Source organism: Acinetobacter sp. 228, assembly GCF_048147885.1.
Genome location: NZ_JAYWYV010000003.1, coordinates 173,014 through 230,684 on the forward strand (window position 1 = coordinate 173,014; position 57,671 = coordinate 230,684).

58 protein-coding genes and 1 pseudogene (1 of these 59 running past the window's edge) are annotated in these 57,671 nt (G+C 44.7%); 30 read left to right on the forward strand and 29 right to left on the reverse strand.

The window, feature by feature from the left end:
* Window positions 1–270: 270 nt before the first annotated feature.
* The 6 genes from VXQ92_RS03545 (at window position 271) to msrA (ending at window position 4,759) form a co-directional block, all read left to right on the forward strand.
* The gene (locus VXQ92_RS03545) at window positions 271–762 is read left to right on the forward strand and encodes a lipocalin family protein (RefSeq protein WP_144724540.1); all 492 of its coding nucleotides are present in this window, start codon (window positions 271–273) and stop codon (window positions 760–762) included.
* Between the two features lie 180 nt (window positions 763–942).
* Window positions 943–1,785 carry a thymidylate synthase gene (gene thyA / locus VXQ92_RS03550; RefSeq protein ID WP_144724539.1) on the forward strand — a complete coding sequence of 281 codons (843 nt, stop codon included), beginning with the start codon at window positions 943–945 and terminating at the stop codon, window positions 1,783–1,785.
* Between the two features lie 195 nt (window positions 1,786–1,980).
* Window positions 1,981–2,493 carry a dihydrofolate reductase gene (locus VXQ92_RS03555; protein ID WP_064102242.1) on the forward strand — a complete coding sequence of 171 codons (513 nt, stop codon included), beginning with the start codon at window positions 1,981–1,983 and terminating at the stop codon, window positions 2,491–2,493.
* A gap of 26 nt (window positions 2,494–2,519) precedes the next feature.
* Window positions 2,520–3,563 (forward strand): DUF4105 domain-containing protein, encoded by a 1,044-nt coding sequence (locus VXQ92_RS03560; protein ID WP_416680438.1) that lies wholly within the window; start codon window positions 2,520–2,522, stop codon window positions 3,561–3,563.
* 106 nt (window positions 3,564–3,669) lie between these two features.
* Window positions 3,670–4,131, forward strand: coding sequence for an META domain-containing protein (locus VXQ92_RS03565; RefSeq protein WP_064102240.1), 462 nt, complete (start codon window positions 3,670–3,672; stop codon window positions 4,129–4,131).
* Between the two features lie 103 nt (window positions 4,132–4,234).
* The gene (gene msrA, locus VXQ92_RS03570; RefSeq protein ID WP_416680440.1) at window positions 4,235–4,759 is read left to right on the forward strand and encodes a peptide-methionine (S)-S-oxide reductase MsrA; all 525 of its coding nucleotides are present in this window, start codon (window positions 4,235–4,237) and stop codon (window positions 4,757–4,759) included.
* 64 nt (window positions 4,760–4,823) lie between these two features.
* Here the strand turns inward: msrA and VXQ92_RS03575 are convergent, their stop codons facing one another.
* The 5 genes from VXQ92_RS03575 to VXQ92_RS03595 all read right to left on the reverse strand — a co-directional run bounded on the left by VXQ92_RS03575 (window position 4,824) and on the right by VXQ92_RS03595 (window position 8,487).
* The gene (locus tag VXQ92_RS03575; RefSeq protein WP_416680442.1) at window positions 4,824–5,228 is read right to left on the reverse strand and encodes an ExbD/TolR family protein; all 405 of its coding nucleotides are present in this window, start codon (window positions 5,226–5,228) and stop codon (window positions 4,824–4,826) included.
* Window positions 5,228–5,851, reverse strand: a complete 624-nt coding sequence (locus VXQ92_RS03580; protein ID WP_064094843.1) for a MotA/TolQ/ExbB proton channel family protein — start codon at window positions 5,849–5,851, stop codon at window positions 5,228–5,230. Before VXQ92_RS03580 ends, VXQ92_RS03575 begins: the two co-directional genes overlap by 1 nt.
* Before the next feature lie 25 nt (window positions 5,852–5,876).
* Complete coding sequence (locus tag VXQ92_RS03585; RefSeq protein WP_416680444.1) at window positions 5,877–6,647, reverse strand: TonB-dependent receptor; 771 nt, start codon at window positions 6,645–6,647, stop codon at window positions 5,877–5,879.
* A 193-nt stretch (window positions 6,648–6,840) separates the two neighbouring features.
* Window positions 6,841–7,707 (reverse strand): formyltetrahydrofolate deformylase, encoded by an 867-nt coding sequence (purU, locus tag VXQ92_RS03590; RefSeq protein ID WP_064094845.1) that lies wholly within the window; start codon window positions 7,705–7,707, stop codon window positions 6,841–6,843.
* A gap of 48 nt (window positions 7,708–7,755) precedes the next feature.
* Window positions 7,756–8,487, reverse strand: a complete 732-nt coding sequence (locus VXQ92_RS03595) for a TetR/AcrR family transcriptional regulator (RefSeq protein WP_064094846.1) — start codon at window positions 8,485–8,487, stop codon at window positions 7,756–7,758.
* Between the two features lie 114 nt (window positions 8,488–8,601).
* Here VXQ92_RS03595 and VXQ92_RS03600 point away from each other — a divergent pair, with 114 nt between their 5' ends.
* From VXQ92_RS03600 to VXQ92_RS03615, 4 genes are all read left to right on the forward strand, one after another.
* A complete protein-coding gene (locus VXQ92_RS03600) occupies window positions 8,602–10,050 on the forward strand; it encodes a coniferyl aldehyde dehydrogenase (RefSeq protein ID WP_416680447.1) in 1,449 nt (482 codons plus the stop codon).
* A 165-nt stretch (window positions 10,051–10,215) separates the two neighbouring features.
* The gene (gene rpmB / locus VXQ92_RS03605; protein WP_000048256.1) at window positions 10,216–10,452 is read left to right on the forward strand and encodes a 50S ribosomal protein L28; all 237 of its coding nucleotides are present in this window, start codon (window positions 10,216–10,218) and stop codon (window positions 10,450–10,452) included.
* A 12-nt stretch (window positions 10,453–10,464) separates the two neighbouring features.
* The gene (gene rpmG / locus VXQ92_RS03610) at window positions 10,465–10,620 is read left to right on the forward strand and encodes a 50S ribosomal protein L33 (protein WP_001205031.1); all 156 of its coding nucleotides are present in this window, start codon (window positions 10,465–10,467) and stop codon (window positions 10,618–10,620) included.
* Between the two features lie 135 nt (window positions 10,621–10,755).
* Window positions 10,756–12,471 carry a cation:proton antiporter gene (locus VXQ92_RS03615; RefSeq protein WP_416680449.1) on the forward strand — a complete coding sequence of 572 codons (1,716 nt, stop codon included), beginning with the start codon at window positions 10,756–10,758 and terminating at the stop codon, window positions 12,469–12,471.
* Window positions 12,472–12,639: 168 nt separating this feature from the next.
* Here the strand turns inward: VXQ92_RS03615 and VXQ92_RS03620 are convergent, their stop codons facing one another.
* The 4 genes from VXQ92_RS03620 to VXQ92_RS03635 all read right to left on the reverse strand — a co-directional run bounded on the left by VXQ92_RS03620 (window position 12,640) and on the right by VXQ92_RS03635 (window position 16,040).
* Window positions 12,640–12,918, reverse strand: a complete 279-nt coding sequence (locus tag VXQ92_RS03620) for a hypothetical protein (protein ID WP_064094849.1) — start codon at window positions 12,916–12,918, stop codon at window positions 12,640–12,642.
* Between the two features lie 105 nt (window positions 12,919–13,023).
* A complete protein-coding gene (locus VXQ92_RS03625; RefSeq protein WP_064094850.1) occupies window positions 13,024–13,527 on the reverse strand; it encodes a DUF6586 family protein in 504 nt (167 codons plus the stop codon).
* 189 nt (window positions 13,528–13,716) lie between these two features.
* Window positions 13,717–13,968: an RNA recognition motif domain-containing protein gene (locus VXQ92_RS03630; protein ID WP_064094851.1), complete on the reverse strand. Its 252-nt coding sequence runs from the start codon at window positions 13,966–13,968 to the stop codon at window positions 13,717–13,719.
* Between the two features lie 83 nt (window positions 13,969–14,051).
* Window positions 14,052–16,040 (reverse strand): ATP-dependent helicase, encoded by a 1,989-nt coding sequence (locus tag VXQ92_RS03635; protein ID WP_416680451.1) that lies wholly within the window; start codon window positions 16,038–16,040, stop codon window positions 14,052–14,054.
* A 271-nt stretch (window positions 16,041–16,311) separates the two neighbouring features.
* Here VXQ92_RS03635 and VXQ92_RS03640 point away from each other — a divergent pair, with 271 nt between their 5' ends.
* Complete coding sequence (locus VXQ92_RS03640) at window positions 16,312–17,400, forward strand: S41 family peptidase (protein WP_416680453.1); 1,089 nt, start codon at window positions 16,312–16,314, stop codon at window positions 17,398–17,400.
* Between the two features lie 25 nt (window positions 17,401–17,425).
* Here the strand turns inward: VXQ92_RS03640 and VXQ92_RS03645 are convergent, their stop codons facing one another.
* The 8 genes from VXQ92_RS03645 to VXQ92_RS03680 form a co-directional block, all read right to left on the reverse strand.
* The gene (locus VXQ92_RS03645) at window positions 17,426–18,580 is read right to left on the reverse strand and encodes a glycerate kinase (RefSeq protein WP_416680455.1); all 1,155 of its coding nucleotides are present in this window, start codon (window positions 18,578–18,580) and stop codon (window positions 17,426–17,428) included.
* 73 nt (window positions 18,581–18,653) lie between these two features.
* Window positions 18,654–19,226 (reverse strand): HdeD family acid-resistance protein, encoded by a 573-nt coding sequence (locus VXQ92_RS03650; protein WP_179993119.1) that lies wholly within the window; start codon window positions 19,224–19,226, stop codon window positions 18,654–18,656.
* Window positions 19,227–19,357: 131 nt separating this feature from the next.
* Complete coding sequence (locus tag VXQ92_RS03655; RefSeq protein WP_180010920.1) at window positions 19,358–20,116, reverse strand: hypothetical protein; 759 nt, start codon at window positions 20,114–20,116, stop codon at window positions 19,358–19,360.
* A gap of 5 nt (window positions 20,117–20,121) precedes the next feature.
* Window positions 20,122–20,928 (reverse strand): NYN domain-containing protein, encoded by an 807-nt coding sequence (locus VXQ92_RS03660; RefSeq protein ID WP_064094856.1) that lies wholly within the window; start codon window positions 20,926–20,928, stop codon window positions 20,122–20,124.
* Between the two features lie 92 nt (window positions 20,929–21,020).
* On the reverse strand, window positions 21,021–23,663 hold the full coding sequence (gene topA / locus VXQ92_RS03665; RefSeq protein ID WP_416680458.1) for a type I DNA topoisomerase: 2,643 nt from the start codon (window positions 23,661–23,663) through the stop codon (window positions 21,021–21,023).
* Between the two features lie 30 nt (window positions 23,664–23,693).
* Window positions 23,694–24,143, reverse strand: coding sequence for an ammonium transporter (locus VXQ92_RS03670; RefSeq protein WP_144724526.1), 450 nt, complete (start codon window positions 24,141–24,143; stop codon window positions 23,694–23,696).
* 70 nt (window positions 24,144–24,213) lie between these two features.
* Window positions 24,214–25,218 (reverse strand): hypothetical protein, encoded by a 1,005-nt coding sequence (locus VXQ92_RS03675; protein WP_416680461.1) that lies wholly within the window; start codon window positions 25,216–25,218, stop codon window positions 24,214–24,216.
* Window positions 25,219–25,598: 380 nt separating this feature from the next.
* Window positions 25,599–25,844, reverse strand: a complete 246-nt coding sequence (locus tag VXQ92_RS03680) for a SlyX family protein (RefSeq protein WP_064094860.1) — start codon at window positions 25,842–25,844, stop codon at window positions 25,599–25,601.
* 34 nt (window positions 25,845–25,878) lie between these two features.
* Between VXQ92_RS03680 and VXQ92_RS03685 the strand changes: the two genes are divergently transcribed.
* Together VXQ92_RS03685 and VXQ92_RS03690 are read left to right on the forward strand one after the other, a co-directional pair.
* Window positions 25,879–27,783 carry an ATP-binding cassette domain-containing protein gene (locus VXQ92_RS03685; RefSeq protein ID WP_416680463.1) on the forward strand — a complete coding sequence of 635 codons (1,905 nt, stop codon included), beginning with the start codon at window positions 25,879–25,881 and terminating at the stop codon, window positions 27,781–27,783.
* Between the two features lie 107 nt (window positions 27,784–27,890).
* Window positions 27,891–28,826 carry a lauroyl acyltransferase gene (locus VXQ92_RS03690; RefSeq protein ID WP_416680465.1) on the forward strand — a complete coding sequence of 312 codons (936 nt, stop codon included), beginning with the start codon at window positions 27,891–27,893 and terminating at the stop codon, window positions 28,824–28,826.
* A 489-nt stretch (window positions 28,827–29,315) separates the two neighbouring features.
* On the opposite strand, the gene VXQ92_RS03695 is transcribed toward VXQ92_RS03690, so the two are convergent.
* Window positions 29,316–30,446 carry an endonuclease/exonuclease/phosphatase family protein gene (locus VXQ92_RS03695; protein ID WP_416680466.1) on the reverse strand — a complete coding sequence of 377 codons (1,131 nt, stop codon included), beginning with the start codon at window positions 30,444–30,446 and terminating at the stop codon, window positions 29,316–29,318.
* Window positions 30,447–30,634: 188 nt separating this feature from the next.
* Between VXQ92_RS03695 and asd the strand changes: the two genes are divergently transcribed.
* The 5 genes from asd (at window position 30,635) to truA (ending at window position 36,593) form a co-directional block, all read left to right on the forward strand.
* Entirely contained in the window at window positions 30,635–31,753 is a 1,119-nt protein-coding gene (gene asd / locus VXQ92_RS03700) for an aspartate-semialdehyde dehydrogenase (RefSeq protein WP_144724520.1), read from the forward strand.
* A gap of 138 nt (window positions 31,754–31,891) precedes the next feature.
* Entirely contained in the window at window positions 31,892–33,403 is a 1,512-nt protein-coding gene (locus tag VXQ92_RS03705) for a hypothetical protein (protein WP_416680468.1), read from the forward strand.
* A gap of 66 nt (window positions 33,404–33,469) precedes the next feature.
* Complete coding sequence (locus tag VXQ92_RS03710) at window positions 33,470–34,765, forward strand: fimbrial protein FimV (RefSeq protein ID WP_416680470.1); 1,296 nt, start codon at window positions 33,470–33,472, stop codon at window positions 34,763–34,765.
* A 47-nt stretch (window positions 34,766–34,812) separates the two neighbouring features.
* Entirely contained in the window at window positions 34,813–35,781 is a 969-nt protein-coding gene (locus VXQ92_RS03715; protein WP_416680472.1) for an asparaginase domain-containing protein, read from the forward strand.
* 14 nt (window positions 35,782–35,795) lie between these two features.
* A complete protein-coding gene (gene truA, locus VXQ92_RS03720; RefSeq protein ID WP_416680475.1) occupies window positions 35,796–36,593 on the forward strand; it encodes a tRNA pseudouridine(38-40) synthase TruA in 798 nt (265 codons plus the stop codon).
* Window positions 36,594–36,684: 91 nt separating this feature from the next.
* Here the strand turns inward: truA and VXQ92_RS03725 are convergent, their stop codons facing one another.
* On the reverse strand, window positions 36,685–37,692 hold the full coding sequence (locus tag VXQ92_RS03725) for an AraC family transcriptional regulator (protein WP_064094868.1): 1,008 nt from the start codon (window positions 37,690–37,692) through the stop codon (window positions 36,685–36,687).
* A 230-nt stretch (window positions 37,693–37,922) separates the two neighbouring features.
* Here VXQ92_RS03725 and infA point away from each other — a divergent pair, with 230 nt between their 5' ends.
* The 3 genes from infA (at window position 37,923) to VXQ92_RS03740 (ending at window position 39,206) form a co-directional block, all read left to right on the forward strand.
* Window positions 37,923–38,144: a translation initiation factor IF-1 gene (gene infA / locus VXQ92_RS03730; protein WP_001284370.1), complete on the forward strand. Its 222-nt coding sequence runs from the start codon at window positions 37,923–37,925 to the stop codon at window positions 38,142–38,144.
* A gap of 134 nt (window positions 38,145–38,278) precedes the next feature.
* Window positions 38,279–38,659 (forward strand): hypothetical protein, encoded by a 381-nt coding sequence (locus tag VXQ92_RS03735; RefSeq protein ID WP_416680479.1) that lies wholly within the window; start codon window positions 38,279–38,281, stop codon window positions 38,657–38,659.
* A 157-nt stretch (window positions 38,660–38,816) separates the two neighbouring features.
* Window positions 38,817–39,206 (forward strand): hypothetical protein, encoded by a 390-nt coding sequence (locus VXQ92_RS03740; protein WP_416680480.1) that lies wholly within the window; start codon window positions 38,817–38,819, stop codon window positions 39,204–39,206.
* 71 nt (window positions 39,207–39,277) lie between these two features.
* Here VXQ92_RS03740 and leuB read toward each other — a convergent pair whose 3' ends face one another.
* The 4 genes from leuB to leuC form a co-directional block, all read right to left on the reverse strand.
* Window positions 39,278–40,357: a 3-isopropylmalate dehydrogenase gene (leuB, locus tag VXQ92_RS03745; RefSeq protein ID WP_311204565.1), complete on the reverse strand. Its 1,080-nt coding sequence runs from the start codon at window positions 40,355–40,357 to the stop codon at window positions 39,278–39,280.
* Window positions 40,358–40,399: 42 nt separating this feature from the next.
* A complete protein-coding gene (locus tag VXQ92_RS03750; protein ID WP_416680481.1) occupies window positions 40,400–40,963 on the reverse strand; it encodes a hypothetical protein in 564 nt (187 codons plus the stop codon).
* 87 nt (window positions 40,964–41,050) lie between these two features.
* A complete protein-coding gene (gene leuD, locus VXQ92_RS03755; RefSeq protein ID WP_416680482.1) occupies window positions 41,051–41,701 on the reverse strand; it encodes a 3-isopropylmalate dehydratase small subunit in 651 nt (216 codons plus the stop codon).
* A gap of 21 nt (window positions 41,702–41,722) precedes the next feature.
* On the reverse strand, window positions 41,723–43,171 hold the full coding sequence (leuC, locus tag VXQ92_RS03760) for a 3-isopropylmalate dehydratase large subunit (RefSeq protein WP_064094874.1): 1,449 nt from the start codon (window positions 43,169–43,171) through the stop codon (window positions 41,723–41,725).
* 272 nt (window positions 43,172–43,443) lie between these two features.
* Between leuC and VXQ92_RS03765 the strand changes: the two genes are divergently transcribed.
* From VXQ92_RS03765 to ovoA, 3 genes are all read left to right on the forward strand, one after another.
* Window positions 43,444–43,680 (forward strand): DUF2061 domain-containing protein, encoded by a 237-nt coding sequence (locus VXQ92_RS03765; protein ID WP_005107971.1) that lies wholly within the window; start codon window positions 43,444–43,446, stop codon window positions 43,678–43,680.
* Between the two features lie 193 nt (window positions 43,681–43,873).
* Window positions 43,874–44,749: a LysR family transcriptional regulator gene (locus VXQ92_RS03770; RefSeq protein WP_064094875.1), complete on the forward strand. Its 876-nt coding sequence runs from the start codon at window positions 43,874–43,876 to the stop codon at window positions 44,747–44,749.
* 164 nt (window positions 44,750–44,913) lie between these two features.
* Complete coding sequence (ovoA, locus tag VXQ92_RS03775) at window positions 44,914–47,088, forward strand: 5-histidylcysteine sulfoxide synthase (RefSeq protein WP_064094876.1); 2,175 nt, start codon at window positions 44,914–44,916, stop codon at window positions 47,086–47,088.
* Between the two features lie 43 nt (window positions 47,089–47,131).
* On the opposite strand, the gene VXQ92_RS03780 is transcribed toward ovoA, so the two are convergent.
* The gene (locus VXQ92_RS03780) at window positions 47,132–47,380 is read right to left on the reverse strand and encodes a DUF2789 family protein (protein ID WP_064094877.1); all 249 of its coding nucleotides are present in this window, start codon (window positions 47,378–47,380) and stop codon (window positions 47,132–47,134) included.
* Window positions 47,381–47,541: 161 nt separating this feature from the next.
* The gene (locus VXQ92_RS03785) at window positions 47,542–48,192 is read right to left on the reverse strand and encodes an HAD family hydrolase (protein ID WP_064094878.1); all 651 of its coding nucleotides are present in this window, start codon (window positions 48,190–48,192) and stop codon (window positions 47,542–47,544) included.
* A gap of 182 nt (window positions 48,193–48,374) precedes the next feature.
* On the opposite strand from VXQ92_RS03785, the gene VXQ92_RS03790 reads away from it, so the two are divergent.
* The 3 genes and pseudogenes from VXQ92_RS03790 to VXQ92_RS03800 all read left to right on the forward strand — a co-directional run.
* Complete coding sequence (locus VXQ92_RS03790; RefSeq protein ID WP_064094879.1) at window positions 48,375–48,857, forward strand: RNA pyrophosphohydrolase; 483 nt, start codon at window positions 48,375–48,377, stop codon at window positions 48,855–48,857.
* An 89-nt stretch (window positions 48,858–48,946) separates the two neighbouring features.
* Window positions 48,947–51,244 (forward strand): phosphoenolpyruvate--protein phosphotransferase, encoded by a 2,298-nt coding sequence (gene ptsP / locus VXQ92_RS03795; protein ID WP_416680483.1) that lies wholly within the window; start codon window positions 48,947–48,949, stop codon window positions 51,242–51,244.
* Window positions 51,245–51,292: 48 nt separating this feature from the next.
* Window positions 51,293–51,790 (forward strand): annotated as a pseudogene (locus tag VXQ92_RS03800) (hypothetical protein); the annotation flags it as partial.
* 1 nt (window position 51,791) lies between these two features.
* On the opposite strand, the gene VXQ92_RS03805 reads toward VXQ92_RS03800, so the two are convergent.
* Entirely contained in the window at window positions 51,792–51,971 is a 180-nt protein-coding gene (locus VXQ92_RS03805) for a DUF7230 family protein (protein WP_071852341.1), read from the reverse strand.
* 619 nt (window positions 51,972–52,590) lie between these two features.
* On the opposite strand from VXQ92_RS03805, the gene VXQ92_RS03810 reads away from it, so the two are divergent.
* The 3 genes from VXQ92_RS03810 to VXQ92_RS03820 all read left to right on the forward strand — a co-directional run bounded on the left by VXQ92_RS03810 (window position 52,591) and on the right by VXQ92_RS03820 (window position 55,037).
* Window positions 52,591–54,111, forward strand: a complete 1,521-nt coding sequence (locus VXQ92_RS03810; RefSeq protein ID WP_416680484.1) for a catalase — start codon at window positions 52,591–52,593, stop codon at window positions 54,109–54,111.
* Window positions 54,112–54,208: 97 nt separating this feature from the next.
* On the forward strand, window positions 54,209–54,652 hold the full coding sequence (locus VXQ92_RS03815) for a DCC1-like thiol-disulfide oxidoreductase family protein (RefSeq protein WP_144724174.1): 444 nt from the start codon (window positions 54,209–54,211) through the stop codon (window positions 54,650–54,652).
* Window positions 54,642–55,037 (forward strand): DoxX-like family protein, encoded by a 396-nt coding sequence (locus VXQ92_RS03820; protein ID WP_416680485.1) that lies wholly within the window; start codon window positions 54,642–54,644, stop codon window positions 55,035–55,037. The genes VXQ92_RS03815 and VXQ92_RS03820 overlap by 11 nt, the downstream gene beginning before the upstream one ends.
* A 3-nt stretch (window positions 55,038–55,040) precedes the next feature.
* On the opposite strand, the gene VXQ92_RS03825 is transcribed toward VXQ92_RS03820, so the two are convergent.
* From VXQ92_RS03825 to VXQ92_RS03835, 3 genes are all read right to left on the reverse strand, one after another.
* Entirely contained in the window at window positions 55,041–56,096 is a 1,056-nt protein-coding gene (locus VXQ92_RS03825) for an MBL fold metallo-hydrolase (RefSeq protein ID WP_064094885.1), read from the reverse strand.
* A gap of 415 nt (window positions 56,097–56,511) precedes the next feature.
* Window positions 56,512–57,447 carry a cation diffusion facilitator family transporter gene (locus VXQ92_RS03830; protein ID WP_416680486.1) on the reverse strand — a complete coding sequence of 312 codons (936 nt, stop codon included), beginning with the start codon at window positions 57,445–57,447 and terminating at the stop codon, window positions 56,512–56,514.
* Window positions 57,448–57,632: 185 nt separating this feature from the next.
* A protein-coding gene (locus tag VXQ92_RS03835; protein ID WP_064094887.1) for a DMT family transporter crosses the window boundary here: on the reverse strand, window positions 57,633–57,671 show its 3' portion. The gene runs 870 nt beyond the window's last position; only the last 39 of its 909 coding nucleotides appear in the window; its start codon lies beyond the right edge, outside the window; it ends in the stop codon at window positions 57,633–57,635.

Genomic DNA, 57,671 nt, shown 5'->3' on the forward strand with positions numbered 1-57,671 from the left:
ATTTTTTTTCGTATTATTTTTAGGAAATTTTTTATAAAAAATAAGATTTAATTTAGTTTTTTTTAATATTAATCCCCTCAAATTAAATTATTACAATCTCAGATTTCCTTCTATATTTATTCTCTTAACTATTTATAGGCAGCATTATTGCCAATTTTACTTATCGAAAAAAAGGATAACAATTTTCTACAGGATTACATCGCTTTAAGCCTTAGCTGATGTATTAGACTGATTCAGTACAAATCATTGAAGTGAACGGAGAAGAAAAAAATGAATCAGGATTTAGCTACTGTTTCTAATTTTGATCTGGAACATTATTTAGGAACCTGGTATGAAATTGCGCGTTTGCCGATGAAGCACCAACCTGAAGACAGCACTGATATTTCTGCAGTTTATAGCCTGAATGAAGATGGTACTGTTCGGGTCCAGAACCGTTGTCTGGATGGCGGTGGAAAGCTGGATGAAGCAATTGGAGAGGCCAGCATTGTTGATGCAGAGCATGGCAAGCTGGAAGTCAGCTTCTTGCCTGAAGGTTTGCGCTGGGTGCCTTTTACCAAAGGAGATTACTGGGTGCTCAAACTGGATGAACAGTATGAAACTGCTCTGGTCGGGGAGCCACACATGAAGTATCTATGGCTACTGCATCGTAAACCAACGCTGGATGAAGCCACCAAACAGCAATATCTGGCCTATGCACAATCACTGGGTTATGACCTGTCTGATCTGATTCATACCGTTCATACGGGCCAACCCACCGCTTAAACAAAATAAATTGAACCATTCAAAGGCATCTCTCAAGGATGCCTTTTTTATTGCGATTGCTCTCTGGTTGAATCAGTTTTATCGCTATGCGGAACTACTAAAAAAAATGTTATGATGAACGCAATTTTGAGTTGCTCAGTTCAAAGAAAAGCAATTTTCAACAAATTTTAAGAGAGACCTATGCGCCAATATCTTGACCTTCTACAACATATCCTCGACCACGGCGGCGATAAAGGCGACCGTACCGGAACAGGTACACGCTCGGTATTTGGTCATCAGATGCGCTTTGATCTTTCTAAGGGATTTCCCCTACTCACCACCAAAAAAGTTCATTTCCGTTCTATCGTGATTGAACTGTTGTGGTTCCTGAAAGGTGATACCAATGTAAAGTATCTTCAGGACAACAAAGTCACGATCTGGGATGAATGGGCAACTGCGGAACAGACAGCGCGTTTTGGCCGCCCTGAAGGCGAACTTGGTCCGGTATATGGTCATCAGTGGCGTAACTTTGGCGCAACCAAAAATCCAGATGGCAGCTATAAACAGGACGGTTTTGACCAGATCCAATGGCTGATCAATGAAATCAAGACCAATCCAAATTCACGTCGTCTGATTGTCTCTGGCTGGAATCCGAATGAAGCGGGGCAAGTGGCTTTACCACCCTGTCATACCCTGTTCCAGTTTTTTGTGCATAATGGCAAACTCTCTTGCCAGCTGTACCAGCGTAGTGCCGATGTGTTTTTGGGCGTCCCGTTTAACATTGCCAGCTATGCCCTGCTGACGCATATGATTGCGCAGGTCTGTGATCTGGACGTCGGTGATTTTGTCTGGACCGGTGGCGATACCCATTTATATGCCAACCACTTTGAACAAGCACAATTACAATTAAGTCGTGAGCCACTTGGCCTGTGCCAGTTAAAATTGAACCCTGAAGTCAAAGACCTGTTCGATTTTAAATTTGAAGATATTGAAATTGTCGGTTATGAATCACATCCAGGTATCAAAGCACCTGTCGCTGTTTAATGTTCTTTATTATAAAGTTCCCTCTCCCAGGAGGGGGCTAGGGAAAGGCCTTTTACCATGCATGACGCCTCTCCCTTTCAAAATATATTCCCAGGCCTAAAGCATAAAGGCAATCAATATAGATTTTTAACCTTTCCTTCGTACAAGTAAAACATTACACGAAGAACTTTGGGTTTGATGAGAAGGATTCAATACATGTCATTTCAAGATTTAGAAGTTGTACACGTCGTGGCAATGGATCAGCAGCGCTGTATTGGCAAGGACAACGACCTGCCTTGGCATATCTCCGCAGATCTTAAACATTTCAAGGAAATCACTCAGGGCGGCGTAATTGTGATGGGTCGCAAAACGCTTGAATCCATGGGCCGTGCCCTGCCCAAACGTGTGAACTGGGTGATTACCCGGGATGCCGACTGGTCTTTTGAAGGCACTAAAGTTGCGCATACGATTGAGGATGCCTTGAACCAGGCTGTAGCAGATGTAAAAGCCTCGGAAAATCCGAAGTCCATTTATATTATTGGCGGCGGCGAAATATTTAAACAGACCCTGGATATCGCTGATCGTCTGGAACTCACCCATGTCGAACTGGATGTAAAAGGTCATGCCTATTACCCGGAGATTCCGGCCGAGTTTGAAAAAGTTGCATCAGAACAACATATTGATGACAAATCCGGTATTGCATTTGAGTTCGCAACATACAGAAAATAAAGCCTATTTTCTATAAAAGATTGAGCATGCAAGGACGCAAAAAACCGGAAAAGCATTGGAGCCTGTGGTTACTCGGCAGTCTGTTTAGTTTATTTGTCCTGTGTTCAAGCTTGTGGTTAAGCCTGATGCTCTGGGTACAACAGCCTTTGGGTAAAATTGGCAGCATAATTCTGATAGGTCTTTGGCTCGCATTTGCACTGGTTGTTCTCGGAATTTATTTTACTCGGCATCTGATTTCCCGCCAGGTGGATACCGTACTCTATCTGCTGGCCTTTCTGTTCAGCTTGTTGGCTTACTTCAGCATGGAGCCACGTCAAGATCGTGACTGGAACCCTGAAGTTTCCAGGCTGCTCTCCTATGAACAGCGAGGCAATCTGGTCACCCTGCACAATATCCGTAATTTCGACTGGCAACCGGATGGCCGCTATACTGAGCGCTGGGAAAGCCGCAGTTTTGATCTGAACCAGATTACCGGAGTGAATATCATCACGTCTTACTGGATGGGACCAAAAATTGCTCATACTCTGGTCAGCTTCGATTTTGCTAATCAAAAGCCACTCACCTTTTCGATTGAAATCCGCAAGGAGAAGAATGAGAATTTTTCAGCGATAGGTGGCTTTTTCCGAAAATATGAATTGAGTCTGGTGGCATCGGACGAAAAGGATATCATTTATACTCGCAGCAATGTCCGCGGCGAACAGGTCTATTTCTTTCCGGTAAAGATGCCACAAGCTCAAGCCAAAGCATTATTTGTGGAATATCTCCATCAGGTCGATGCACTGGCCAAACAGCCGAAATGGTACAACACCCTGACCAGTAACTGTACTACGCTGGTCTTTGATATGGTGCAGGCAGTTTCGCAACAACAATTGCCCTCAGATTATCGGTTACTTGCCTCCGGCTATTTACCGAACTATCTTTATGATCTGAAAGTACTGGATCAGTCCTGGGATATGCATACCTGGTATCAGCGAGCACACGTTAATCCACGGGTGAAACAGACCGCCGAGCTGTCCAGTCAGGATTATTCACATCTGATCCGGCAGGGCCTGCCAAAACCAGACATGTGATAACTCTACAGTAATATCCACTTCAATAAAGATACAAAATCAACTGGAACCTTAATCATTTTTTTGTTTAGATACAAATGGCTAATCTATGATCAGGGTATCTCTCATGCTAAAAAAATTAACTGCCATCGCCATTTTAGGTTCGGTCTTAACGGTCATGGGTTGTGAAACTGTCCCATCTACCGCCACCACACAAACCGCGAATCATTTACAACTTTTGCAGAATCGCACTTGGATCGCTACCCAGATTGGCAATACTGAAATCAAGACAGTACCAGCAGCAAGCAATATTCCAAGCCTGCAATTTGATGCCAGCACCCAGCGTGTTTCAGGTTCAGATGGCTGTAACCGGATCATGGGCAGCTATACAGCGGGTAAAGACACCTTGAATTTGAGTCAAATGGCCACTACACGCATGGCCTGTATGAATAATGGTCAACTAGATCAAAAATTTAATGAAGCTTTAAGCAAAGTGACGCATTATCAAGTATATGGAAAAACATTGAAACTGTTGGATCGACATGGCAACTTGTTAATCCAGCTGGAAAGTGCGGTTCAGCCACGCTAATAAGCCTCCTACAAAAAGCCTGCATTTACAGGCTTTTTTATCTTTCATACTGGTGGGCTAGAATTAAACCATCAGCCTATTTCAATTGAATGAGGAATCAACCATGCAACAAGCACTTTTCGGTGGTGGATGCTTTTGGTGTACTGAGGCGGTATTTTTACAAATCCAGGGAGTCCAGCAGGTTCTGAGTGGCTATGCAGGTGGCCATACGACTAATCCCAATTATGATGACGTGTGCGGGGGTGAAACCGGACATGCTGAAGTGATTCTGATCGATTTCGATGAAAACCAGATCAGTTATACACAGTTACTTGATGTATTTTTTGCAACCCATGATCCAACAACCTTGAACCGTCAGGGCAATGACGTTGGCACCCAATATCGTTCTGTGATTTTTTATCTGAATGATGAGCAACAACAACAGGCACAGCAGGCGATTGATGCCCTGAAAGCCGATGGTATCAATATCGTGACTGAACTCAGCCCTGCCCCGACTTTTTATCCTGCAGAAGAATATCATCAGAACTTCTTTGCCAAGAATCCCACTCAAGGCTATTGCAATTTTGCCATTCCACCAAAATTGAACAAATTACGCAGTAAGTTTACAACCTTGTTAAAAACTCATTAAGTTTCATGAAAAATAGGCATAAAAAAAGCGACTGCAATCAGTCGCTTTTTTTACTCACTGAATCTTAGTTATCAGTTGCAAAAGCGATATCGCTGAGTCCGGCTCCACTCGCGCGCGACATGACTTGCGCCACCGCATCATAACGTGATTCTTTATCTGCTTTCAGCACAATCGTCGGCTGACGTTCAGACTGTCCGGCTTCATTGAAGCGGGTTTCAAGCTGCTCTAACGTCAGTACATCGCCATTCCAGGCAATGTCACCTTCTGCATTGATACTGATGGTGACATTTTCAGGCGGCAGATCGATAATTTCCGCAGTAGTTTGTGGCAAGGTTAATGGAATTGACGGGTTCGCAACGGTTGCTGTCACCAGAAAGATGATCATCAATACCAACATAATGTCGATGAGTGGAATGAGGTTCATCTCATTCATGCCTACATCGTTGTCTTCACCCAGTTGAAAAGCCATTAAGCTTGACCTCCCACGAAACTTTGTTGCGTAATCTGCGCATCAGATTTTTTTGCAGCAGATTCCTGTTGCAGCATGGTATCAATCAACAGACCATGCGCCTGATCTTGCAGTTCATGTGCCAGGCCACGATTCATACGCACACAGATGTTATATGCCAGTACCGCAGGAATCGCGACGGCCAGACCCAATCCGGTCATAATCAAGGCCTCACCGACTGGGGTTGCTACTTGTGCAAGGCCAGCCTGACCACTTTTACCAACCGCAACCAGTGCATGGAAAATTCCCCATACCGTACCGAACAAACCGACAAAAGGTGAAATTGAAGCAATTGTACCAAGAACCGATACACCTTTTTCGGCATTGGCTTTCTCTGCTGAAATCTGGCGTAACAGCGCCTGTTCTGCCACTGCCTTACGCTGTTCAAAGCCCAAAGGAGCCAGTTTGGTTTTCAGTTTTTCCAATGCCTGAGATAACTGAGCATAGGCAATCTGTTTCAATTGGCGAGTGCCCATCAAACGCAGCACAAAAATGGTCCATGTCGCAATCGACATTGCCAATAACACGAAATACAGCGTTTTACTGACTGCATCAGCGTGTTGCCAATAAACTGAAAAGTTCATATTCGAACTCCTAATGGGTTAGCCGTTATTTAACCTGAAAATCGAAAGGCTGTTCCACACGGGTTGGATAAGCCACACCATTTTCAACATATTTGGTGAGTTGTGCACGACGTACCGCTGCTTCTACTTTGCGCGTTACTGCCGGGCTACAATCTGAGTTTCGTGCAGTCGCGGAGACCACTTTGCCCTGTTCATTTGCTGCCACGTCCACTACCAGCGAACAGGCTGATTTTAATTCACTCGAAGATAATGAAACTTTCGGTGAACGCTTCCAAGAAACACCTCCGCCAATCGATACACTTTTCGGTGATGGAGGTGCAGCAGGTGCAGGGGGCGCCACAGGTGCAGGTGGTGCAACTGGAGCGGGTGCCGGTTTTACTTTAGTTTCAGTGACCACGGTTGGCACTACCGGAGCCGGAGTCGGTTTTGCTTCAACTGGCGGTGCTGTGACTACTTTAGGCGCTTCCACCTTTTTCACCTGTTCAATTTTTTCTACTTTTTTGGGTGGCGGTAGCAGCGGTTTTTCTACAATTTTGACTTCTTTTTTAGGCTTAGGTGGCTCTTTTTGTGGCTCGGCCTTTGGCTTTGGCGGTAAAGGTTTCGGTGCCTCCTGAAGTTTGACAAAGCGCACTTTTAAGGGCTGCTTATCAATGGGTGTCAGTTCAGGCGCTTTCATCTGGCTGATCGCATATAACACCCCCACATGCCCAACAAGTACAGCCGCAACGATAGAGATGATTTTCTTTTTCATCTGATTCGGCGGTGTAGGCATTTGGGGCGCAGCAACTTGACTCATTAAATCTATTACCTTGAGGAGATGATGTGAAACAAACTATCAAGCTCATCGGTTAGCACAATTAAAGTATGCCAATAATAAATGAGAAGTGTTTTCATTTGCAACTGCTAATCTTAGCTTTGACTGATTTTTTTTGCATCAAAACAAAAAAAGGCACACTAAAAGTATGCCTTTTTAAAATCCAATGCAAGTCTTATTGGAACACGACAGTCTTGTTACCATCGACAATAATACGGTCTTCCAGATGCCATCTGACCGCACGGGCCAATACATTACGCTCTACATCCTGACCCAGTTCACGTAACTGTTCAACAGTAAAGTCATGGTTCACGCGCTCCACATCCTGCTCGATGATTGGCCCCTGATCCAGATCAGCTGTCACATAGTGGGCAGTTGCACCAATCAGTTTGACACCCTTGTCATAAGCCTGCTTGTACGGATTGGCACCCACGAAAGCTGGCAGGAATGAATGGTGGATATTGATCACTTTCATTTCCCACTTGCTGACAAACTCTTCATCCAGAATCTGCATATAACGCGCCAGTACCAACAGGTCATTGCCCTGCATCAACTGGTCAATTTCTTCATAAGCCTCACGCTTGTTGTCTTTGGTTACTGGCACCACTTCAAATGGAATACCAAAGTTTTCAACTGCTTCGCGTAAGGTCTCGTGATTCGATACCACTTTGGTAATTTCACAAGGTAAACCACCACGTGCATGACGCCATAATAGTTCCAGCAAGGCATGATCAACCTTGGACACCAGAATACCGACTTTCTTCACATCACTGACCAGAGCCAGACGCCATTGCATGCTATAGCGTTCCGCTACATTCGCTGCAAAAGTCTGGATAATGCTTTCTTTGCGACTTTGAAGATTATCTAATTCAAATTCAACGCGCATGAAATAACGTCCGCCCTGCGCTGCTGTCGCATATTGGTCAAGCGCAGTAATGTTAGCACCTTGATGATACAAGAAGCTTGAAACAGCCTGCACGATGCCCGGCTTGTCTTCACAAGTAATCAATAAACGTGCGGTGTTAGCAGTCGTCATATTCATGTTGGTTTAAGTCACTAATCAGTTAAATTAAAAAATAAGCCGAGTATTCTAGCGCGTTTCTTGGATATTCTGAATAGTTTGTTCAGATTCAGCGTCTTTAGCAGCCGACAGGCTGGCAAAAAGTTCGGAAGAGCCCAGACTATTCAATAACCCTTCATAGGTTTGACGACTTTCGCCACGCAAATAGGCCCCTTCCAAGAATACCATCTGGCGCAGTGCCTGCCAGACCCATTTTTCTTCCAGCGTATTGGAATCGGTCAGATGGCCTGACATATACAGGAAGTTGGTCCAGTTGGTCAGTACAATCCACAGGTTGATGATCAGGGCTTCAATTTCTGAATCGGTCATTTCCATCAGGCCTGCATTGACAAAGCCTTTATAGATTTTCTGGCCCTGCTGCATCACCTGTCCGGCAAAGCGGGGATACAACTTGCGAAAATCTTCGTTATTTTCTACCAGATGATAGACATCCCGATGCAGGAAACGATAAGCCCATAGCTGACTACTCAGTACCTGAAAGTAATGCACCTTGTCATTGGCGTCCAGCGCACGGTCATCCGGCAAGGCCAGCATCTCCAGCGTTTGCTGCTGGTACTGTTCCATCAATTCTTTAATAATTTCATTTTTATTGCGGAAATGATAATACAGGTTGCCTGGGCTCATGCCGAGTTCAGCCGCAATGTGATTGGTGGTGACGGACCGTTCGCCACGCTCATTAAACAGCTGCAAACTAAGCTGCAAGATACGCTCTTTAGTTTTTAAGGTTTTGGTTTGGGACATCCTAAAATAACCATTCAGTTCGTGCATTAGCAGGCTAACACACAAAGTCACTTGACTAATTAGAGTATTTGCTCTAAAAATTAATTAATCGATTTTTGAATATGGTAGTGCGGCATGAACAGTCACACAAAAACAACATCAATGACACCACATTTCTTTGATAGCCAGTACCTCAATGAAGTCTTGGCACAACAAAAACACGCTTACTTACACTACCCTCTGCCAACTGCAAAGGAACGTATCGATCGTTTAGCTCGGCTTAAGCGTATCTTAGTTAAGTATCAAGATCAATTTGCTGAAGCAATTAATCAGGACTATGGTAACCGTTCGATCGGGGAAACCAAAATTGGTGAACTGCTCACCTGTCTGGAACATGTCAAATATTACAGTAAAAACCTGACCCGCTGGATGAAACCCTCCAAACGTCATGTCGGCATTATTCACCAGCCAGCCAAGGCATGGGTACAATATCAGCCTTTGGGCGTAGTCGGAATTATTGCACCGTGGAATTATCCGCTGCTACTGTCTATCGGTCCGCTGATCTGCGCTCTGGCTGCAGGCAACCATGCCATGATCAAGATTTCCAGTGCATCGGCTGCCTTTGGTGCAGTGCTGGAAAAAGCCCTGGCCGAAGCCTTTCCGAAAGAATTGGTCGCGGTGGTGAATGGTGGCGGTGTCATCTCGGATGCATTCTGCCGTTTGCCGTTCGATAAGTTAATTTTCACCGGCTCGACGGCAGTCGGTAAAACCGTGATGGCGGCGGCTGCCGAAAATCTGGTGCCAGTGATTCTGGAACTCGGCGGTAAATCACCGGTACTGGTGCATCCATCCATTGATCTGCGTGATGTAGCTCAGCGTGTCGCCGTTGGCAAGCTCTGGAATGCAGGCCAGACCTGTGTGGCACCCGACTATATGTTCCTGCCACGTGGCAAGACGGCTGAATTTATTGATCATTTTAAGGCTTGCGTAGAAAGCATGTATCCGGATATCACCCATAACCAGGACTACACCTCGATTATCAATGACAAACAATATAACCGTCTGGAAGGTTATCTGGATGATGCACGCGAGCAGGGTGCGCAAGTCATTGAAATTAATCCGCGCAGTGAAAATTCGGCTGATCTGCGCAAGATTGCACCGACCATCGTGACCAATGTCACTCCAATGATGCAGATCATGCAGCATGAAATCTTTGGCCCACTGCTTCCAATCATGGAATATGATCAAATTGATGATGTCATCGACTTTATTAATAGCCGTCCGCGTCCACTTGCTTTATACTACTTCGACTTTGATCAGGCGCGTGCTGATTATGTCGCACAGCGTACCCATTCAGGGCATTTTGGGCAAAATACGGTACTGACCCATGTTGCACAGGACGACTTACCATTTGGGGGTGTCGGTGCATCAGGTATGGGTAAATACCACGGTCCAGAGGGCTTCTTCAGTTTGTCGCATGAACGCTCAGTAATGTCGAATCCAAAGCTGTATAGCTTGAAATACATTCTGCCGCCGTTCAATAAACCGATTCACAAGCTGATTTCGAAGACCCTTCTCCGCTAAATGATCAAGGCATGAGCTATCGATATAGTTCGTGCCGCGTTTTGACGGAAATCGCTTGTCTTTTAAGCGCATTTTTGATATAAAACGCCCCTTGAATGATTTCAATCCGTTTATTTTTGACTGGCCATACAGATTTGCTGTTGGCTAAATCAATGGAGTTACACCATGTCTAAGGTTTGCCAAGTTACCGGCAAGCGTCCAGTCGTTGGTAACAACGTCTCACACGCCAACAACAAAACTAAGCGCCGGTTCGAGCCGAACCTGCACCACCACCGTTTCTGGTTAGAAAGCGAAAAACGTTTTGTACGTCTTCGTTTAACCACTAAAGGTATGCGTATTATCGACAAATTGGGCATTGAAAAGGTTGTTGCTGACCTGCGTGCTCAAGGTCAAAAGATCTAAGGAGTCTGAACCATGCGTGATAAAATTCGCTTAGTTTCTTCAGCTGGTACAGGTTATTTCTATACCACGACTAAGAACAAACGTACTATGCCGGAAAAAATGGAAATCAAAAAATTTGATCCAAAAATCCGTCAACACGTAATCTTCAAAGAAGCTAAAATCAAATAATTTTAGTTTCTTTAAAAAAGCGGCCTTTTCAGGTCGTTTTTTTTTGCACTTTTTTTATCCGGCTTGATAAACTTTCTGAATGTTTTGGCATTTTTTGTGCTTATTTCCCAATAAACCTAACTAAAGGAGTATTTAGTGCCACATGATGTAGAGCTCATTATATTACTCGCTGTTGGTTTTGGCTTAGCTTTAGTCTTTGGCTATCTCGCAGCACGACTGCGTCTTCCCCCTTTGATCGGCTATTTGATTGCCGGTGTGCTGATTAGTCCTCATACGCCGGGTGTGGTCGGTGATATTCATCTGGCCAACCAGTTGGCAGAACTAGGCGTCATGTTCCTGATGTTTGGTGTCGGGATGCATTTCTCTCTGAACGATCTGATGCAGGTACGCCGGATTGCCCTGCCTGGTGCAATTTTACAGATTGCTGTCGCTACCCTACTCGGGGTAGGTGTCTCAATGCTGTGGGGCTGGAACTTTGGCTCAGCACTGGTCTTTGGCTTAAGCCTGTCCTGTGCCAGTACCGTGGTTCTACTCAAAGCGCTCGGAGATCGTGGCCTGCTGGATTCGATCAATGGCCGAATTGCAGTTGGCTGGTTACTGGTCGAAGATCTGGTGATGGTATTGGCGCTGGTCTTGTTACCTGCGACTGCAGTGCTACTCGGTGGTCAGGCCCTGGAAGGTGCAAGCGATGAAAATATCTGGCTCACCTTAGGCATTACCCTACTTAAAGTCGCAGGCTTTATTGCCTTCATGCTGATTATTGGTAAGCGCTTGATTCCAATGATCATACAGGTAGTGGCACGTCTTGGTTCACGTGAGCTGTTCACCTTAACCGTGGTGGCTGCTGCTGTTTCTATCGCCTTCGGCGCTTACAAGATTTTTGGCGTTTCTATGGCTCTGGGTGCGTTTTTTGCCGGTATGGTGGTAAAAGAGTCTGATTTCAGTCATCGCGCCGAAGAGGAAACTTTGCCACTGCGTGAAATTTTCTCGATTTTATTCTTTGTCTCCGTCGGCATGCTGTTTGATCCGCGCATCTTGCTGGAACAGCCCTTACATGTACTGGCAGTAGTGGGCATTATCATGATTGGTAAGACTATTGCAGCCATGGCACTGGTACTGTTCTTCCGTTATCCGATCAATACCGCTTTGACCGTCGGTGCTTCTCTGGCACAGATTGGTGAGTTCTCCTTTATTTTGGCTGCACTCGGTGTTTCGCTCAATCTGCTTTCGCTGGAAGGTCAAAACCTGATTCTGGCAGGTGCCTTAATTTCGATTACGCTTAACTCCTTTATCTTTTCCGCGATTGAGCCGGTACAGAAATGGATTCGGGAACGCTCGACTCTGGCCCGCTTACTGGAACGCAGTGGTGACCCTTTGGCAATGTTACCGGATGAAGTCTCACAGGATTACCTGCGCGATCAGGTGGTCATTATTGGCCATGGTGAGGTGGGACGTCGCATTACCCGCTCATTGATGGAAGAGAACATCAAGGTGGTGATTGCCGAAGAAAACCGTGACATCGTAGAAAATCTGCGTAAAAAAGGTATTGCTGCGGTTTCCGGTATTGCCACTGAAGCTGGCGTTCTCATTCAGGCGCATATTCAGCACGCGCGCTTACTGGTCATTTCCCCTATGGATATTATCGATATCCATAAAATTGTCGACATTGCCAAGACTTTGAATCCGCAAATTCAAGTACTGGTCTGTGCAGAAAGTAAGGAAGAAGCTGAAGCGATCCGTCGGGATAATATTGGTGAGGTATATTATGCCAAAGAGGAAATGGCAAAAAATATGAGTAATCATATTTTAAACCAGATTGAAATCGCGCATCAGCATACGCCTTCTCATTAAAATTTTTCTTTGAATTCCTCCCTATAAAAAAGTTGCCAGATCCGGCAACTTTTTTATAGGAAAGCAGGCACTGAAGCTCTTTCTTGTACTTATAAATCCGCATCACTGCATTTCTGATAAAACCAAAAAAGCACACTGATCGTGTGCTTTTTAAATGGGTTTTAACGATTAACTCATATACTTTGGCTCTTCATCCACAACCTCAGCCTGCCATTCATTGACCTGCTGTTCCAGCAAGCCATATAAGGCCGCCTGAATCATCTGCTGCGCAACAAAAGGAGTCTGCTCTCCAAGTAGAGCTTTTACCTCGTCATTAAACTGAATCATCACCAAAGGCTGTTTATGTGAACCTGCATTGCGTAAAGCCAATGCGCCACCTTCAAGTTGAACGAGTTCTAAAATCGCGTCTTGATTACCAAATAAGTCTTTCAACTGTTCTATAGACATATATCCTCCACGTTCAACATGGCGGCAAAGAGCTGAATGCACTTTGCATCATTAGAGTAATTGATATAGGGTTAAAAATTGTAATTTCAAGTACAGCCGATCTGATTAAAATTCAATCATCTCATTACGAAACCCATCAATTAATTGGGTCAGGTCACGATGCCACTCTCTTAATATAGCAGTATCAGGTAACCATGCTTGTGGAGACTGTGTGACTTTAATGATGAGATTTGAAGAAGTTTCGTCTTCAGGTTCTGGGGTACTTGGTTCTGGCGCATACTGGCATAAACGATAGGCGCGTTTCAGTTCAGCAATGAAACCGCTTTTAGATAAATGCTGTAGCACAGTGACTTCTGGCGAAATCTGGCCTTTGGCCGCCATCAGTTCTTCAATTGATTTGAGGGTTGGATTAGGATCATTCAGGCGATAGTAACGTACCAGTTCCTGTAAAAATGCTAACAAGGCACCATGCAAATGAAAAACAGTTGCCTCACGCTGTGCTTGAGCCTGTTGTACATGTTCGGTTTGCTCTGCCTGCTGGCAGGAAAGACGGGCAAAATACAGTTTTTGATTGGTACGGTCCGCATGATAGCGAGCAACACGGGTCATCGAGATTTCCTAAGGGTTAAAACAAATTTTGGCTTTTATAAAGTAAAAGGTTCGCCTGCATTTCGCAATCAAAAGATGTTTAAACTGAATTCATCCAGATCCGACTTCAAAGCATTAAGCCCACTGAGCAAATTGAAATATCCTAAATTACAGCCATAAAAAAGGAGCATCATCTGCTCCTTTTTCTATTTACGCCTGTGGCTTTTCTTCAGCCTGTTTGACACGAATACCTGTGCCATGTAAGCGTAAGGTATTCAAGCCTTTGATCGCTTTAACTGCTTCACGACCATGTGGCATTTCTACAAAGGCGAAGCCTTTAGATTTACCAGTTTCAGCATCCAGCACCAAAGTACAGTTTTCTACTGTGCCGTATTCCTGGAACAGTTTCAGCAATTCGGCTTCTGTGACTGTACGTTCTAAATTACGAACTAAAATTTTCATCTAATAACCTTAAGAAGATAGGCAAAAAATATCAAAAAGCACGCGCCTACTCTACTTTTTGCATGAAACAACTTTGCTATAGTTTAATCGAGATCAATGCCAAAATCTAAATTAATCGACTTGCGTTCAATCAAGGCACTTTTGACGGTTTGCTGCCGGGTTTTATAATGGGTTTCCGTGGTGCATAACTGCCGGGTAAGATCATTCAGGAAATAGCTCTCGACTTTACGCCCCTGCTCATCGACCGTTTCCCGCGCCCAATGATTTAGGTTCTGTTTGGTCAGAATCAATTCATTTTTAGCCCGGGTCAATGCTACATACAGCACACGACGCTCTTCTTCGACATCATCAAAATCACCTTGGGCACGTGCATGCGGATAATTCCCCGGCGTGACATTGGCTACATAACATACATTTTGCTCGGTGCCTTTGGCTGAGTGAATGGTAATCAGCGTCACCACATCATGATCGGACTGACGTTCAATTTCCGAGATTGACACCGGATCCAGTACATATTCCTCTAAAAATTCACTCAGCTGCGAATGCTTGGACGCCAGCTGTTTGACCAGTTCAAAATCACTCTGGCGACGTGACCAGTCCTTTTTATAGTTTTCCGCCAACTGAGATTCAATCGCCTGAATCGCAAGGCTGACACAGGCTTGCACTTCGCCTTGGAGCACATTCATCTGCTGCATAATCAGAATGGTTTCTAGCGGTATCTTGCCAAACTGTTCTAATTTCTTTGCAATCTGATCCATTTCAGGTTCAGCCAATAGCTGCTGTGACAGCTTGCTGGCACCTACATCACCTACACCATTCCACAGGGTTAAGAAACGCATCCAGGCAATATCATCCAATGGATTGGCGACCACCCGCAGCATGCTGAGCAAATCTTTGACATGCGCCGTTTCCAGCAGCTTCATGCCACCAATAAAGCGATATGGCACATTGGCCGCGATACAGGCCGCTTCAATATGCCGTGCGGCAAAGCTGGAACGAACCAGAACCATATGCTCGCCCCATTTGCTGCCTTGCAGATAATGGCGTTCTTTAATATCAATCGCAATCCATTTGGCTTCATCAAACTCATTCGGGAAGATATGCATACGCGGCTTAATGCCTTCTCCCCGATACGCTTCCAGACGTTTATCATATTTGATTTCAGACTGATCGAGCAGCCAGTTGGACAGATCCAGAATTTCCTGGGTCGAGCGGTAGTTTTTTTCTAATTTAAAAATTTGCGCATCTGGCACACGTTCTTTGAAATGGTGAATATTTTCAAAGTCTGCACCACGAAAGCCATAAATCGACTGGGCATCATCACCGACACAGAACAGGCTGATCCGGTCTTTGAGTGGCTCCAGCAAAGCCCATTGCAATGGATTGGTATCCTGCATTTCATCCACCAGCATATGTCGGCATATAGAAGCGACATAGTCGACCAGACCTTCGGACTGTGCCAGCGCCGTGGCAACTATCGCCAGAATATCGTCATAATCCAGAAAACTTCGCGCCTGCTTACGTGCTTCATATTCTTTCATGATTTCGGCAATCTGGTCCTTTAAGGCCAGATATTCCGGCATCTGTTTTTCCAGCGCCAGACTGAGTTTTTGCCGGGTGTTCCGAGCAAAGGAATACAAATCACATAATTCCTGAGGCTTAGGCAAATGATTGGGGTTCTTCTTGTCATCACGACCGCGAATCAGGCGGAACATCATCAGCTGATCATCACGATCAATAATCGAAAACTGTTCCAGACCAAAAGCTTTCGGAATACGGCGCAGCAGATACATACAGAAGGTATGAAAGGTCGAGGCTCGCAGTCCCTTGGCTTGTTCACCAAGTGCCAGTTCGACACGCGCCACAATTTCACTGGCAGCCCGGCGGGTAAAGGTCAGAATCTGAATCTGGTTGGCAGGCACGCCCTGTTCAATCAAGTAAGCTGCACGTGCCACGATGGTCTTGGTTTTGCCACAACCTGCCCCGGCCAGCACCAAACTGTGTTTTGCTTCTGTGGTCGCTGCTTGCTTTTGTTGGGGATTTAATTCATCAATCAGGGTGGCTAAACTCATAGTGTCTCAATGTACTAGGGAGAAAGATAGTTTAACAGAGCAGGCTAGATTCTGGGTGTTCTGCTGTTATTTTCCTTTTGATTTATTGTAGAACTCTTTTTTTGTTTCATGCATTTAAATACAACTAAGTTGATGTTTTACATTTGATTTTATAAGTTAAATATTGGTATAAAAATTGCTCAATAAATCTCGTATTTTTTAATAAAAACAAGGATGCTGCAACTTGCATACAACCTATAAAACACTCAGCGCTTTGATCATGAGCTTTGGCATGTATTCAAATTTACATGCAGAAACAGTTTCTATAGAAATGACACCCGAAGTCTGCTTAAAAGACCTTGAATATACCGTCCACCTCATCCTTGAAAATGATGCAGGGATTATTGCCAAAAGATGGACCACCTACCCTGAACAGATTCAACAGATTTTCAATCAACAAAAAGAAAAACTTCAGGGTGTAAAAACCGTTGTGGAGTGTCAAAAAATTATTCGACCTTTCATGAAATCCATTCGAAATGGTCATTTAGGTATTAGTATTCATCCAGATGCACAAGCAGCACAACAGCAATCTTCAGACACGCAAGTACCAATTGAAGTGATAACAGAAAATAAAGCTGAGAGAGTTACCACAAAAAAACTATCTGATTCCACCACCTTACTAACCATTTTATCTTTTGACTATGCTCTGTATGAAAAAATTCAGCAGGTGGTATCCAGTAATCAAGATAATCTTTTAAAAGCACCGTATTTGATTATTGACTTGCGTAACAATGGTGGCGGCAGTGACCAAACAGCTGAAGTATTATATAAGATTTTAGGGGAAGCGAAGTACTGGAATACCTCTCCACAAATTTATGCCTCCTCTACCAATATTGACGGATGGGAAGCATACAAAAGCTTTTTAACAGATGAAGATTCACTGACTCATCTCAATAAAACAATTAAAAAAATGCGTGAACAGCAAAATCAATGGGTCAGTATGAGTTCATACAAAGAATCGCAAGAGGTGGTTACAAGCAAAGATATTTTAGCAACACCGCAAAAGGTGGTAATCTTGATCGATAAAAATTGCGGTAGCTCATGCGAACAATTTGTATTAACTGCGCAGCAAAATCCTCGTGTGGTCACGATGGGGCGGCCAACCTATGGCGCTCTTGATGCCTCAAATGTGATGGAAAAGACCTCGCCTTCCAAGCAACTTCAAATTTACTATGCATCAACCTATATTCACCGCCCTGCAGGTAAAGAAATTGACGGCCTTGGCATCCCGCCAGCCATCAAACTACCAAAACCACAAAACCAAGCTGAATATAGTGCCGAAATTCAACTTGCACAGCGTTATTTAGAACAAGGTCTATAATGACTGTGATGTCTAGCTTTTAAACCTATTGTACTAAATCCAAATCAGCACAAACTTTCGAAACTGCTAATTGCAGATTTACTTCTGCATTTTTTAAGGCTTCTTCTAAAGGACAATCTGGTGGATTAATACCAATAATCTGGCTAAATCCTGATTCAAACAGATCCTCAATTCCTTCACCGACTAGACCCGCAAAAGCAATCACAGGTTTATTCAATTGTTTGGCCACTTGTTTGGCCACTTGTGCCACCCCAAATGGTGTTTTACCGAATTTGGTTTGAAAATCAATTTTACCTTCACCAGTCAGGACATAATCTGCCTGAGCTATTTTCTCGCTCAATTGAACCTGTTCAATCATCAGTTCCACCCCGGAACGAATAGAGGCAGCGGTGAATGCCATTAAACCAAAACCCAGTCCACCGGCTGCACCCGCACCTGCAACATGACGATGATCATGGCCAATCTGCCTAGCGGCTACATCGGCAAAATGACCAAGGTTTTGATCCAGCTGCTTGACCATTTCCGGCATTGCCCCTTTCTGTGGGCCAAAGATTATCGATGCACCATGTGGTCCACACAGCGGATTATTGACATCTGATGCAATGATTATTTCAGTATCTGCTAAACGTGGATCCAGTCCAGATAAATCCATTGATTTGACCAGATCTAAGTTTCCACCACAGACCTGAATTGGCTCACCTACATGATTTAAAAACCGCACGCCCAGTGCCTGAGCCATCCCTGCACCAGCATCATTGGTAATACTGCCACCCAGCCCAATGATGATTTTTTTCACTCCCAGATCCAATGCCTGTTTAATCATCTCTCCTGTGCCATAGGTTGACGTGAACATCGGATTACGCTGTGAAGGTGGTAATAAATGAATGCCATTGGCCTTGGCCATTTCAATCACGGCGGTTTGACCTGCGTCCATTAAACCCCAATAGGTATGAATACGTTGCTCAAACAGTGGCCCGGTCACTTCACATGGAATTTGCTGTCCCCTTAGGCTTGAAATTAGCGCATCGACAGTTCCTTCACCACCATCAGCCATCGGTACCTGTATGATACAGGCATCCGGAATGACTTTCTGGATACCCCGCTGCATTGCTCCACATGCCTGTTGAGCACTCATACTTTCTTTAAAGGCATCTGGTGCAAGAACAAAGATTTTTGACATATAGCGACGATCACTCTTTTTGGTATCTCTACAGTATCAAAAAGAGTGTATATAATGCTCTTAAAACAAAGGATTAAACCTTAGATGAACTTTTCGGAACCTCACGGCGAATATAGGAAGCAAGCATCAGGTAGTTAATACCCTGAAATAAAATATCAACGGCTAGAAACAAACCCAACACCCAGAACGGAGCATCTGGTGTCCGCAAGATCATGATTCCGGCCAGGAGAGTCAGTATGCCGGAAAACAGGATCCAGCCCCATCCCGCCATTGGCCGGAATACAAAGGCATTTATTAAGCGGATGACTCCTGCAATAATCAGGATAATGGCCAGAACATTGGTTAGAACGATCGCGGTTTGCACGGGTGTGGTAAAAGCAAAATATCCGGCGACTAAATACAGCAGGCCAAATAAGGCCCAGAACCAGCGCATACCGCCCTCAAAAATCTTGAAGGATGCGATAATATGTAAGACCCCACCGACCATCATCAGCACGCCAAATATAAATACTGCAGATAAGGTTGCCACAGGTAAGGTCGCCAATAAGATCAAACCAAAAATAACCAGCAAGATACCAAAGAGCAGATACCATTTCCGGTTTCGATGTAAGGAATCGAATACAAGGTCATTACCTACTGTTTTCATTTTTATTCTTCTTGATGCTGTTCGTTTAATTTATCTTAAGCGATTTAATTGACCATACTGTATAAAAAATGCAACTTTCATGTCATGACTTCAAGCTGGCAACAGCTATGGGGTCAGTGACAAGGAGGTTGTTATTCTTTCCACCCAAGTTCAATGGCTGTGATCGCATTAATTAATGTCTGCTCTAAAGCATCTGGCATTTTGCTGGTCGTTTGAGAAGTGGGAATATGACCTGCCATCAGCTCTGCTTTGGCTTGCGGAAACAAAGGTTGCTGATCTGGAAATGCATAACCCACCGGATAAAGCGGCTGTCCTGTCGCTAAATCATATTTGTCCGAGGCCCCAAAAGCATGCAGCAACTCATGTACCAAGACAATTTTATTCTGTTCAGCCTGTTTTTTGGAGGCAAATAAATTGACTGATCCAATCCGGCCTTTTTGCAAGGCAGTTGAATGCCTTAATTGCTTGGTTTGTGCAGGATCATAATAATTTAAATATAAAGTCACACTAGGTGAACCATCAGTACTTTGATGCTGTTTCCAGGCATAAAAACGGAATTTCAAACTCCATAAAACGGTATCGATGAGTGAGGCCTGCTCAGGGACTTTCGGCGGTAAAGCGTTAAGTTCACGACCTAAATTAAAATAAAAATAAGTTGGCTGACCACGATATTGCTGTGCTGCTTTTTCCAGATATTCCCTGGCTCCATTCAGATCCTGACCCGACAGTTGCTGGATATATTGCTGTGTGGTCGGCAATCCATCAGCATTAATCGGATGTAGCAATACCATAACCGGTTTGGACCAGTTCTGATTTTGGTCCCGATAGGCATTGACTGCAACAATCAACAAGATGATTAATAAAATCAGAATCCGAATCTTTTTCCACATGGCAGTTACACGCTCTGTTTTTTTATTTTTCTTAAATACATCTGGCTCATTTCAATCTTGGTTTCAAAAAGATTTAGAGTTTTAATTAAACCTGACAATTTGGCTCTACCATAGTTACGAGAATCAAAATCAGGTTTTACTGCACTGATATACTGCCCGACCATACTTAAATTCGCCCAACCATTTTCATCCGCATTATCTTTTACAGCTTTATAAATCAGATTCAGCGTAGCCCGATCCATCCCTTCAGGAAGATTTGAATTTTCCTTAGGTGGAGTCACCATCTTATGGTCTAAAGATTTGTCAGAGCTTACTCCTTTCTTCGGGGAAGTATTAGCGAGTTCATCCTCTTCCTGCTGCTTGATATCAATGTCTGCAATCAAGTTTTCCACATAAATAAACTTATCACATGCTTTTTTAAAAGCTTCTGGAGTCGTTTTCTTTCCAAAACCATACACACTCAAGCCATTTTCACGGATTCTTGAGGCTAAAGGAGTGAAATCACTATCACTGGAGACGATACAGAAACCATCCAAAGCACCTGCATATAACAAGTCCATGGCATCAATAATCAGGATCATATCCGTGGCATCTTTACCCTTGGTATAGGCGAATTGTTGTACCGGAGTAATAGCAAGTGGAAGTAGCACATCTCGCCATTTCTTTAAAGTTTCGCTACTCCAGTCCCCATACACACGTTTGACACTGGCAATGCCATATTTCGCGACTTCTTCTAAGACTGATGAAATGGCATTGATGGAAGAATTATCGGCATCAATTAATACAGCAAACTTTTTGGTCTGAATATCCACATTTACCCCAAAATATTATTTTTAATTTTTTCTATAAATGATTCTGACATAAAAAATGCCGACTTTCGTCAGCATTTTTTCAATCTTGAAGTTTAGGCTTCCACCCATTTTCCGTCCTGATAAACCAGAGACCATTTGGTCTGCTTGCCTTCAGCATTTTCTGAACCAATATATTGTGACTGGTTCTTACGGCTAAATTTCACCAGCGTTGGATTCCCTTCAGGATCAACATCCGGTGCCTGCAAGATAAACTGGTATTTCGGGTCGAGCTGGTCGGCCACAGTACGCAACTCTGCCACTTTCGGTGCACGGGTTTCACGGACTTTCGGAAACTTGCTTGCTGCCAAGAACAAACCGGCTGCACCGTCACGCAGCACAAAGAAATCGTCATGCTTGGTAGAACGCAGATGTTCCATCTTGATCGGATCAACGCGTGGTGGTGCAGGCTGACCATTTTTCAGAACTTTGCGGGTATTGTCACAGCTGGTACAGGCAAAGTATGGACCAAAACGTCCCGTCTTCAGCTGCATTTCACCATCACATTTATCACATGGAATGCTCGGACCATCATAGCCCTTGATCTTGAACTCACCTTCTTCCAGCTCATAACCATCACAATCCGGGTTGTTTCCACAGATATGCAGTTTACGACCGCCATCAATCACATAGCTGTCCATTGCAGTGCCACAGACTGGACAACGTTTTTTTGACATCAGGTCTGCAGTTTCTGCCGCATCATCATCTGACAAGGCTGCCAGAGATTCAACCGGAGTTAGGTTTAGCGTGCCTTTACAACGTTCTTTGGGTGGCAGGTTATAACCCGAACAACCCAGGAATACACCCGTTGTTCCGGTACGGATCTGCATCGGACGGTCACATTCCTTACAATGTACCGCATCGACTTCCACAGGCTGATTGCGGCGCATGCCGTTTTCACCCTGTGCCGTGGTCAAACGCTGCTTGAAGTCGCCGTAGAAGCTGTCTAACAGCTCTTTCCAGTTACGTTCACCATCTGCGACTTTATCAAGCTGACCTTCAAGGTCTGCGGTAAAGTCATAGTTCATGAGGTTATTAAAGCTTTCATCCAGACGATCCGTCACGATCTCGCCCATCTTCTCGGCATAGAGACGACGGTTGTCCAGTTTCACATAACCGCGATCCTGAATGGTCGAGATAATCGCAGCATAGGTCGAAGGACGGCCAATGCCTTTCTTCTCGAGTTCTTTCACCAGCGAGGCTTCAGTAAAGCGTGCCGGTGGCTTGGTAAAATGCTGAGAAGGATCGAGCTTTTCAAGCTTTAATACTTCACCCACTTTCACAGCAGGCAACAGCACATCATCATCCGACTTGTTCTGACCGCGTACTTTAGTGAAACCGTCAAACACCAAGGTACGACCTTTGGCTTTGAGTTCTACCCCATTAGCATCCACTAAAATCGTTGATGATAAATATTCTGCAGGTGTCATCTGGCAGGCCACAAACTGACGCCAGATCAGGTCATACAGACGCTGTGCATCACGCTCTACACCGGCAAGACTATCGCCTTTGAGTGCGACATTCGATGGACGAATGGCTTCATGCGCTTCTTGAGCACCGGCTTTATTGCCATAACGGTTCGGCTTGGCAGGTAAATATTTTTCACCAAATTCAGATTCGATATGACCACGTACCATATTGACCGCATCATCACTCAAGAAGGTGGAGTCGGTACGCATATAGGTAATGAAACCGGCTTCATACAAACGCTGCGCCAGCATCATGGTTTTCTTCACCGAGAAGCCCAATCGGGTACTGGCGGCCTGTTGCAAGGTTGAAGTGATATACGGTGCGCTTGGATTGACCTTGGTCGGTTTATCTTCACGACTGATGACTTTGTATTCGGCATCTTTGATCAGGTTTAAAAGCGCATCAGTTTCATCTTTGTTGCGCAGTTTGAGCGTCTTGCCATTTTGCTTGACTGCTTCAAGACGAATATCATCTTTTTTCGTCTTGGTATCGGCAAATACCTGCCAGTATTCTTCAGGAATAAAAGCACGAATTTCACGTTCACGCTCAACCACCAGCTTTACTGCAACCGACTGTACCCGACCTGCGGACAGCCCCCGGGCAATTTTTTCCCACAGCAATGGCGAAATCATAAAACCTACCACGCGGTCGAGGAAGCGGCGTGCCTGCTGAGCATTGACTTTGTTGGTATCCAGACGTGCAGGATGCTTGAAGGCATCCTGAATGGCATTTTTGGTGATTTCGTTAAACACTACACGCTGATAACGCGAATCATCACCACCGATGACTTCTTTTAAATGCCAGGCAATCGCTTCCCCTTCCCTATCCATATCCGTTGCCAGATAGACTTCATCGACTTGCGATGCCAGTTTCTTAAGTTCGGCTACCACATGTTCTTTGCCCGGAAGGACTTCATATTTGGCTTTCCAGTCATGTTCCGGATCAACCCCCATGCGGTTAATCAGGGCCAGTTGTGATTTTTCAGCTTTTTCTGCATCTGTCAGTTTGGTACGTGTCGTCGGCTTTTTCTCTGTCGATTTTACAGAACCGCCTGTCGGCAAGTCACGTACATGACCCACCGATGATTTTACGATGTAGTTCGGACCAAGGTACTTATTGATTGTTTTCGCTTTTGCAGGCGACTCCACAATCACTAGGGCACGCTTACTTCCAGCGTCGGGAGACTTCGCTGTGCTGCTTTTTGATGTGGACCGAGGAGCGTTCGCCATAATTAACCGTTAATCCTGTTTATTTCTAAATTAAAGTTCAGCCAAAGCATGTAACAGTGCCTTGATGTCATCAAGTTGTGTTGCTCTAAGGTCAGATTCTTCATCCCAATACATGCCGACACAGTTGGCCTGCATATCAATAGCATAAATGCCTTTTAATGCAATGGGAAAATCTTTAAATTTCTCATCACCCTGCACAATTTCGAGTTTATTATCGACAACACGGGCGCGCATCAGGGGCAAACGGGCTTCCGGCATCAACACACTGTAGTACGCAACCATACTGGCACGGCTTTCAGTCGCCTTCGGGATTTTGGTCCAGTCTGGTGCCACTACCAAACGTGGATGCAGACCCATTTTACGGGCTTTGTCACGCATCAGTCCCAGAGCTTTTTCCCGAGGACTTACACGCAACCCGAAAATCGACCCTATAACGAAAATGATGATGACCACCGTCACCCAGATTCCAGTGTTTTCCATAGTTCAACCTTTATGTTCTATTATTAGAGTTGCATAAGCAGAATATAAAACGCAAGTTTGCACGATGAAATTAATTCAGGAACATTTCATGACTATATAAAATTTCATGACCATTCCAGTAAATATAACCTTTCTCGATCAGCTCCTTAAGCAGCAAGCGGATATCCGATTTGGGAAATAACTGTTCCAGTAAATCACGTAATTCATAAATGTCTTTGGGTTTATCACCCTGCAATTCACGCAGTTTACGCGCCACTTCGAGTTGTACCGGATCAATCCGGCCAAAGTTCTTGAACAGGTCCTGCTGGGCCGACTGGATCGGTGACTTGAGCGATTCAGATTCAACAGGAGCCTCATCAACTTTTAGCTGGGAGATGACCTGATCCAGTTTTGGATTTTCAACCGGACTTTGTTCATCTAAATCGAGTTGCAGCCATTGCTTCAGGACTTTTTTCCGGAAGCTGATTTGCTCGTCATAACGTTTGACAATTTTCAGGTTAATCAACATGCCGACCACATGCTGGGCTTTTAGCGGCATCACTTGCAGAATATTCGCTACTGAATTTTTCAGGCTTTCCACTGTATGGGGCTTGCCGCTCATTTTCCCTAATGCATCACAGTATTTTTTCACCAGTTGCAAGGCGGGTTTGTTCTTGATGGCGTCCAGACTAGGAAGATGATTCTTAGGTTGATCTGTTGGAATGCTTATCTCATCAGGCTGGATCTGAATCAGGTGACACGGAATATCAGAAGCCTGTAGCATCTGCTGCAACATCTCGCTGCTGTCCATCGCCGAAATCAGCTCAACCTCGGATTCCGGCTCTAATAGCGCCATGAGCTGTCCGACGATCACGGCATATTCATATTCTTTCTGAGGTGACTCAGGCGTGTCCAGTACTACAACCTGACCACTACTCACCCAGCCAGCCAGCTCGGTTAAATCCTTTAAGGAGAATTCAAATTTTCCGGCACAGCTAAACAGGTATAAAGTCGAGTAATGCGCCACAATCTCACGCATTAACTTGGCTGTGGGGAAATTATTTTCGAGATCGAGTAGAATAACTTTTGGGTGCATGGGACGCAATTCCGGAATGTACCTGAGAGCCATTATTAGAGTAGGAAGTGAGTGAAAGGTCAAATAATTTTACGGATAATCTGCCGATGGCACTGCTATAGACCTATTTTGACAGAGTCTCCCCCAAGATAGGAAATGCCGGCAAGAAAGCTTTTTTTACCAACGGGAATACGGGGGTGGCTAACAGGAAAATTTCTTTTACGTCTGATGATTACACTGCGCTTTATTAATTTTATATACTCATGCAAAACGACTTAAAGTCTGATTCAAAAAAATATTCCTCTGTTCTGAGACTTATAGATTGGTCTATCTTTATTTTTGATTAAAAAACCCTTAGATCAGCTAAGGGTCATTCTTGTAATTAAATCATTGCTTGCAAATTAATAATGCGGTGGCCGATCTGCAACTGGATCAAATTCTGCAATACCTTTAGACAGATCGGAGGACTCAACACGTTGATATAACAGCTGCATTTGCTGTTTCAGGTCAGCAATTTCCAGAGTCTGTTTGGCCACCTGATCATTCAACTGTTCAACTAAATCGTCTAAAAATGCAATTCGCACTTGCAAATCTTCAATGGGTGCGGAAAATGACGCCTGATCATTTAGATTTTGTTGTTTAGTCATTTAAAGTCCTCACTGGGGGATTTCAGGAAACATTATGGCCTATATTACCCTTAGGGATGTCCAACTTGCGTTTGGTGGACCTGCCCTGCTCAACGGCGCGAATTTTAACTTGGAACGCGGCGAACGAGTGTGTTTGATTGGCCGTAATGGTGAGGGTAAGTCTACCTTACTTAAGCTGATTGAAGGAAGCTTGCTGCCGGATAGCGGTGAAGTTTCCTTACAAAATGGCATTACTATTTCCATGCTGGCACAAGATGTGCCGATGGATTCAGGTAAAGTGGCGGATATCGTGGCAGACGGTGCCGGTGAAGCTGCCGAAGTGTTGCGTGCCTATCATGAAGCCAGTGAAGCCTGTGTGCTAGGTGACATGGACGCCTGTGAGCGTATGGGGAACCTGCAACACAAAATGGATCAGCTGGATGGCTGGGCACTGGAAACCAAGGTCAATTCGATTTTAAGTAAAATGGGACTGGACCCGGAGGCAGATCTTGCCGATTTGTCTGGGGGCCGGAAACGTCGTGTCCTGCTAGCACGTGCTTTACTTACCCAACCCGATGTCCTGTTACTGGATGAACCGACGAACCATCTGGATGTAGAAAGTATCGAATGGCTGGAAAAATTTCTGCTCGATCAGAATAATTTAACCTTACTATTTATTTCACATGACCGTGCCTTTGTCGATAGCATTGCCACCCGTATTGTGGAGCTGGATCGTGGTCAACTGCGCAGTTATGAGGGTAACTATTCACGTTATCTAGACCTGAAAGCGCAGCAAATGGAAGCTGAAGAAAAACAAAATGCGCTATTCGATAAAAAGCTTGCTGAAGAAGAAGTCTGGATCCGTCAGGGCATTAAAGCCCGTCGTACCCGTAATGAAGGCCGTGTGCGTGCCCTGAAAGCATTGCGTGAAGAATCTAAGGCACGTCGTTCACAGCAAGGTAAAGTGACGATGGCAACTCAGGATGCCAACCGTTCAGGCAAACTGGTGTTTGAAATTGAGAACCTGAGTGTGAAATTCGGTGACAACGCACCAATCATCAATAACTTCTCTGCACTTGTACTGCGTGGCGATCGTATCGGTCTGGTCGGCGATAACGGTGTGGGTAAAACCACACTCATTAAAGCCATTCTGGGTGAGATAGAACACGGCGGCACGGTGAAGACCGGTACGCAGCTTGAAGTGGCCTATTTTGACCAGTTACGTAATGCGCTGGACCTGGAAAAATCAGTGAAAGATAACGTGTCAGAAGGTTCTGACCATGTGGATGTGAATGGTAACCGCCGTCATATCTATAGTTATTTACAAGATTTCCTGTTTTCGCCAGAACGTGCCCGTACACCAGTCAAAGCTTTGTCGGGTGGTGAGCGTAACCGTATCCTGTTGGCGAAACTGTTACTCAAACCATCAAATCTGATTGTGATGGATGAGCCAACCAATGACCTGGATATGGTAACACTAGAGTTACTTGAAGAAATGCTCAGTGGCTATACAGGCACCTTACTGTTGATCTCGCATGACCGGGCCTTCATGGACAATGTGGTGACATCCACTTGGGTCTTTGATGGTAAGGGCAATATTGACGAATATGTTGGCGGTTATCAGGATTATCTGGAACAGCGTCCAGACCAAACTGTAGTTGACCAAAAAAGTGCCGTGAAAAAGGCCATGGCCAAAGCGGAAGCCGAGGCGGCGCCAGTTGCTGCTAAGAAAGTTAAGCTTAGCTACAAGGACCAGCGCGCACTTGAGCAACTTCCGGCTGAAATAGAAGCGCTGGAAAAAGAGCAGACCGAGATCAATGTTCAACTGGCTGATGGCGCTTTATTCGTAACCGATTCTGATAAAGCTCTGAAACTTTCTAACCGTTTGTCAGAAATTGATGAGCTATTACTGGAAAAATTAGAGCGCTGGGAAGAGCTGGACAATATGAATAACGGCTAAATATTCTACTAGTCTTTATTAAAGCATCTGTATTCGGACAGATGCTTTTTTATTTCAAGAATCTTCTCTGTTAGACTGCTGCTAATCTTTTAGCCCTATGTTGTTCTATGAGTACCCAGCCTGCATATCAACCCGGTGAATTTCAATGGTCATTCCTGTTACCTCAATACTGGGGTAATTGGCTAGGCATTATTTTCCTGATGATTCTGGCAATCTTACCCTGGGCCATTCAGCACCGTCTGGCTGTCTGGCTAGGCAAGCTTTCCTTTAAATACCTTAAATCGCGCCGTGAAACCACACTTCGCAATCTGCAGGTTTGTTTTCCGGAATGGTCTGCAGAGCAGGTACAGGACAATGCACGTCAGGTCTTTATTGACCAAATGCTGGGTTTGTTTGAGACCTTAAATGCCTGGTATAGCCCGAAATGGTTTCAGGGACGTGTCAGTATCGAAGGCCTGGAACATATTCAGCAGGCACAAGCTAAAGGCCAAGGCATGCTGCTCTTAGGTACACATTCCACCTTGCTGGATGCTGGCGGTTATCTTTGCGCACAGTATTTTGAACCAGATGTGGTTTATCGTCCGCAGAACAATCCTCTTTTGGACATGCTGATTTATCGTTGTCGTGCCACAATTTATGCTCATCAGATTGATCATGACGATATGCGTGGTCTGGTACGCAACCTGAAAAATGGCCATGCCATCTGGTACAGTCCGGATCAGGATTACGGGTTAAAACAAGGGGTGATGGCACCCTTTTTTGGCGTCCCGGCAGCAACTGTCACCGCACATCGTCGTTTACTGAAAATGACTAAAGCGGCTGCCATTCCTTTATATTTCTATCGTCATGGCGATATCAAAAATCCTCGTTACCATGTGCTGATTGAACCGGCACTGGAGAATTTTCCTGGTGAAAATGAAATCGAGGATGCGACTCGCGTGAACCGGGTGATCGAGCAGCAGTTGCGCATCGCACCGACCCAGTATATGTGGTTCCACCGCCGCTTTAAGACCCGCCCTGAAGGCTATAAATCAATTTACTGATTCGGTTTAATCCCAGGGTTTTAAACCGTAACTTAAAATCCTGGATCACTTTACAGTTTTCAGTGACAGGCCACTGATTCAGAAAGTAGCGCTGAAATACGCTGTTTCATTGACTGCGTTTTCATGAGTAATTAGGGATTAATATCTATTACTCTCAAAATACGGCATTAAATTAAACAAATTATTCTTATCATCAAGAATATATTATAAAAATAAGCACTTAAAATAACTTAACCCGAGCTCTACATCCTGTAAAACTCGGGTTAATGAGGTTGTGCTTCCACATATTATAATTAGTTCTGCTTATTTGTGATTTCCCTTTCATCATCATGTCCATGATGTTTTCATTCAGCTTCGTCTTCCTTATGAGAATATCCTTTCTCGACTCCTTGTGCTGATAAACCTAGAATACCCAGATTCCATGGCTTTTCCCATTCGCAAGAAGCGCAAACTCCTGTAAGCAATATCGTACACTTTTCTTCTAAAAACCTAAGAAATTTTACCGCCTTCTTTATAAGCCATCGCAATTTCATCAGTCACTGTTTTTTCCTCTTTCTCTGCTTTCTGAATCCCCTCTTTGATAGCTTCTTGGGCTTCTTCTTCATCATCTTCGGTCTGCTCTAATTCTTCCTGAATATGCTCGAACACCCGACCAGTTTGTAAAATCAGAAACACCGGAAAATGATCAGAGCCTACATGGGGGAGACGCTCCATATGTACCAGGGCAAAATCGGTACTATGAAAAACATGATCGAGCGACCAGCGGAAAAAAGGATAATCGGCATGAAAAGTATTTACATAATGACGTCCCACCCGGGGGTCCAATAGTCCGCTGATACGTTGAAACAGCCGTGTGGTCCGTGACCAGGCCACATCATTCAGATCACCCATGACAATACAGCTTTCATCCAGATCTTTAATCTGATCACCCACAATCAACAATTCGGCATCACGCAAGGTGGAATCCTTGGCCTCGGTCGGGCTCGGTGGTTTTGGATGCAGACAGTAAAGTCGTACCGGCTGTCCCGAGCGTAAGATCACAGTGGTATGAATTGAAGGAATCTCGTCACTTAAAATAAACTTGACTTGAGTATTGCTGAGTTTGAGTTTGCTATACAGGTGCATGCCATACAAGTTATCCAAAGGCACGGCTACACGATAAGGATAATCTGCTTCAATCACCGCCAGTTCATTTTGCCAGGTTTGATCCGTTTCCAGCGTTAAGACCAGGTCTGGCTGATGGGTCTGGATCTGTTTAATCAGCAGATGATATTGGTTATTGGTGGTCAGCACATTTGAAACAATCAGGGAGATTTGTCGCTGCGGATCCAGCTGATCCTGTTTGACCTGTTTGACCTGGTTTTTCCAGACAAAGGTATAGGGCAATACCATTTTGAGCTGATAGGCCAAGGCAGCAATCAGACCAATAAAAAGTAGCTGGTTAAACCACGTCCAGGGATGCTCAAGCACTAAAAACAGCACAAAGGTGATAAAGCCCACAACCAGAATTTGTAACCTTGGGAAATCCGCACCTCGAATCCACCATTGGTCACTCGGGATCAGTGACCAGAAACTTAACCAAATGACAATGATTGCCATAATTTGGATAACCCATATCATAAGTGCGCTCTTTAATAAGTTGTTATTTTTTCTAAAAGAAAAGTGACGTTATCAATTTTGTATGTATCATAAAGTAGATATTTTTCTCAAGAATATTGATGTTTTGATTGTGTAGCACTTGCAGTCACCTCCCTTTTTGATACACTCGAATCCCTTTTGATTTTTTTAACGCACCGAGGCAAAGTGACATGAAAGTAGGTCTGGTCGGTTGGCGCGGGATGGTTGGTTCCGTCCTTATGCAACGTATGGTTGAAGAGAATGATTTTGCTCATTTTGAGCCCTTCTATTTCTCTACCAGTAATGCGGGTGGTGAAGCACCGGCATTTGGCGGTAAGACTGCCCCAGCACTTATGGATGCGACAGACATCAATAGTCTGAAGCAAATGGATGTCATTATTACCTGCCAAGGTGGCGACTATACCTCTGAAGTTTTCCCGAAACTGAAAGCGGAAGGCTGGAACGGTTACTGGATTGATGCAGCATCCACCTTACGCATGGATGATGAAGCGATTATCGTACTTGATCCGGTCAACATGAACGTGATCAAAGATGGTCTGGTCAAAGGCACCAAGACTTTTGTCGGTGGTAACTGTACGGTTTCCCTGATGTTGATGGGCTTAGGCGGTCTGTTCCAGAACAATCTGGTGGAATGGGCAACTTCTATGACTTATCAGGCAGCTTCCGGTGCTGGTGCGCAAAACATGCGTGAACTGATCAATGGTATGGGTTATTTATATAACAATACCAAAGAGTTGCTGGATGATCCACGTTCTCCAATTCTGGATATCGACTCCAGAATTGCTGAACTACAACGTGGTGAAGGCTTCCCGTCTGCAAACTTCGGCGTACCTTTGGCAGGTTCATTGATTCCTTATATCGACAAGCAGCTGGAAAGCGGCCAGTCGAAAGAAGAATGGAAAGGCCAGGTTGAAACCAACAAGATTCTGGGCAACCAGCAGATCGTACCGATTGACGGTCACTGTGTGCGTATTGGTGCTATGCGTTGTCACTCTCAGGCATTGACGTTGAAACTGAAAAAAGATGTACCTTTGGATGAGATCGAAGACATCATTGCAGGTGCCAATGACTGGTCTAAAGTGATTCCAAATACTCGCGAAGCATCCATGACAGATCTGACTCCTGTTGCTGTAACAGGTACTTTAAGCGTTCCAGTCGGCCGTCTGCGCAAGCTGAATATGGGTAAAGAATATCTGGGTGCGTTCACTGTAGGTGACCAGTTACTTTGGGGTGCGGCTGAACCATTACGCCGTATGCTGCGTATTCTGATTGACTATAAGAACGCTTAAGTTTCCGTCAGGAAATAAAGCCCTAAGCCGATCTTTATTGATCGGCTTTTTTGTGTAACTATTAAGTAAGTATTTTACAAAAAACAAACATCCCGTTAATCTATAATTTTCGCTATGCGATAATGACTGAGCTCACAGATGACTGTATATAACAAATTAAAGCTTGCCATTTTAGCCATTGTTGCTTCACAAAATATTCATGCGATAAATGTAGATCCAGTACAAATCCAGTCTGCACCTGGGGAATTACTTTATGCAGAAATGACCTTCCGGCAGTCTGATATCAATTTACCCATTGAGGTCAGTCTGGCTTCGCCTGAAGATTTAATGTCAATTGGTGCATCGCATCAGCCACCGGGTCATCTGAACTTTTTTACCCGGCGCAGCAATAATGGTACAGGTGTCATTACCATTACCTCTTCACGACCAATGACGGATCGGGAACTTAATATTATTGTCAAAATCAAGGAAGGTAATGCTGCACGCCTGCAACATGTGCGTACCATTTTAAGACCTAAAACCGATTTGTTACAGGCGAGCCTGAAACAGAATGAACGTCCGCTTGCGCCAGTTGTAGTAGTCAGTGAAAAAGATATTGCGCTGAACTTACCCGTAAGCAGCCATTACAATACGGCAGCCTCCACATCCCTAAACAAGCAACCGGTTTTACAAAAGCCGCTGGCATTACAATCGACAACACCCCCTGCCTTATCGAACACTTCGATTCCTAAAACTGCATCGTCTGCGCCAACTGTCACGACAGCAATTCATGCTCAGACGGTCGCTCCCGTGCTTAAAAACGAATCTGTCACGGCATCCCAGACCCAAGCTTCAGATGCCGTACCAAAGCCCGCTACTGCAGCATCAACTCCAAGCAAATCAGCCAGTATGTTGCCAGAAAATCAAACCACGTCAGGGCAAAATAAAGAAGCTGTACAGAAAGCTGCAGAATCCGGTTCTGATCACCAGACAGCCTCCAGTGATCCTTTGGTGAAGAAGTTTGCTGAGGAGCAAGCCAGAAAAGCTGCTGCTTCTGCCCATCCGGTGAAAACTCCACCTCCCGCAACTGCCAAAGCTAAACCAGTCCAAGCAACTTCAAACCAGGTTAAACCGACTTATGTGGTTCAATCTAATGAGTCATTGTGGGGGATTGCTTCAAGAATTGCCGAACAGCAGCAGCGTCCGGTCAATGAAGTCATGCAGCAAATTAAAAAAGACAATGAGCATGCCTTTATTGGTGGAAATGCCAATCGTCTACGTAAGGGTGCAGCACTCAACTTAAACTCGGCCCATACCACACCTGCACCCATTAAAGTCTCTGCAGCATCTCAGACAGAGCGACCTTCCACGCCCGCTGCCAAAACAAAATACCGTTTGAATCAGGCAGAAATGAGTCTGGTGGCTGAGAACCAGCACAATTCTGGACAGCTTTCTGCAAACCAGAACACAGAACGCAATCAAACTTCAAAGGAATTGTCATTAAAAGTTATGACAGCCCGAGAAAAAACCGTTAAATTACAGAGAAACGTAACTGAATTAGAATTGGCACTCAATCAGAAGGATCACAGAATTCAGTTATTAAATGCGCGTCTGGCCCAGCTACAACAACAGCTCAAAGCCCAACAAGCAGATAAAAAGCCAATTAATTAAAAAGTTACACATGACGATTTATTGGGATAGGCGAACTTAAACTACTCTATCCCCAAGGGGTAAAACATGCTGATTTATGTGATTCCATTAGTGATATTGATCATCGTATTAATTGTCTTTAAAAAAAGACAAGATGCTCAAGAATCAGATAAAGCAAAAACTAAAACGGTAAAAGCGAAAAAAACTGGCTCTGCATCAAAAGCAGCCCCACAAAAAACCAAAGTGGTTGAGCCAGTCGCGGTCGCAAAAAAATCAGCAACACCATTATCAGCAGAAACACGCAAGAAAATTGAAGGCCTGATTCAGGAACGTAATTTTTTTGCAGCTGAAGCGCAGATCAATCAGGCACTGAACCGGGATAACTCTCAACACGAATTATATCTGCTGCTACTGGATATCCATATCCTGCAAAAAGACGAGTTTGCGATTTCACAGCTGATTAACCATGTCCGCTCTCTGGGACTAGAAGATATTCTGGCTCAGGCTGAAGCGAAACAGCGTGAATTTGAGAAATCGTTATCTGCTGTTCAAGAAACGATTGATTTTCCAAGTGCCCAGCCTAAAACTTCCTCTACACCAGAAGCCGCTTCAGATGCCTTTGATAACCTGGTTGCACCGGCGCCTTCAAATGAACTGGCATTTGAACAATTGCAGCAGGACTTTCAATCAAGCCAGCCAGCTCCTGTTGCAGAACCTGTAGCAGATATTCAGCCGCTTGAATTCAATTTTGAACCAAAGACCACGCCAGTAGAAACAGCAAAAACTGACGATACGCCTGTAACTGCTGTACCTTCTGTAGATTTTGAAGTTCAGGATATTTCCACCACCCTCTCTCAAACTACGCCTACAGCTGTAACAGAAACAGCACCTGTTCTGGACTTTAAACTGGATTTGGAACCGCCTGCGCAGGTTGAAGCAGTAACAGAAGACATCAAACCTCTAGATTTTTCTTTTTCGCTTGACACGCCAGCTCCAACAGCTGAAAAAACTGCGGTACCAGCGACTGAGTTGGACCTGTCCAGTTTGACAGCGACAACTCCTGTAGCAGAACCGGCTGCACAGCCAGATCTGTCAGGAATGGATTTTAAATTAGATCATTTAGAAACCACATCAGAATCACCTGCTGCCCCAGCAATGAATTTCGAGAGTTCTGCAGCGGTCAACCAGCATGATCCGCTGGTGCAATCTTTCCCGGAATTACTGGATGTTAATGAAGCAAGTCTTAACCTGGACCTTGCCCAGCAATATATTCAGCTCGGTGCCTATGTTGCTGCACGTGAAATTATTGCAGAACGAGAAGCCGAATATACAGCTGATCAGAAACAACGAGCCGAGCAATTACTGAATCAAATCGCATCCTGATGCATTTCGATTTAAACTAAAGCAGTCAAAAGTTGGCTGCTTTTTTTATGATAAAAAATATTGCATTAATTTATATGGGCGGCACATTCGGCTGCGTGGGAGATCCTCTCGCACCAATGCCTGCTGATTTATTTATTCCTAAACTCGAAGAGGTGCTTCCAGAGCAGCATTTCGTCGAATACCATCAGGCACCCGTCATTAAGGACAGCAGTGCCTGTACGGCAACTGATTGGCTGCAACTGGTACAGTTTATTCAGCAACTGCAATCCCGGCAGATCCAGCATTTTGTGATTATTCACGGTACAGATACCCTGAGTTATGCCAGTGCAGTTCTCGCACACCTGATTGCAGACTCAGCACACGTGGTGCTGACCGGTAGCCAGTACCCGCTGCTGACTGCTCAAGGGGATCAACAGCGCGAATTTAGTGATGCTCTGGATAACCTTAGATTTGCATTAGATTCGGTCAGCAGCTGTAGCGCCGGGGTCTACCTGGCATTCCATCATCGGTTGCTACATGCACAAACTGCCCTCAAACAGCATACTACCGAGCTCAATGCCTTCTCCGGTCTTGATGCCAGCATTGCCATCCCAACCGGTCAGACATGCTATCAGGTCAGGGCAGAAGATATTGCAAAAGCGGCTGGATTTAACTGCATGAGTATCATGATGCAGCCGATCGATCTGGCTCAGCAGCTGAATAATCTAAATACCTTATTGGCGCGACCACCCCATTTTTTATTTCTGCAAGGTTTCGGTACTGGCAATCTTGCAGTCAATGATGCCCTGATTGCGCTCCTTGATCAGCTGTATGATCGGGGTTGTATTTCTGTCTTGACCACCCAGGTTCCTTTTGGTGCGACAGATCAGCGCTATGCCATTGCAGAATGGGTCAATCACTGCAAAATTTTACTGAATGAAAGTTATGGACATGCGGATCTGTATGCAAAAGCCCTGAAAATGTATTTACAATACGACACTGTAGAGCAATGGCATCGTCATTGGTACGATCAATAAGGTTTGAGGTCATTATGCAGCGTTTTGCGGTGGGAATTGAGTTTTGTGGAATGCATTATCGGGGATGGCAGACTCAACAGCCGGGAGTTGCAAGCGTACAGGAAACCATTGAAAAGGTCCTGAGCAAAGTTGCCGATCAACCCATTAGCCTGCATGGTGCCGGCCGTACGGATGCGGGTGTACATGCCACCAATATGGTGGCGCATTTTGATACCGATGCCCTGCGTTCAGAACGTGGCTGGCTGATGGGCTGCAATAGCCAGCTACCTAAAGATATCTCGATCCAGTGGATCAAGGAAATGGATCAGAGTTTCCATGCCCGATTTAAGGCACAGGCGCGCCGTTATCGTTATGTGGTCTATAATCATCCTGTCCGTCCTGCCTTGCTGCATAAACAGGTCACCCATGTCTATGCACCGCTCGATGTCGAACAGATGATACGGGCCGCAAAAAAGTTTGAAGGCACACATAATTTTGAAAGCTTCCGCGCTGCCGCCTGTCAGTCCAATCAGCCAGTCCGCCATGTCAGTCATTGCCGTCTGATCCGGCATGGTCAATATCTGGTGCTCGATATTCAAGCCGATGGTTTCCTGCACCATATGGTGCGAAACATTATGGGCTGCTTACTGGAAATTGGTCAGGGGATGTATGCTGCCGAGCATATTGATACTATTTTCGCGGCAGAAGACCGTAAAGCTGCTGGCGTGACCGCACCAGCAGATGGTTTATATTTTATTCATGCCGACTATCCGGCGCAGTTTGAATTACCGGAATTACCCTTAGGGCCACATTGGCTGAATATGCCGGAATAGTTTTTAAATTTTTTAGAATATTTACCTCCCCTAACCCCTCCTGAAAGGAGGGGAATTCCTCCCTTTTTTAAAGGGAGGTTAGGAGGGATTTTTAACGCTGCTTGCGCTTTCTATATTCCACCGGTGTTTCATTGGTCCAGCGCTTAAAAGCCCGGTAGAAGGTGCTTGGCTCGGAAAAACCGGTCAGATACACAATTCGTTCAACACTTTCATTGGTATTTGCCAGTAAACGCTTGGCCAAACGACAGCGATAATCCGACAGAATCTGCTGAAAACTGGTACATGCCTCACTCAGTTGCGTTCTCAACCGCCGTGGCGTGATATTTAGTTGTGCAGCTACAGTTTCCAGCGTGGTGTCCCCACTTTCCAAAGTAGAGCCAATCGCACGGCGCACTTCACCAACCAGGTCATATCGTGCCAGTTCCTGCAGCTTTTCAATGGCCAGTTGCTCATGCAGCTGTAATAGCTCAGGTTCAGCCTGCCATAACGGATATTCCAGAATACTTGGGTCAAAATACAGACGGGTTTCTTTCTGGCCCAGACTCACGGGACACTCGTAAACCCGGAAGTATTCCTCATCAGGAGCTCCTTTGGAAAAATTGAAATCAATATAAATCGGTTCAAAACGCCCTTCAGTAATAAACTTAAAAAACCGGAGTACACCTGACATGGCGCATTCAGTAAAATGACGATTCACCAGACTTTCAGCAAAAGGCTGTTCACCATTGGTTAAATAGCAGCGATCATCTTCGATCACTAACTTGGCAGCAAATGCATCACTGATCAGTCGCTGATAGGCCAAAGCACGTTTCAGTCCTTCACCAAAGTTTTCAGATGAAACAAACAGGTGTTCAATGACCTGACCACGATAAAGTGGCAAGTGCTCACCCAGATGCAATCCAATGTCCGGGTCCTTGCTAACTTCCTCTGCGGCTACCCAGAAGGCATACTGGGCGCTTAGCGGCGTACGGTCATTGGCCTCGACCTGATTTAAAGCAACTCCTGCTTTGGTCAAAAGTTCTTCTGTTGGCAACCCTGCACGACGAATCGCCTGATAGCCCAAACGTAATACGACTGATGCATCCGTTAGCTGACTCACTCAAAAGCCTTCCTTGTATGTACTTCATTTATACTTAAAAAGATTAATTTTAGATTAACTGTGATTGACCAAACTGACAACAGAAACTGGTGTCTTTTTAGTTAAAAAATTATCGTGACAGTTCGCTTATTTTACTGACAGATGATCAGTCTAACGCCCGTTTCATCTTGTTTTTTACAAAAAAATTGACTATAATTTGCGCCTTCCCAATTTATTCATTCAGGTAGGCTATGGCCAATAAAGAGGAACTCATCGAGTTCGAAGGCGTTGTCACCGAGACGCTTCCTAATACTATGTTCCGTGTACGTTTAGAGAACGGTCACGAAGTGATTGCCCACATCTCTGGTAAAATGCGTAAACACTATATCCGTATTTTAACTGGCGACAGTGTGAAGGTTGAAATGACACCTTATGATTTGACTAAAGGTCGTATCACCTATCGTGCACGCTAAGTTTTAGCGCAAGCAAAAGCCACTGTTAGTGGCTTTTTTTATGACTTTAATTATTTACCCACGAATAAATCAATTTGACAGGGGCTAATAATTTCTGGATTATTCATTTAATTAAAATACCATGCATAAAAACAATGAATATGAAGTGCTTAATCCTGCTTTCCAGCTTGTTTCTCGTTGCCTGTGCCACTGGCGGCAATCAGCATCTGCATCAGTCCCTCCAACCCTATGTCGGTCAAACTGCAACACAGGTTCGCAGTCAACTTGATCTTCGTGCCATGGGATTCAAAACCTCGCAGAAACCGATTCAAACCACAGAATCTCTCAGCTACACTATTTTTCGGGATATGAATATTCCAATGGGCACACCGAATATTAGTCAAAGTATTTCAATCGGTGCACCCATGCCACCCCCCTCAAATGGAGGTTATATCATCGAGATGAAATGCCAAATCTGGTTTGACTTGAAAGATGACATTGTTCAGGAGATTCGCTATACCGGCAGAGCTTGCTGACTTTTCTCCAGTTAAGTTCAGAGCCTGTATCGGATTAAATAAAGACATCCAAGCTCATTACGCTACCCCTTTACCGTGTGTCAAATTACAACAATCACCCTGCCATTTTCTGCCTAAACTAGTCTTCAGTCAGTCCTGTGCAGGAGTGAATTATATTATGTTGTTATCTTCTCATCGACTATCCGTGATTCTCCTGGGTGTATGCATCGGCATGACCGGTTGTACACACTCTCCAACCACCACCCCGACTGAACGGGAAGCTTACTTGCAGCAGTTTATTGGTCAAAGCAGTCAGTTTATCGATCAAAATCTGGATCTGAAACGCCTGGGTTATCAACAGGTCAGTGGCCCCATACTCAGCGCCCGGCAATTAAGCTATGTGGTACAACGTCCTATTTCTATTCCTCTGCCTTCAGCAGGGAATGGACCCGTCCCTATCCCTATCAGCCCTGCAGACAGTTATGATGTTGATCTGCAATGTAAAATTACTTTTTTACTAAAAAATAATATTGCAACAGCTGTCCGTACTTCAGGTCGAACCTGTTAATTATTTTCAGATTCGAAATTCCAGCCATTAAAAAACGCAGCCTTGAGCTGCGTTTTTTAATCAAAACTGCCTTAACTTAATGCAGCCACTACCGCTTGACCCATTTCAACCGTACCGACTTTTTGCATGCCTTCAGACATGATATCTGCCGTACGCAAGCCTTGATCCAAGACCTGACCAACTGCATCTTCAATCGCTTTTGCAGCTGCTTCTTCACGGAAGGTATAACGTAGCATCATTGCGACGGAAAGAATCGTCGCTAATGGATTTGCCAAGTTTTGACCGGCGATATCTGGTGCAGAACCATGACAAGGCTCATACATGCCTTTGCCATTTTCATCCAGAGATGCCGATGGCAACATACCGATTGAACCTGTGAGCATCGCTGCTTCATCCGACAAGATATCACCGAACAGATTCGAGGTTACAATCACGTCAAACTGCTTCGGTGCACGTACCAGCTGCATCGCCGCATTATCGACATACATATGCGATAAATTAATTTCAGGATATTCAGCATCTTTTAGCGCAGTCACTGTCTGTTTCCACAGTTCAGTTACTTCAAGCACGTTGGCTTTATCCACTGAACATACTTTACCACCGCGCAAATTGGCCATTTCAAAGGCGACTTTGGCGATACGCTTGATTTCAGACTCTGAATAGACGTCGGTGTTATAGCCTTGCTTCTCGCCATTTTCCAGTTCACGGATACCACGTGGCTGACCGAAGTAAATTCCACCTGTTAATTCACGCACAATCAGAATATCCAGACCTGCGACGATTTCAGGTTTTAAGCTTGAAGCATCAGCCAGTTGCGGATAAAGAATCGCTGGGCGCAAGTTGGCAAACAGGTTCAGTTCACTACGCAATTTCAATAAACCACGTTCCGGACGGATTGAACGCTCAATCGTATCCCATTTTGGACCGCCCACGGCACCCAGTAGAATCGCATCAGCTTTTTTAGCCTGCTCAGACGTTACGTCTGGATACGGTGAACCATGCGCATCAATAGCTGCACCACCGAGCAAGCCCTGTTCCCATGTCAAATCAAGATTAAATTTTTCATTTACACGAGTCAGCACCTGCTCTGCCGCTTTGACAATTTCAGGACCGATACCGTCACCAGCTAAAATCAAAATTTGTTTAGACATGAGATTTTCCGTTTAAAACGTCAGATTCAGACCTGACAGAGGTTAAATTTTCTTTTCTACAAACTCTGCAATCCCGGTGACTGCATTATAGGGTTTGCAAAAACGACGAATGGTTTTTTGCTCTTGTACCAGATCTACGCAGAGCGGATCCGGTGCCGAAGCATTTAATAAACTGCTGCTACGCGCACTACGGTTACGGAACATCTTTAAGCTATAGCGGTTATTGGCATGAAAGCGATGGAATACATGCAAGGTTTCTGCTTTATCCTTACTGATTGGATAAAAACGCACGACCAGTTCATGCTGTCCTGCTGGCACGGATAGATAAACTGGATTGGCCTGATTTAAGTTTTTAGCCTGCAAGCGTACCAGTTTCTGCTTCAATGCTTCAGCACCAATGCGGCCATTGTCGGCATGGACGATAATGGTCTGGTTGAAACGCTCAAACTGGCAATCAGCTGTCCCTGTACAGTAAATCAGGACATTATTTTTGCTCTCAGTACTTGCTTTGGCATGCTTGAGTTTCATCGTGTCAATGCTTTGACATGCAGCCAACATCACCGATACCGTACTTAAAGCAAGCCACTGTTTCCAATAATTCGCCATAATGTCTGTCTTACCCAATCAAAAAACCTAATAATCTTTCGATATTAGCAAGAGCCTCGCAGTCACGCTATGACAATTTTTGCTGATTTATTCGTGAATTTCGGCAAATACCCAAGGGCGTGATTGTTTGGTTTTTTCCTCATAGGCACGGATATCATCCGCTACCTGCAAAGTTAAGCCAATATCATCAAGACCATTCAACAGGCAATGCTTGCGAAATGGATCCACTTCAAACTTAAAGCTTTCGCCCGTAGGGGTACGAACTTCTTGTGCCTGCAAGTCAATGGTCAACTGATAGCCTTCAGCTGCTGCACACTCCTTAAATAACTGCTCAACAATATCTTCAGCCAAAATCACAGGCAACATACCGTTTTTAAAACAGTTATTAAAGAAAATATCAGCAAAGCTTGGCGCAATTACGGTACGGAAACCATATTCGCTCAAAGCCCACGGCGCATGTTCACGGCTAGAACCACATCCAAAGTTGGCACGTGAAATTAAAATAGACGCACCCTGATAACGTGGCTGGTTCAAGACAAAGTCCGGATTGATCGGACGAACTGAATTGTCCTGACCTGGATGACCTTCATCCAGATAACGCAATTCATCAAATAAATTTTCACCGAAACCGGTACGTTTGATCGATTTCAAAAACTGTTTTGGAATAATTAAATCTGTATCGACATTGGCACGGTCTAAAGGTGCAACGATACCTTGTTCAACGGTATAAGCTTTCATGTCTGTGCTCCTACGTACCAATTAAAATGAACGAACATCAACAAAGTGACCTGCAATCGCAGCAGCGGCTGCCATGGCTGGACTCACCAGATGAGTACGACCGCCATTGCCCTGACGACCTTCAAAGTTACGGTTCGAAGTCGACGCACAATGCTCGCCTGGTTGTAACTTGTCGGCATTCATCGCCAGACACATTGAACAGCCGGGTTCACGCCATTCGAAGCCCGCTTCGACAAATACTTTGTCCAGACCTTCCGCTTCTGCCTGGGCTTTGACCAGTCCAGAACCAGGAACCACCATCGCCTGTTTGATTGAAGATGCGACTTTGCGACCTTTAATCACTTCGGCTGCAGCACGGATATCTTCAATACGCGAGTTGGTGCACGAACCGATAAATACACGATCTAACTGGATGTCTGCTAATGCCTGACCTGCATTTAAGCCCATATATTGATAAGCACGGTTCCAGTCATTGCGTTGTACATCATCTTTGGCTTGTTCTAAAGTCGGTACTGCTTGAGAGACCGGAATCACCATCTCAGGGGAAGTACCCCAAGACACTTGTGGCTCGATTTCCTCACCTTGCAATACAACAACCGTGTCAAAGTATGCGTCATCATCTGAATGTAAAGTATTCCAGTAAGCAACTGCCTGATCCCACTGCTCTGCAGTCGGCGCATACGGACGGCCTTTAACATACTCAATGGTTTTTTCATCGACAGCCACCATGCCGACACGGGCACCGGCTTCAATCGCCATGTTGCACACAGTCATACGACCTTCAATAGACATGTCACGGAAGACCTGACCGCCAAATTCAATCGCGTGACCAGTACCGCCTGCTGTACCAATCTTGCCAATAATCGCCAAGACCACATCTTTTGGTGTTACACCCTGACCTAATTTGCCATCAACACGCACCAGCATGTTTTTCATTTTCTTTTGAACCAGGCATTGGGTCGCCAATACATGTTCAACTTCGGATGTCCCGATCCCATGCGCCAAACAGCCAAAAGCACCATGGGTTGCAGTATGCGAGTCACCACACACCACGGTCATGCCCGGTAAGGTCAAGCCCTGCTCCGGCCCGACCACATGCGCAATGCCCTGACGGATATCGTTAATATCAAATTCAACAATATTAAAGGTCTTGCAGTTGTCATCCAAGGTTTGCACCTGGATGCGCGAGGTTTCATCCTCAATTCCGGCTACGCCCTGCTCACGCTCTTTTTTCGAGGTCGGTACGTTATGATCCGGTGTAGCAATGTTGGCACTTAAACGCCATGGCTTGCGCCCAGCCAATTGCAACCCTTCAAATGCCTGTGGTGAGGTTACTTCATGCAACAGGTGACGGTCGATATAGAGTAAGGCAGAACCATCGTCACGTTGCGTTACTAAATGGTCATCCCACAACTTGTCATATAGTGTTTTTGCATTTTGCTTTTGTACTGTTTGGGTCTCGCCTGCCATGTCGATATACTCCACTGGACTGGGTAAATTCTTTCTCTGATTTTGATTATATCGCTGCAATCACATAAATCTAATTTATCATTTTTATTAGTTAAAAAACTTTTTGGAATCTTTTAAAAAGTGAATTAAATCAGACTTTCAGATTATTTCTATTTATCTCCTTAAATCAGATTTTCCGATCATTTTATAAAAAATATTCGTTTTTACAAATTAAATGAGAATTATTATTATTTATTCATCGGCAGAGATAACTTATTTAGAGGAACTTCGACATGGCACATATTCAACGTTTTGTAGACAACAATCAGCGCATGTTTAAAAAGACTTTCAGCTATTACATCATGCACATTACTGTGGCGATGATTGTGGGTTACTTGGTGACCGGCAGTTTGACCATGGCCATTGCATTAAGTTTGTTAGAACCCACCGTACAAGCCGTTGCTTTCTTTTTTCATGAAAAAATCTGGGAGCGTAATAACCAACAGCAGAATGAGGACATTACCGTCTAAGATCTTCTGTCGGGGTTCCTGATGAAAGACCGTCTGCAGAGGCGGTCTTTTTTTTAACTTCTTAAAAATACAATACGTTGAAAACGTTTAGTAATTCAGCAACCTAATATAAATAAACTAATTTTACTTTGATTTATTCTTAAAATATAACAATAATAACCTTAAGCATAAAAATTCTTTATAGGTGATTAAGATGAATCTCGCAGCCTTTGAAGCCTTTGTAAAAGTCATGGAAACCGGTTCGATATCTCTGGCTGCAGATCAGCTTTTTATTACCCAGCCTGCCGTCACCAAACGTATTCACAGTCTGGAAGAATACTTTGGAGTCAAACTGTTTGAATCTGCCGGACGTGGCGTACAGGCCACCCATGCGGCACATTCCCTGTTGCCTAAAGTGAAAAACTGGCTGAACGAGCTCGGTGATATTCATTATACCTTGAGCCATGAACAGGCTCTGGTACAGGGTAAACTGAAAATTGGTACCAGTCATCATATTGGCCTGCATCATCTTCCGAGCCATTTGCGCCGTTATGTCCAAGCCTATCCGGACGTGACCCTGGATGTGCATTTTGTCGATTCTGAACAGGCACATGAACAGGTGATTGCCGGTGATCTGGAACTGGCATTTTTAACCCTGCCGCCACGGGGTGATGCACGCCTGAATTACGTGACCATCTGGAATGATCCTCTGGTCTTTGTGGTGGCACCGTTTCATCCGCTGGCACAGCAAAAAAATCTGTCTCTGGAAGATTTGCTCGAATATCCAAGCCTGTTGCCCTCTTCACAAACTTATACCTCGCAGATCACCTTGGCAGAGTTTGAAAAACAGGGTATTAAACCGAAAGTCAGCATGAGTAACAATCCGCTGGAATCGATCCGGATGCTGGTATCGATTGGTTTGGGCTGGTCTGTGCTACCAAAAACTTTAGTAAATCATGACCTGCACCAACTAGACATTAATCTGGAAATGAACCGCCGTTTGGGCATGGTCTGGCATCCTGGTCGTACGCAGTCCAAAGCGGCACAGGCTCTGGTTCAGCTCATGCAAGACAGTGCTCTGCCTATTTAGCCTATTTAAGTTAAGCTGTAGCTGAACATGCTGCATCAAGCACGATGCAGCATTTTGTTACCTAAATACCCCCCATTTGGCGATATCTTTCGAGTATTTTTAAGACAATTCCATTCTTTTGCGATGCAGAAGGATGCTTAAAACTATTCCATGGAGCCTGACGGATGCAGCTCGATTTTGCCTTAAAACCCCATTCTAAAGATAAAAAAAGTACCAGCAGCCCATGGCTTTCGGCTAAACCGATGCTGCTACCCACGCCGGCGCTTGATTTTGCCGATGAACAGACCGCCCGACAGCACTTACGTGAATATTTTCTGAATACTTTTGACACCTATGAGCAACTGTTTGAATGTCTCAAGCATGAAGATGCTTTTTTCATTAAACCGATTACCTTACGTCATCCGCTGATTTTTTATTTTGCGCATACTGCCACTTTTTTTGTCAACAAACTGCTGCTCAGCAAACTGATCAGCGAACGCCTGAATCCGCATTTTGAAAGTATTTTTGCAATCGGTGTGGACGAGATGAGCTGGGATGATCTGGATAAAGTACATTATGACTGGCCCAGTGTGCAGGAAGTCCGCAATTATCGTCATCAGGTGCGTGCCCTGATCTTGAACATTCTTGAACATGCCCCATTGACTCTGCCCTTAAACTGGCAAAATCCCTGGTGGACCATCATCATGGGCATTGAGCATGAACGGATTCATCTGGAAACTTCTTCCGTACTGATCCGCCAGCATGCTCTGGAACATGTACGCCAGCATCCGCAGTGGCGTGCCAATATCATTACCGGCATGGCTCCGGATAACAGCTTGCTGCCTGTGCCTGAAGGTGAGATCCATCTAAAGAAAGATTTTAACGATCCATTTTATGGCTGGGACAATGAATACGGCCAGCATAAAGCGCAGGTAGCGGCTTTTGCAGCTTCCAAATATCTGGTATCCAATCAGGAATTTCTGGCTTTTGTCGAAGCTGGTGGCTATCAGATCGAACACTACTGGAATGAAGAAGGTCTAGGCTGGCTGCAATTTTCCCAAGCTGCTTACCCCTGTTTTTGGCGCAGAACTGAATCGGGCTGGTCACTGCGACTGATGCTGGAAGAGGTACCGATGCCTTGGGATTGGCCTGTAGAAGTGAATTATCATGAAGCCAAGGCCTTTTGCCAGTGGAAATCGCAACAGCTGGGGAAAAATATTCGCTTGCCGACCGAAGACGAATGGTATCGCCTGTATGCGATTTCAGACCTGGATCCACATTTACCAAGTCCTGAACAGGCCAATATCGAGTTGAAATACGGCACCAGCTCCTGTCCGGTGGATCATTTCAAGCAGGGTGATTTTTACGATATTCAGGGCAATGTCTGGCAGTGGACTGAAACCCCGATCTATCCATTTCAGGGTTTTCAGGTGCATCCGTTTTATGATGATTTCAGTACACCGACCTTTGACGGTCGCCATAACCTGATGAAAGGTGGCTCCTGGATTTCGGCGGGCAATGAAGCTTTATATAGTTCCCGCTACGCCTTCAGACGGCATTTCTTCCAGCATGCCGGTTTTCGCTATGTCGCCTCTGATCAAGCAGTGCAACATTTCCCTTCGAACTATGAAAGCGACCAGCTGGTCTCTCAATATCTAGAATTCCAGTATGGCACTGAATATTTTGGTGTCACCAATTTTGCTAAAACATTGGTCCATCTGGCGCAACCCTATTTTCAGCAAACGCCATGTCATCGTGCCTTAGATATTGGCTGTGCCACCGGTCGCGCCAGCTTTGAACTGGCACACTATTTTGATCAGGTAACCGGTCTGGACTTTTCTGCACGCTTTATCCAGCAGGCAGTTTATTTGGCTCAAGGCAACAGAGTACGTTATCAACTGCCACTAGAAGGTGAATTAAGCGAAGAAAAAAGCTGTTCACTTGAAGATGTCGCTTTGGATCAGTTTGCATCTAAAACGGAATTTTTTCAGGCTGATGCCTGCAATCTTAAAGCACATTTTAGCGGCTATGATTTTATTCTGGCAGCAAATCTGATTGACCGGTTACATCATCCGAAAGACTTTTTGGCGCAGATTCATGAGCGTATCAATATGGGGGGTATTTTAATGTTGAGCTCGCCCTATACCTGGCTGGAAGAACATACGGCGCGTAGTGAATGGCTGGGTGGTTTTCAGCAGGATGGGGAAAATATTACGACCTTGGCAGGTATAACCAATATCTTAACCCAGCACTTTGAATTGGTGGCCGAGCCACAGGATGTGCCTTTTGTGATTCGGGAAACGGCCAGAAAGTATCAACACACGCTGTCACAAGTCACCATCTGGAGAAGGATTCGCTAAAAGTGATGACCTAAAAAAGCCAATCATAGGATTGGCTTTTTAATTATCCTTCAATGGTTGAGTTTTCATGTAAGGATTCATTGAGTTGATCTACCACAATCGCCCATTCGCCATCAGAGGCTATTTTCTCGCTTAAAAATTGACGTTGTGCTTCTGACCAATACGGCGCATCCAGTAAAGTCAGGTCTTTATGCAATTGATGCTCGTGAATAAATGTTGCAATACCTTCTGCACTGGCATCTAGGCCAAGCTGCTGGAACAGATGTGTCATACGCGGTCGAACGTGAGTCATATCTTATACCTCAGAGTTTACTATTGTTATCATGTCCTGTTGTTTGAGCATAGCATGCCTGATTGGGCCGGACTGTGAAAAAACATTAATATTCAAGTGAGGCACATAAAAAGCACAACCGGAGTTGTGCTAGATTGACTATATCACTGAGATTGGGCTGTTTAGATTGACCAGTCCTGTATTTCCCAACCCTGCTCCTTTGCCAGAGTTTCCAAACGATCATCCGGATTGACGGCAATGGCATGATCCGCATATTCCAGCAAGAAACGGTCATTAATCGAATCTGAATAGGCCCAAGACTCAGTTACGTCACGGCCTTCCAGCCACTGTTCCAGTCGCACCAGCTTGCCTTGCTGATAGCACGCCGTATTGATAACTTTACCGGTATATTTCCCATCAATGACTTCAGCATTGGTGGCAATAATTTCAGTAATTCCGAATTCACGAAAAATCGGTGCGGTAATAAAGTCTGAAGTCGCGGTAATCCCCACTAAGGCATGCCCTGCTTCACGGTGGCGCTCAATGGCTTTAAAACCTTCAGGACGCATTTGTGGACGAATGACTTTTTGCATGAACAGTTGATGTAATTCAACCAGATAATCATTGTCATGTTGGGTTAGAAACTGGAATACAAATTCATTATAGGCATAAGGATCCAGCTGGCCTTTTTTATAATCATCATAGAACTTGTCATTCATGGCACGGTGCTGAACTGGATCGACCAGGCCCTCGCTGACCAAAAACTCTCCCCAGGAATGATCCGAATCCGTGTTTAACAAGGTGTGATCGAGATCAAATAGCGCCAATTTCATGAAAATACTCGTTAAAACTGAAATTTAAGAAAAAAATTGTAAATCTATCTCCGCTAGTCGATAGAAATTCGTTAAGATCATAGCAATTTTAACATTTTTAAACTTTGCTTTTTTCGAGTTGGATAACGAAATAATGCTCCCCGATGGCAAAGGCATAAATTAAACAATTTTTAGGTAGCCAAATGATCGACTCTGAAGGTTTCCGACCGAATGTCGGGATCATTTTGGCAAACGATGCTGGACAGGTTTTATGGGCAAAACGCATTGGTCATAATGCATGGCAATTTCCACAAGGAGGTATCCAGTATGGAGAAACCCCTGAACAGGCACTCTATCGTGAGCTGAGAGAAGAAATTGGCTTACTGCCCGAACACGTCCAGATTATTGCGCAAACCAAAGGCTGGTTGCGCTATCGTTTGCCGCATCGATACATTCGTACGGATTCCGATCCGGTCTGTATTGGTCAAAAACAAAAGTGGTTTTTACTCAAACTGACGGCCCCGGCACAGAATATTCAGTTGAATCTGTCTGATCCGCCCGAATTTGATCAATGGCAATGGGTCAGTTACTGGTATCCACTTGGTCAAGTCGTGAATTTCAAACGTGATGTTTATCGTAAAGCCTTGGTGGAATTGTGTCAGCAACTTCCACAGCAAAAACCTTAAAAAATCGCATAAATAATGCAGATTTTTTACTTGGCTATTGTTATAAATAAACTTAATTACTGAAATTCTGAATTGATGGAGCAGACCTTATGTCGAATATGCAGCTGGACACCTTGAGACGTATTGTTCAGGAGATCAATGCGTCCACCAGTTTGCATGAATCACTTGACATCATGGTCAATCATGTAGCCGAAGCCATGCAGGTTGATGTCTGCTCGATTTATCTCCTCGATGAACGCAATCAGCGCTATCTACTCATGGCGTCTAAGGGCCTGAATGCGGAGTCCGTCGGTCATGTATCTTTGCAGACAGGGGAAGGTCTGGTGGGGCTGGTAGGCCAGCGTGAAGAAATTGTCAATCTGGACAATGCTCCTAAACATGAACGGTTCCTGTTTTTGCCAGAAACCGGTGAAGAGCTTTATAACTCTTTTCTTGGCGTTCCAGTCATGTACCGTCGCAAGGTCATGGGCGTACTGGTTGTTCAAAACAAGGAGCCACAGGATTTTTCCGAAGCTGCCGAATCTTTTCTGGTTACGCTCTGTGCCCAGCTTTCAGGCGTAATTGCGCATGCCCATGCGGTGGGCAATATTGATGTATTCCGTAAACCGAGTAACCTGCCTGCCTATAAAACCTTTCAGGGGGTTTCCGGTTCAGGGGGTATTGCCTTAGGCCGTGCAGTGATTCTTTATCCGCCAGCGGATCTGACTGCCGTACCGGAACGTGAGGCCGATGATATCAGTGAAGAACTGATGTTATTGGATAGCGCACTGAATTCAGTCCGTGAAGAAATTCAGTGGCTGGATGACAAGATGCAGGATGCACTCATGGCTGAAGAGCGCGCACTGTTTAGTGTATTCTTGCGGATGCTGGATGAAAATGCACTGCCTGCAGAAATCAAGGCTTTTATCCGTGAAGGTCACTGGGCACAAGGCGCGGTGCGGATTGTCATTGACAATCATGTGGCACAATTTTCCCAGATGGAAGATGATTATTTACGTGAGCGGGTAGCAGACCTGAAAGATCTGGGCCGGCGTATTCTGGCCCGTTTACAGGAAGCAGATGCCAGTCACCGTGAACTGACCGATGAAAGCATCCTGATTGGTGAAGAAATTTCGACGGCGGCACTAGTTGAATTACCGGTAGATAAAATTGCCGCAATTGTCACCACTGAAGGTGCCATGAACTCACATATGGTGATTGTAGCGCGTGCTCTCGGTATTCCGACTGTGGTCGGCGTAACCGAACTGCCAATCAATACCCTCGATGATGTGGAAATGATTGTCGATGCGCATCAGGGCCGGGTCTTTATTAATCCGCCACGTCGCCTGCGCAGTCGCTATAAAGAAATTCAAAAAGAAGAAGAACAGATTGCTAAAGATCTGCGCCAGTACGAAACCAAAGATGCGATTACCCCGGATGGCGTGGCGGTCAAACTATACGTCAACACCGGTCTGATGATTGATGTGGTGCGTGGTGTGCAGCGTGGTGCCAAAGGTGTCGGTTTATACCGTTCTGAAATTCCGTTTATGTTACGTGACCGCTTCCCGGGCGAGGAAGAACAACGTGCGATTTATCGCCAGCAACTCAGTCACTTTGCCAATAAACCGGTAGTGATGCGGACTCTGGACATTGGTGCAGACAAAGACCTGCCGTATTTCTCGATTGAAGAAGAAAATTCGGCACTCGGCTGGCGTGGCATCCGTTTTACCCTGGACCATCCGGAAATTTTTTCTTCACAGATTCGCGCCATGCTCAAAGCCAGTATCGGACTGAATAACCTGCATATTCTGCTGCCGATGGTGACCAGTGTCAGTGAAGTCGAAGAAGCGCTCTACCTGCTGGAACGTGATCATGCGGCGATTCAGGAAGAGGAACAGGTCAAGGTAAACAAGCCTAAACTCGGTATTATGGTGGAAGTTCCCAGCGTGCTATATCAGATTGATGAATTTTCCGAACTGGTCGATTTCTTCTCGGTCGGCTCCAACGATCTGACCCAATATCTGTTGGCCGTCGACCGTAATAATCCACGGGTGGCCAATGTCTATTCACACCTGCACCCTGCAGTAATGCGTGCCCTGACCCGTCTGGTGCAGGACTGTCATCGCAATGAAAAACCGGTCAGTATCTGCGGGGAAATGGCGGGTGATCCGCTGTCTGCCGTTTTACTCATGGCCATGGGCTTTAATACCCTGTCGATGAGTTCAAGTAATATTCTGCGGGTTCGTAAAACCATTTGTCATGTTCCGATGAGTGATGCACAGAAATTGCTACAACATGTGTTAAAAATGGACAATCCACTCATGGTAAAAAGCTGGTTAGAATATTATTTCAGAACTCATGGTCTGGGAGATATAGTGAAATCAGCCACGCGTATGGTAGGTGCTTAATACGGGGCTTTTCCAGCCCCCTCACTCTCGACATTGGTGGAGGTGGTTATGGAATTTCTGGTCATTCTGTTCATGGTAGCTGTGGTGTTCTATATTGTTATTATTGCACCTGCCTTAAAAGCCCGAAAAAATACTGATGATTCGTATTCATCTCGCTCCCGCCCTGCCAGCAATCGGACCAGCAACTCTACCGAACGGCCTAAAATGTCGCCACTACTGGGCATTGAAATTTCGGCATCGCAACGACGGCGTTTAGGCCGACATGACCCCTCCGTGATGGCCGCCAAACTTTATCAGCAACAAAAACATCAATTTGCCAGTTTTCAACAGGCCAGGCCGCAGCCTCATTCCCCTCATCCTGAAGCGCCTGTTCAAAGCAGACTACATAAACTTTTCAATGATTTAATCACGGATGAATCTTCAAACCAGTCCCGTCGTCCAAATCAATATTCACAAACCCGTCGTACCCGGCCAGTCGCCCCGCTTTCTCCACTCAAATCCAACCCCAAACAGCCACCACATCGCCCCCAACCACCTTATAAACCTCTTAAGCTGCCATTAAAAAAGGGCGATCTTCCATGGAATATCGCCCTTGTCTGTGCTTGCTGTAGCCACGTTTTGCATTTTTCTTTCGGTCTACAAAGACCTGGCTTTTGTTGACTTCATGCATGTGTTTTGCCACAAAATTGTGGATCACTACCTGCTCGGCTGTTTTTTTCTTGGCCATCTTGCTCTCTATATCATTTGGAAGAAGGAGTGAGATAATTATAGGGCCGGCTGACTAATTTTCAAGCATATTTGCCAATGCTTTTTCAAAAATAAAGCCCATTTAGCCAGGATTTTCTATATGCAAAAATGGGAGTTATAGCCAGAAAACACCCTTATTTCATTCATTATTTTTATGGGTTTCTTCAGCCAAACAAAACTCGATTAAAAAAACGTTTAAAATAAATCAGTTATAAAATTTATTTTAAACAATACTATTCACTTATTATTTTTATCCTTTGATAAAAACATATTATCGACTTAGATATTGTTATTTTCGTTTAATCCCATTCATTATTCGAGTTATTCAAAATATATAGAATTTGATATTGTCACAGAGTGGAAAACCCGTTACTTTTTAAGAGTAACCATTTAATTTTCAACATTTTAAACTTTATTAAATTTAAAAATATTTTTTGAGTGAGCTCACTCAATTATACCCTGAATTCCGTTTTGTGCTGTAACACCCTTTATTTAAAGATATTGTAAATATAGCGAAACCTGATCTGATTAGCATATATCTCAATATTTTATGAATACTAGGTAAACGACATAAGATATTCAAAACTTGGAGAGGAAAGATGAGCCAAGATTTTAAAAAATGCCCTGTCACCCACCTGACTACTGAGGCTGGGGCACCTGTGGTCGACAACCAGAACAGTATGACGGCAGGTGCGCGTGGACCTTTACTTGCCCAGGATTTATGGCTGAATGAAAAACTGGCCAACTTTGTCCGCGAAGTGATTCCAGAGCGTCGTATGCATGCCAAAGGTTCAGGTGCTTTTGGTACCTTTACCGTGACCAATGATATTACCCAATATAGCCGCGCTAAAATTTTCTCTGAAGTCGGCAAAAAAACCGAAATGTTTGCCCGTTTCTCAACAGTGGCGGGTGAACGTGGTGCGGCCGATGCGGAACGCGATATTCGCGGTTTTGCCTTAAAATTCTATACTGAAGAAGGCAACTGGGATCTGGTCGGCAATAACACCCCGGTGTTTTTCCTGCGGGATGCGCGCAAGTTCCCTGACCTGAATAAAGCAGTCAAACGCGACCCGAAAACCAACAAGCGCAGCGCCACCAATAACTGGGATTTCTGGACACTGTTGCCTGAAGCTTTGCATCAAGTGACCATTGTCATGTCCGACCGCGGGATTCCGACCGGTTACCGTCATATGCATGGTTTTGGCAGTCACACCTTCAGTTTTATCAATTCCCAAAATGAACGCTTCTGGGTAAAATTCCATATGCGTACCCAGCAAGGCATCCAGAACCTGACCGATGCTGAAGCTGCAGACTTGATTGCCAAAGACCGTGAAAGCAGCCAGACCGACCTGTTTGATGCCATCGAACGTGGTGACTATCCAAAATGGAAAATGTACGTTCAGATCATGCCGGAACTGGAAGCCGAAACAGTGCCTTATCATCCATTTGACCTGACCAAAGTCTGGCCAAAGGGCGATTATCCACTGATTGAAGTCGGTGAATTCGAACTGAACCGCAATCCGGAAAATTATTTCCAGGATGTAGAACAGGCAGCCTTTGCACCAAGCAATTTGGTACCGGGCATCAGCTACTCACCGGACCGTATGTTACAGGCACGTTTAGTGAACTATGCCGACGCAGCGCGTTACCGTGTTGGCGTGAATCATTCACAGGTTCCAGTCAATGCTGCACGTTGTCCTGTACATTCGAACCGCCGTGATGGTCAAGGCCGCATGGATGGCAACTATGGTTCATTGCCACATTACGAGCCGAACAGTTTTAGCCAGTGGCAGGAGCAGCCGGAATTCAGAGAGCCACCATTGAAAATCACCGGTGATGCCGATTTCTGGGATTTCCGTGAAGATGACAATGATTACTTCAGCCAACCTCGTGCCCTGTTCAATCTAATGAATGACCAGCAGAAACAGGCGCTGTTCAATAATACGGCTAGAGCAATGGGCGATGCCCTGGATTTCATCAAATACCGTCACATCCGCAACTGTTATCATTGTGATCCCGCTTACGGTGAAGGCGTAGCACAAGCACTGGGGATGACTGTAGCAGATGCTCAAGCGGCTCGTGAAAGCGACCCAGCCAAAGGGCTACCTAGTTTCATCTAAGCCACTTTAGATATGTATAGAAAAACCACCTTCGGGTGGTTTTTTATTGCGGTATCCAGCACTATAGAAGCAAGCTCATACAAAAAGAAATACCAGAATGCATCCAAATATTGAAGACATCATTCAACAGCACGACATCATTGTGTTTGATGCCGTTTGCGTGATCTGTAATGGCTGGGCACGATTTTTAATTCAATACGATAAAAAAATACAGTTTAAACTGGTCTCTGCCCAATCTCCTTTAGGTATTGCCCTGCTTGAGCACTATCAGATGTCCACTGAACATTACACCACCATGCTTGTCATCCGAGATGGCACACTGTATACCGAATCGACTGCATTACTGAAGGCGCTGCAGCATCTCGGTTTTCCATTTAATTTAATGAGCGCAGGTTATTTGGTTCCGCGTTTTATCCGGGATTTTCTGTATCGTGTGATCGCTTTAAATCGCTACACGCTATTCGGCAAAACTGAATATTGCCTGATCCCCTCCGGCGAAAATAAACGCCATTTTCTGGAAAATGCGCTTCGTGAATCCTAAGCCCGTTTTCAATCAGGTACTGTGTAGCATTGGGCTAAGTTTGGCAATGCTCTGGTTCTATCAAGGACTGATTCCAAAAATTCTGTTCCAGTCCCCTGCTGAAATCACAATCTGGCAAAATATGGGTTTTGAGCTGGCATTTGCCCAGACCTTGGTGGGCTTTTCTGGGGGATGTGAAATGCTGTGGGGTGTATGCTTTCTGAAATGGAACAGATCAATTCTATTGCATGGATTAAATATCATGGGACTTGCAGGATTACTACTGCTGATTGCACTTACCGCACCTTTACAACTCACTGCGGCATTCAATCCCGTGGTGATGAATATCGCCATGCTCATGCTTTCTGTAGTGGCTATTCAACTCATTTGGCAAGAACAAGCATAGCGTTTAGACAATAATCCGTTTGCCTTCACGTATGCAGTAAAACGGATTAATTAACTTGGAGGAATGCTTGATAATCTCATGCAAGTCATGCTCTGGTGCATCGCGGTCTTCATCAGTCAGCTGAAAAGTGCGGTAATGAATGGCCAGCGAGCATTTGGCCTGCAAATCGTGATGGGCATGATAAGCATCTTCCGGATTCATGTGAATCGCGCGCATCAGTTCACGCGGCTCATACGCACCAATCGGCAGCAAGGCGATCCGCGGTGCACCTAAACGTTTGCGGATTTCTTTAAAATGGGAAGCATAGCCACTATCTCCGGCAAAGAAACAATGCTCCTTGCCATGCAATAAAGAAAAACCTCCCCAGAGGGCACAGTTCTGATCGCGTATGCCGCGCCCAGAAGCATGTTGTGCCGGTGTATAGACAATCCTGATCTCTTCAAAAAAGGCGTTTTCCCACCAGTCCATTTCATGCACGGTATAATGTTCTGGCAAATACCAGGCATTGCCCAGCCCTGTATAAATCGGCATCTGAAACGTCGTATGCAGCCACTCCAGACTGGCCAGATCCATATGGTCATAGTGGTTATGGCTCAGCAACACAGCATCAATATGGGGTAGTTCATCCAGGGCAATACCTGCCGGAATGACGCGCTGTGGCCCGGTAGATGCAGAAGGACCAGCATATTCGCCCCAGACCGGATCGGTCAGGAAATTATAAGGTCCAATCTGAATGAGTACGGTGGCATGACCAATAAACCAGATCTGCCAGTCATCTAGGGGAGCATCAGGACGATGCTGCGGCAAAGCACGTGGACGTGCAAAAAACTCGGCACGCTCCTCATCGAGGTTGACTTGCCAGGTGCTGGACTTTCGGGTAACCAGCCATTTATATAAATCAAAACGACTACGCGATAATGGGGAATATTCCAGATTATGAAAGCGTTGACCATCAAAATGATCGGAATGCAGATACTCAAATACCGGCTTAGACCAGACATGTTTCCAGCTGGACTGTGTGGGTAACTGAAATTTTTTAGTTTTAAAAAAATCTTGCATAAATATCCACTATTTATTATTCGTTATATGCAAGTTAGCTACCGCTTGAAATCGTCAAGTGCAGCAGCGTTTAAATGAGCATACAAACTTAAAACAGGCGCGTAGCAATATAGTATGAAATCCAATATTGTTAATCATGTATGTTTTTGTTATTTTTAATAAAAACACCATGTAAAAACCTTTCAGCTTATAAAAGTAACAGATTATAAGAAAAATACTGCTCGCAACCTTCTGCCTAAACATACAAAATGATGCCAAACCCCTTTAGGCTCATTTTGACAAAGTCATGACTCCTATGGGTAACTTTCTGACGGAGTGCATTTGTTCCCCAGACGAGGATCCGTTTCATCAGCTTAAGCATACCCGAGAGACAGGCTGAAATCAGAAAAATGGGCTCAAGCGATTTTTATATGGGTTATACACGGCCTAAGGTTCGCTCCAACCATACGGCCCTGGTTTGTGGTTTCACAAACAGGGCAATAATTTCCGGGTGCAATTGTTTAATCTGGGTCTCGATCCTGTTTACACAGGCTTCAATTTGATCGGATGTTAAATCATCTTTAAATTCCAGACTTAAGGATGCAATGACTTGATGCGCGCCCATCTGTTCCGTTAATACCCCGTTGGCACTAAAAACTGCAGCATCCTGTTGCGCAATATTTAATACATTTTCCCGCAGTTTAGGATCCGCAGTCTCACCGAGCAACAGGCCCTTGGTTTCACGTGCCAAAAACCAGGCCGATACGGCAAGCACCACCCCAATTAAGATTGAGGCCACCCCATCCAGTTCGGGAATATTTAGCTGATGAGCAAGAAAGATACCGACCAAGGCAATCACCAAGCCGATCAGTGCAGCAGTATCTTCAAATAAAACGGTAAAGGTAGTTGGGTCCTTACTCCGTCGAAAGGCTTCAAAATATCCCATATTTCCTTTTTGTTTACGAAATGTTTTTAGTGCCACTAACCATGAAAACCCTTCACATAAAATGGCTATGCCAAGCACGATATAGTTGATCATAGGATTCTGCATTTCTTCAGGCTGGATAATGTGATAAATACCCTGAAGAATAGAGACAATGGCACCCAGTGCAAATACCAGCAATGCCACAATAAAAGCCCAGAAATATAGTTCACGGCCATAACCAAACGGATGTTTAACGTCTCCAGGTTTTTTGGCTTTTTTCATTCCGTATAACAGCAGAATTTCATTCAAGGTATCGACTACCGAATGAACAGCCTCACTCAGCATTGCAGAGCTGTTGGTAATATAGGCTGCGACAAATTTAACGAGGGCAATCGCCAAATTGCCGAACATGGCTGCATAAACGACAATTTTATTGGATTCAGACATCTTGACACTGTCCCAAATAAGCTTGATCAAGCTTTATTGATCTTATGTCTTGCATCTTAAAGTGTTTTGACTACCCAGTTGTTTTACAAATTGTTGTTTCGTCGTGATGGTCTAGCATTTCCAGTCTGCTTTTGGAAAATATCTAGACCTAATAAAAAATTTTGCCCTTTCCCTTCAGGGAAGGGTTAGTGTCTGGAAAAATATTGCTCACGCCATTCTTTAGA

Bases quoted from the DNA above. Each gene is read 5' to 3' on its own strand.
- VXQ92_RS03545 (WP_144724540.1), top strand. From the start codon at position 271: ATGAATCAGGATTTAGCTACTGTTTCTAATTTTGATCTGGAACATTAT.
- thyA (WP_144724539.1), top strand. From the start codon at position 943: ATGCGCCAATATCTTGACCTTCTACAACATATCCTCGACCACGGCGGC.
- VXQ92_RS03555 (WP_064102242.1), top strand. From the start codon at position 1,981: ATGTCATTTCAAGATTTAGAAGTTGTACACGTCGTGGCAATGGATCAG.
- VXQ92_RS03560 (WP_416680438.1), top strand. From the start codon at position 2,520: ATGCAAGGACGCAAAAAACCGGAAAAGCATTGGAGCCTGTGGTTACTC.
- VXQ92_RS03565 (WP_064102240.1), top strand. From the start codon at position 3,670: ATGCTAAAAAAATTAACTGCCATCGCCATTTTAGGTTCGGTCTTAACG.
- msrA (WP_416680440.1), top strand. From the start codon at position 4,235: ATGCAACAAGCACTTTTCGGTGGTGGATGCTTTTGGTGTACTGAGGCG.
- VXQ92_RS03575 (WP_416680442.1), bottom strand. From the start codon at position 5,228: ATGGCTTTTCAACTGGGTGAAGACAACGATGTAGGCATGAATGAGATG.
- VXQ92_RS03580 (WP_064094843.1), bottom strand. From the start codon at position 5,851: ATGAACTTTTCAGTTTATTGGCAACACGCTGATGCAGTCAGTAAAACG.
- VXQ92_RS03585 (WP_416680444.1), bottom strand. From the start codon at position 6,647: ATGAGTCAAGTTGCTGCGCCCCAAATGCCTACACCGCCGAATCAGATG.
- purU (WP_064094845.1), bottom strand. From the start codon at position 7,707: ATGAATATGACGACTGCTAACACCGCACGTTTATTGATTACTTGTGAA.
- VXQ92_RS03595 (WP_064094846.1), bottom strand. From the start codon at position 8,487: ATGTCCCAAACCAAAACCTTAAAAACTAAAGAGCGTATCTTGCAGCTT.
- VXQ92_RS03600 (WP_416680447.1), top strand. From the start codon at position 8,602: ATGAACAGTCACACAAAAACAACATCAATGACACCACATTTCTTTGAT.
- rpmB (WP_000048256.1), top strand. From the start codon at position 10,216: ATGTCTAAGGTTTGCCAAGTTACCGGCAAGCGTCCAGTCGTTGGTAAC.
- rpmG (WP_001205031.1), top strand. From the start codon at position 10,465: ATGCGTGATAAAATTCGCTTAGTTTCTTCAGCTGGTACAGGTTATTTC.
- VXQ92_RS03620 (WP_064094849.1), bottom strand. From the start codon at position 12,918: ATGTCTATAGAACAGTTGAAAGACTTATTTGGTAATCAAGACGCGATT.
- VXQ92_RS03625 (WP_064094850.1), bottom strand. From the start codon at position 13,527: ATGACCCGTGTTGCTCGCTATCATGCGGACCGTACCAATCAAAAACTG.
- VXQ92_RS03630 (WP_064094851.1), bottom strand. From the start codon at position 13,968: ATGAAAATTTTAGTTCGTAATTTAGAACGTACAGTCACAGAAGCCGAA.
- VXQ92_RS03635 (WP_416680451.1), bottom strand. From the start codon at position 16,040: ATGAGTTTAGCCACCCTGATTGATGAATTAAATCCCCAACAAAAGCAA.
- VXQ92_RS03640 (WP_416680453.1), top strand. From the start codon at position 16,312: ATGTATTCAAATTTACATGCAGAAACAGTTTCTATAGAAATGACACCC.
- VXQ92_RS03645 (WP_416680455.1), bottom strand. From the start codon at position 18,580: ATGTCAAAAATCTTTGTTCTTGCACCAGATGCCTTTAAAGAAAGTATG.
- VXQ92_RS03650 (WP_179993119.1), bottom strand. From the start codon at position 19,226: ATGAAAACAGTAGGTAATGACCTTGTATTCGATTCCTTACATCGAAAC.
- VXQ92_RS03655 (WP_180010920.1), bottom strand. From the start codon at position 20,116: ATGTGGAAAAAGATTCGGATTCTGATTTTATTAATCATCTTGTTGATT.
- topA (WP_416680458.1), bottom strand. From the start codon at position 23,663: ATGGCGAACGCTCCTCGGTCCACATCAAAAAGCAGCACAGCGAAGTCT.
- VXQ92_RS03670 (WP_144724526.1), bottom strand. From the start codon at position 24,143: ATGGAAAACACTGGAATCTGGGTGACGGTGGTCATCATCATTTTCGTT.
- VXQ92_RS03675 (WP_416680461.1), bottom strand. From the start codon at position 25,218: ATGCACCCAAAAGTTATTCTACTCGATCTCGAAAATAATTTCCCCACA.
- VXQ92_RS03680 (WP_064094860.1), bottom strand. From the start codon at position 25,844: ATGACTAAACAACAAAATCTAAATGATCAGGCGTCATTTTCCGCACCC.
- VXQ92_RS03685 (WP_416680463.1), top strand. From the start codon at position 25,879: ATGGCCTATATTACCCTTAGGGATGTCCAACTTGCGTTTGGTGGACCT.
- VXQ92_RS03690 (WP_416680465.1), top strand. From the start codon at position 27,891: ATGAGTACCCAGCCTGCATATCAACCCGGTGAATTTCAATGGTCATTC.
- VXQ92_RS03695 (WP_416680466.1), bottom strand. From the start codon at position 30,446: ATGATATGGGTTATCCAAATTATGGCAATCATTGTCATTTGGTTAAGT.
- asd (WP_144724520.1), top strand. From the start codon at position 30,635: ATGAAAGTAGGTCTGGTCGGTTGGCGCGGGATGGTTGGTTCCGTCCTT.
- VXQ92_RS03705 (WP_416680468.1), top strand. From the start codon at position 31,892: ATGACTGTATATAACAAATTAAAGCTTGCCATTTTAGCCATTGTTGCT.
- VXQ92_RS03710 (WP_416680470.1), top strand. From the start codon at position 33,470: ATGCTGATTTATGTGATTCCATTAGTGATATTGATCATCGTATTAATT.
- VXQ92_RS03715 (WP_416680472.1), top strand. From the start codon at position 34,813: ATGATAAAAAATATTGCATTAATTTATATGGGCGGCACATTCGGCTGC.
- truA (WP_416680475.1), top strand. From the start codon at position 35,796: ATGCAGCGTTTTGCGGTGGGAATTGAGTTTTGTGGAATGCATTATCGG.
- infA (WP_001284370.1), top strand. From the start codon at position 37,923: ATGGCCAATAAAGAGGAACTCATCGAGTTCGAAGGCGTTGTCACCGAG.
- VXQ92_RS03735 (WP_416680479.1), top strand. From the start codon at position 38,279: ATGAATATGAAGTGCTTAATCCTGCTTTCCAGCTTGTTTCTCGTTGCC.
- VXQ92_RS03740 (WP_416680480.1), top strand. From the start codon at position 38,817: ATGTTGTTATCTTCTCATCGACTATCCGTGATTCTCCTGGGTGTATGC.
- leuB (WP_311204565.1), bottom strand. From the start codon at position 40,357: ATGTCTAAACAAATTTTGATTTTAGCTGGTGACGGTATCGGTCCTGAA.
- VXQ92_RS03750 (WP_416680481.1), bottom strand. From the start codon at position 40,963: ATGGCGAATTATTGGAAACAGTGGCTTGCTTTAAGTACGGTATCGGTG.
- leuD (WP_416680482.1), bottom strand. From the start codon at position 41,701: ATGAAAGCTTATACCGTTGAACAAGGTATCGTTGCACCTTTAGACCGT.
- leuC (WP_064094874.1), bottom strand. From the start codon at position 43,171: ATGGCAGGCGAGACCCAAACAGTACAAAAGCAAAATGCAAAAACACTA.
- VXQ92_RS03765 (WP_005107971.1), top strand. From the start codon at position 43,444: ATGGCACATATTCAACGTTTTGTAGACAACAATCAGCGCATGTTTAAA.
- VXQ92_RS03770 (WP_064094875.1), top strand. From the start codon at position 43,874: ATGAATCTCGCAGCCTTTGAAGCCTTTGTAAAAGTCATGGAAACCGGT.
- ovoA (WP_064094876.1), top strand. From the start codon at position 44,914: ATGCAGCTCGATTTTGCCTTAAAACCCCATTCTAAAGATAAAAAAAGT.
- VXQ92_RS03780 (WP_064094877.1), bottom strand. From the start codon at position 47,380: ATGACTCACGTTCGACCGCGTATGACACATCTGTTCCAGCAGCTTGGC.
- VXQ92_RS03785 (WP_064094878.1), bottom strand. From the start codon at position 48,192: ATGAAATTGGCGCTATTTGATCTCGATCACACCTTGTTAAACACGGAT.
- VXQ92_RS03790 (WP_064094879.1), top strand. From the start codon at position 48,375: ATGATCGACTCTGAAGGTTTCCGACCGAATGTCGGGATCATTTTGGCA.
- ptsP (WP_416680483.1), top strand. From the start codon at position 48,947: ATGTCGAATATGCAGCTGGACACCTTGAGACGTATTGTTCAGGAGATC.
- VXQ92_RS03805 (WP_071852341.1), bottom strand. From the start codon at position 51,971: ATGGCCAAGAAAAAAACAGCCGAGCAGGTAGTGATCCACAATTTTGTG.
- VXQ92_RS03810 (WP_416680484.1), top strand. From the start codon at position 52,591: ATGAGCCAAGATTTTAAAAAATGCCCTGTCACCCACCTGACTACTGAG.
- VXQ92_RS03815 (WP_144724174.1), top strand. From the start codon at position 54,209: ATGCATCCAAATATTGAAGACATCATTCAACAGCACGACATCATTGTG.
- VXQ92_RS03825 (WP_064094885.1), bottom strand. From the start codon at position 56,096: ATGCAAGATTTTTTTAAAACTAAAAAATTTCAGTTACCCACACAGTCC.
- VXQ92_RS03830 (WP_416680486.1), bottom strand. From the start codon at position 57,447: ATGTCTGAATCCAATAAAATTGTCGTTTATGCAGCCATGTTCGGCAAT.